This is a genomic window from Mycobacterium sp. 1245111.1, assembly GCF_001673405.1.
Lineage (GTDB): Bacteria > Actinomycetota > Actinomycetes > Mycobacteriales > Mycobacteriaceae > Mycobacterium.
This window is the reverse complement of sequence record NZ_LZLV01000012.1, coordinates 57,672-101,181: the sequence shown is the minus strand read 5'-3', so window position 1 is coordinate 101,181 and position 43,510 is coordinate 57,672. Positions and strand designations below refer to the sequence as shown.

Below are 43,510 nucleotides of genomic sequence, written 5' to 3'. Positions count from 1 at the left end.
GGTCGGCAAGCGTCTTTTCGACCTTTTCGACTACGAGGCCCACGAACCGGGGGACCGGCGGCATGCGGTCGTCGACCACCACCGTGGTGTCGCCGCGCACGGTCTGAATCCAGCCGCCGAACTCCTCGGCGTTGCTCACCGTCGCCGACAGGCTGACCAGTCGGACGTCGTCGGGCAGGTGCAGGATGACCTCCTCCCACACCGCGCCGCGCATCCGATCGGCCAGGAAGTGCACCTCGTCCATCACGACATACGAAAGTCCGCGCAGCGCAGGCGAATCCGCATAGAGCATGTTGCGAAGCACTTCGGTGGTCATCACCACCACGGGGGCGTCGGCGTTCACCGACAGGTCGCCGGTGAGCAGCCCGATCCGCTCTTTGCCGTAGCGAGCGACGAAATCGTTGTGCTTCTGGTTGCTCAGCGCCTTGATCGGAGTGGTGTAGAAGCATTTTCCGCCCGACGCGAGCGCCAGATGCACCGCGAATTCACCGACGATCGTTTTGCCGGCGCCGGTCGGGGCACACACCAGGACACCGTGGCCGCCTTCCAGTGCGGCGCAAGCCCGGCGCTGAAAGGGGTCGAGTTCGAACGCCAATTCCGCTGTGAATCGGGCTAATTCGCCGCCGGGCTCAGGTGATGTCGTCATGAGGTCCCGCCATGCTCGACGGCGCGGTGACCGCGGACGGCCGCTCGACCATAGACGGCGGCTCGATGACGGAGGCTTCGTCATCGGCTGGAGCTGCAGCGGCGAGGAGCGCTTCGCGTCGGGCTTTGCGCTTGTCGTGCACGCGGGCGATCTGGATGGCCAGTTCGAGCAGCAGCGTCAGCGCCAGGCCCAGCGCCGTCATGGAGAACGGGTCAGACCCCGGCGTAAAGACGGCCGCGAAGACGAACATCGCGAAGATCAGGCCACGTCGCCACGATTTGAGTCGTTCGTAGGTCAGCACCCCGACGAAGTTGAGCATCACCACCAGCAGCGGAAATTCGAAGCTCACCCCGAACACCAGCAGCAGATTGATCAGGAAACCGAAATACCGATCACCGGACAGCGCCGTCACCTGCACGTCGCTGCCGACCGTCAACAGGAAGTGCAGGGCTTTGGCCAGCACGAGATAGGCCAGCACCGCCCCGGTGACGAACAGCACCGCCGCAGGCACCACGAACGCGACCGCGAAACGCTTTTCCTTCTTGTACAACCCCGGCGTGATGAACGCCCAGAGCTGGTACAGCCACATCGGGCAGGCCAGCACCACACCGGCCGTCAACGCGACTTTGAGCCGCAGCATGAACTGGTCGAACGGCGCGGTTGCCAACAAACGGCACTGACCGTTGGCGATGTCGGCCCGTGCGGACGGCGGCAGCGCGCAGTAGGGATGGCGCAGCCACTCGCCCAGGCTCTCGAGTCCGAACAGCGACTGCGAATACCAGACGAAGCCCACGGCGGTGGTAAGCGCGACCGCCGCCAGCGAGATCAGCAGCCGCGCGCGCAGCTCGGTGAGGTGGGCGACGAGCGACATGGTCGCGTCGGGATTGACGCGGCTGCGACGGGTACGGGGATCTAGCCGCCTGAATAAACCGGTGGTGCGCATAGTGGATTGGCGCTCGGGCGCCGTGGCGGCGGAGCCAGGCTAGACCGAACGACCGTCAGCCGCCGGCGGTTCTACCCGCTCGGAGTGCACCGGCTGAGCCGGTGTGGCTTGGGTGGCGGACGCTTCGGGTTTGTTATCGCTTTGCAGCTCGCGGACCTCAGACTTGAAGATCCGCAACGACTTGCCCAGTGAGCGTGCGGCGTCGGGAAGCCTCTTGGCGCCGAACAAAACAATCACCAGGACCGCGATGATAGCCAGGTGACCCGGAGTCAGAGCATTCACTTTTGTTTACCTCCAGATGTCTCCACGATGCTACCGCAGCCGCGGTTCGATCAGCCGGACCGCGCCGCGGCCTGGTAGGCCTCGAGCGCCGCCGCGGCATCGGTGGCGACCCGCTTGGCCAGCGAATCCGGTCCCAGCACTCGCACCGCCGACCCCAGGCCCAGGACCTGACGTGCCATCCAGTCTTCTGAGGCGTAGGTCATCGCCGCCTCGCAGTAGCCGTCGGGCAGCTTTTGCAATAGCCGCATCGGGTAGTACTCGAACATCCAGGAGGCCTCCGGAGCCAGCCGGAGCCTCGCTGACGGCAGCGACGGGTCGGCGTCGAACAGAGAGGTGTCCGGCGGCGCCTGGACCGCGGGTTCCGGTGGCGCAGAAGGCTCGTCGAGCACGGCGGCTTCGACGATGCGGTCGAAGCGGAACAATCGGACGCCTTCGGCGTCGCGCGACCACGCCTCCAGATAGCTCTGATCGCCGACCAGCACGATCCGGATCGGGTCGACGATCCGGGTGGCCAGCGTGTCGTGCGAGGCGGCGTAGTAGTCGATGCTCAGCGCCTTGTTGTCCCGGACCGCGGCGCGTACCGCGGCGGCCGCCGCGCTCTCCACCGGCGCGGGCTCGTCGACCGCCGTGGCGACGTCGTTGCCGTGTCCGGCCGCTCCAGCCGCGGCTTCGATCTTGGCGATCGCGCTTCGTGCGGCTTCCGGATCGACCACACCCGGGATGTCGGCCAGCGCGCGAAGCGCCACCAGCAACCCGGTCGCCTCCGGCGAGGTCAGCTGCAGCGGGGTGTCCATCCCCGCGGAGAACGTCACCTCGATGGTGTCGCCGGTGAACTCGAAGTCAATCAGATCACCGGGGCCGTAACCGGGTAGGCCGCACAGCCACAGCTGGTCGAGGTCGTCCCCCAGCTGCTTGACCGAAACACCGAGGTCAGCCGCGGCCTGGGCGCGAGTGACGCGAGGGTTCGCCTGGAAGTACGGGACCATGTTCAACAGCCGCACCAGCCGGGTCGACACGGGAGTCATGCGCGGTTCTCCTCGATGTGGGCGCGCAACAAGTCCAATACCTCGTCGCGCAGCGTTGCCGGCTCCAGCACCACGGCGTCGGCGGCGTAGCCGGCGATATCGCGGGCCAGCCGGCCGGTGGCCCCGATGTCAACTTCGATGACCTCGCCGTCGCGGCCGTTGACCTGCCGCGCGCCCAACGAGGTCCCGGCCCGCCGCAGCGCGGTGGCCCGCCCGTCGGCAACCCACACCTGAGCTCTGACACCCGTCGGCGGGTCACCGACGACCTTGGCGACGATGTCGCGCAGGTCGGCATCGGCGGGCACGCTGACGGCGCCGGCCGGGCCGATCGGCGTCACCTCGGCGCCGATCCGGGACAGCCGGAACGTGCGGGTGGCATCACGGTCGCGGTCATGCCCGACGAGGTACCAGCGGCCTTTTTCGGTGACGACGCCCCACGGCTCGACCGTGCGGATGGTGTACGGATCGGTCCACGACGGCCGATGCGGAAACTGCACGGCGCGCCGTGCAGTGATGGCCGACAACAGCGCGTTGAGCACGTCTTCCGAGCCGCGCAGCCCGACGCCGCCCGCCGGCGACGCAATGGCGATCGGCGCGTCCGGATCGACGTCGACGCCCGCGGCGCGCAGCTTCAGCAGCGCGCCCTGCGTCGCGGTGATCAGCTCGGGCGACTCCCACAGCTGAGTGGCCACGGCGACCGCGGCGGCCTCGTCGCCGGTCAACTCGACGGCAGGCAGCGCGTAGGCGTCGCGGTTGATCCGGTAACCCTCCACCGGGTCATAGGACGACACCCGGCCGGTTTCCAGCGGGATGCCCAAGTCGCGCAGTTCGTTCTTGTCGCGCTCGAACATTCGCGAGAACGCTTCGTCGCTGGCGCTGTCCGCATAACCGGCCACGCTGGAGCGGATCTTCTCCGCAGTGATGTAGCTACGGGTGGACAGCAGTGCGATGACCAGATTCATCAACCGCTCGACTTTGGATACCGCCACCCGTAAGAGGTTAGGGCAAGGGGTGACGCTGGATCGTCAACGGACCACAGCACTTCGGCGGAAATTGCGCCCTAGGGGAGGTTCGCCCGGCCCTAGGGTTGACTTCGTGATCAGACCGACGTTCGGCACCCCAAGGGTCGTCGCTGCGTTCGTCGGTGTGCTGGCGTACTGCTTGCAGCCGGGTGCCGGCATCCGGCTCACCGACACCTCGTTTCCGGATCTTTCGGGCTACACCCAAGTCGACAGTCGTGACTACTTCACGATGAACATGCGCCAGTACTTCGGCGGCCCGACGTTCAGTACGCCCGACGGACAACGTTGCTCGTCGAATGCACGCGACTACCTGCACAGGTTGTGGTGCTCCGGTCCACGACCCGACAAAGGCGGATTCTGGCAGGTCAACTTCGCCGCCGGCCTCGCTGCGACGATCCAGGCAGAGCAGCCGCCGGACCCGGACTTCAAACCCGGTCCCGACGAGTTCAAACTCCTGCCGCCGCTGCACAAGATCGTTTTCGACGCCTTCACCTGCGGCGTGGATGATCAGAATATGTTTGCCTGCCGAGCCGGCGACCACGGATTCGTCTTCACGACAGGCTCGACAACGCTGTTCTGACTACATGCTGGCGATCAGCCGCTTTACCCGCTCGTCGACGGCCCGGAACGGGTCCTTGCACAGGACCGTGCGCTGCGCCTGGTCGTTCAGCTTGAGGTGCACCCAGTCGACGGTGAAGTCGCGGCCGGCCGCTTGGGCGGCGCTGATGAACTCACCGCGCAGTCGCGCCCTCGTGGTCTGCGGCGGCTCGTCGACGGCCGCGTCGATCTCCTCGTCGGTGGTGATCCGCGCCGCGAGACCCTTGCGCTGCAGCAGGTCGAAGACACCCCGGCCACGCTTGATGTCGTGGTACGCCAGGTCGAGCTGGGCGATCTTCGGGTCGGACAGCTCCATGTCGTAGCGATCCTGATAGCGCTGGAACAGCTTGCGCTTGATCACCCAGTCGATTTCGGTGTCGACCTTGGCGAAGTCCTGGCTTTCCACCGCGTCGAGCTGGCGCCCCCACAAGTCGACGACCTGCTCGATCTGGGCGTTGGGTTCGCGAGTCTGCAGGTGTTCGACGGCGCGCGCGTAGTACTCCCGCTGGATGTCCAGCGCACTGGCCTGACGCCCGCCGGCCAGCCGCACCGGCCGCCGGCCGGTGACGTCGTGGCTGACTTCGCGGATGGCGCGAATCGGGTTGTCGAGCGAGAAGTCGCGGAAAGCCACTCCGGCTTCGATCATTTCCAGCACCAGCGCCGCGGTGCCCACCTTGAGCATCGTGGTCGACTCGCACATGTTGGAGTCGCCGACGATGACGTGCAGACGCCGGTATTTCTCGGCATCGGCGTGCGGCTCGTCGCGAGTGTTGATGATCGGACGGCTACGGGTGGTGGCCGAGGAGACACCCTCCCAGATGTGTTCGGCGCGCTGCGACAGGCAGAAGGTCGCGGCCTTCGGGGTTTGCAGCACCTTGCCGGCGCCACAGATCAGCTGGCGGGTGACCAGGAACGGCAGCAACACGTCGGAGATCCGGGAGAATTCACCGGCCCGCACGATCAGGTAGTTCTCGTGGCAGCCATAGGAGTTGCCCGCCGAGTCGGTGTTGTTCTTGAACAGGTAGATGTCGCCGCCGATGCCCTCGTCGGCCAGTCGCTGTTCGGCGTCGATCAGCAGGTCTTCGAGCACCCGCTCGCCGGCGCGGTCGTGGGTGACCAGCTGGACGAGGCTGTCGCATTCGGCGGTGGCGTACTCGGGATGGCTACCGACATCGAGGTAGAGCCGGGCGCCGTTGCGCAGGAAAACGTTGGAGCTGCGGCCCCACGAAACCACCCGTCGAAACAGGTAGCGGGCCACTTCGTCGGGCGACAGTCGCCGATGCCCATGAAATGTGCAGGTGACGCCGAATTCGGTCTCGATGCCCATGATTCGCCGCTGCACAATTCGAGCCTACTTGCTGAATCTGCCACAGGTGAGCAACCCCCACCGCGAGTGGCGCATTGCGCGCCGACCTGTGATCGGTTCCCGGCGGGCACCCCTCCGGATTCGCCACCCCGATTCGAAATTCACGCCGTTACCTTATCGGGCATATGTCTATTTTCTAAGCCTGCTCTCGAGAAACAACGCCTCTATGCCTCCGCCGGAGTCGCCCTTCGTCGATTCCATCAACGCGTTGCTCACCAGCCTGCCCGCCTATGACGCGGCGATTATCGCGGATCAGCTCGCGGCCGGTAACTACCTTGACTCGATCCTCGACCCGATGGCCGCCAACACCGCATTGGCGCCTTGCGACCTTCTACTCGGTGTCGCGCCCGCCCTTGCCCCGACTCTGGGCACCGCGGTCAACCTGGCGAACGTGTTCTCCCGACAGCCACGCCGCTGACCCGCCGAAGCGGTTGCCGCACGGCCTAATTCAACGACTCGACGGGCTCGGGCGCCTCGCCGAACCGGCTCAACGCAAGCGCCGCGAGAACCGCGACCACGAAGCCGGTCTCGACCATCCAATCCAGGCCAGGCCGGGTGCGGTCACCCAGCCATGCCACCCCGACCAGGGCGGGGCCCACCGTCTCGCCGACCACCATTCCGGCGACGGCGGTGGTCACCGACCCGCGGCTCAACGCCGAGGTCAGCAGCAGAAAACCGGCCGCCCCGCCGGCGATCAGTGCGTACACGGCGGGATTGGCCCAGAACGTGGCCTCGGTGAAGTCGATCGAATCGGTCAACCGGACCGCGATCTCGACGACACCGAAACCCGCTCCGGCGCCGAACCCCAGCACGAGCGCGCGGGTTCGGTTACCGAGGCGGCCCGCGACCGCGCCGGCCGCGAACACGGCGGCGGCGACCACCAGCAGCCCCCAGCCCAGCCCGGCCGGCCCACGCGAATCGCCCTCGGGCCCGGCGGCAAGACCGAGCATCGCCAGGCTCCCGCACACCACCGCCACGGCGGCCCATTCAGTCGCGGACAAACGCGTGTGCAGCAACCACGCCGCCACGATCGCGGTGACGGCCAACGAGCCGGCGATCGCCGCCGCGACCACATAGATCGGAACCAGCTTCAGCGCCGCGATCTGCAGTAGAAACCCCGCGCCGTCCAACGCGATGCCCAACAGGTAACGCCACTGCCGCAAGGCCCGCAGCAGCAGGGCGGCGTCGACGCCGGAATCGCTGGTGCCGGTGTCCACCGAGCGGGCCGCCGCGGCCTGCAACACCGTCGCCGTGCCGTAGCAGACCGAACAGCCCAGCGCTAGCAGCAAGCCGATCACCACGGGACAGCGCCTATTTCGTCGATTTCTCCGCCGAGTCGTCCGACGACCCAGAGCCGTTTCGCACGGGCGCCAGACGCTCCAGCGCGGCGCCGGTGATGCGGCGGAATGCGCGCCGCGGCCGGTTGGCGTCAAGGATGGCGACTTCCAAGTTCTCCACACTCAAGGGAGGCTGGTCGTTGCTGGAACCCTCCGCGCGGCCCGCCTCGAGAGCCTCCACCGCCACGTGCATCGCATCGGCCAGATTGGCGTTCTCGGCGTAAGACTCCTTGAGCGCGTTGGTGATCGGCTCGGTCGCACCGCCCATCACCACGTAGTGCGGCTCGTCGGCGATCGATCCGTCGTAGGTAATCCGGTACAGCTCAGGCGCTTTGGTCTCGCCGTAATGCGCGACCTCGGCAACGCAGAGTTCGACCTCGTACGGCTTGGCCTGCTCGGTGAAGATCGTGCCCAGCGTCTGCGCATACACGTTGGCCAGCTGGCGGCCCGTCACGTCGCGGCGGTCGTAGGCGTAGCCGCGGGTGTCGGCGAATTGGATGCCGCCGCGGCGCAGGTTGTCGAATTCGTTGAACCGGCCGACCGCGGCAAAGCCCACGCGGTCGTAGAGTTCGCTGATCTTCTGCAGTGAGCGCGACGGGTTCTCGGCCACGAACAGGACTCCCCCGGAGTAGGCCAGCGCGACCACGCTGCGGCCACGCGCGATGCCTTTGCGGGCGAGCTCGCTGCGCTCCCGCATCGCCTGTTCGGGCGAGATGAAATACGGAAAGCTCATGAGTCAATCCCCGGTCGATCGGCGGCGTCAGGGCCGAAAGTGTCAGCGCGGGAACGTCGTTGGATGACTTCCCGGGCCAGCTCGGCGATGCGCTGCTCGGCGACGTTGACGGCGCCGTCGACACCGATCGTGACGGCGGTGGGGAAAATTCCGCGGACCAGGTCGGGCCCACCGGTGGCCGAGTCGTCGTCGGCCGCGTCGTAGAGCGCTTCCACCGCGACGCGCAGGGCCGAATCCGCGTCAGTCGCTTGGGAATACAGCTTCTTAATCGACGACTTGGCGAAGAGCGAACCCGAGCCCACCGACTGGTAGCCCTCTTCCTCGAGGTTCCACCCACCGGCGGCGTCGAAGGAGACGATGCGGCCGGCCTTCTCCGAATCGGGATCGTCGATGTCGAAGCCGACCAGCAGTGGCAGCGCCACCAGACCCTGCATCGCCGCAGCGAGGTTGCCGCGCACCATGATTGCGAGCCGGTTCACCTTGCCCGCGAAGGTCAGTGGTACGCCTTCCAGCTTCTCGTAGTGCTCGAGTTCGACGGCGTACAGGCGGGCGAACTCGACGGCGATCGCTGCGGTGCCGGCGATCCCGGTCGCGGTGTAGTCGTCGGTGATGTAGACCTTCTGCACGTCGCGCCCGGCGATCATGTTGCCCTGGGTCGAACGACGGTCACCGGCGATCAGCACCCCGCCGGGATACTTCAGCGCGACGATCGTTGTGCCGTGCGGCAGCGCGGAACTCGGCGTGATCGCGTCGGTACCGCCGCCCATGCTCGCGGGCAGCAGCTCCGGCGCCGCATGGCGCAGGTAATCGGTGAAAGAGGACAGGCCGCCAGAGGCGGTTCCGGGGAGGGCAGAATTCGTGGCCAGGCGATCGCGGTTAGGCCAGGTCACTGTCCGCCCTTTTGGACGTATGCGCGAACGAAGTCTTCGGCGTTCTCTTCCAGAACATCGTCGATCTCATCGAGCAGATCGTCGGTCTCCTCGGTCAGCTTCTCGCGACGCTCCTGGCCCGCGGCCGTGCTGGCAGTGAGGTCGTCGTCATCGCCACCGCCACCACCGCGCTTGGTCTGCTCCTGGGCCATCGCTGCCTCCTGCATCGTTATCGGGCGTGAAACACGCCCGTCGGTTTCTCCACCCTACCGGTCAATAGCGTTAATGCTCAGGGGAAAGCCCCGTGTCCGGCTCGTCAGGTGGTCAGCTGCTCCACCAATTCGACGGCGCTGTCCACCGAGTCCAATAGCGCCCCGACGTGGGCCTTGCTGCCACGTAGCGGCTCTAGCGTCGGGATGCGCACGAGCGAATCACCACCCAGATCGAAAATCACGGAGTCCCAGCTGGCCGCCGCGATGTCGGCTCCGAATCGGCGCAGACATTCCCCGCGGAAGTACGCCCGGGTGTCGGTCGGCGGGTTGTCGACCGCGTCGATCACCTGCTGTTCGGTGACCAGACGCTTCATCGATCCGCGCGCGACCAGCCGGTTGTACAGGCCCTTGTCCAGTCGGACATCGGAGTACTGCAGGTCGACCAGATGCAGCCGCGGCGCCGACCAGCTCAAGTTCTCGCGGTGCCGGAAACCTTCGAGAAGGCGTAGCTTCGCCGGCCAGTCCAGGAGCTCGGCGCATTCCATCGGGTCGCGCTCGAGCAGATCGAGGACGTGCGCCCAGGTCTCGACGACGTCGGTCGCGCGCGGGTCGGGGTCACGGCTGTCGATCAACTTCGCCACCCGATCCAGGTAAATACGTTGCAGCGCAAGTGCTGTCAGCTCTCGCCCGTCGGCCAGCGCGATGGTGGCGCGCAGCGACGGGTCGCGGCTGATCGCGTGCACGGCGTGCACCGGGCGGGCCAGCGCCAAGTCGCTGAGGTCGATCCCGTGCGCGTGGCCTTCTTCGATCAGATCGAGCGCCAGCGCGGTGGTGCCGAGTTTGAGATAGGTCGACGTCTCGGAGAGGTTGGCGTCGCCGATGATGACGTGCAGCCGCCGGTAGCGATCGGCGTCGGCGTGCGGCTCGTCGCGGGTGTTGATGATGCCGCGCTTGAGTGTGGTCTCAAGTCCGACCTCGACCTCGATGTAGTCGGATCGCTGGGAGAGCTGGAAGCCCGGCTCGTCGCCGGACGGCCCGATCCCGACCCGCCCCGAGCCTGTGACGACCTGGCGGGACACCAAAAATGGGGTCAGCCCGGCGATCACCGAGGAGAACGGCGTCTGGCGGCTCATCAGATAGTTCTCGTGGGATCCGTACGAAGCACCCTTGCCGTCGACGTTGTTCTTGTACAGCTGCAATTTGGCGGCACCGGGAACGCTGGCGACGTGCCGCGCGGCGGCCTCCATCACACGTTCGCCGGCTTTGTCCCAGATCACCGCGTCCAGCGGGTCAGTGCACTCCGGCGCGGAGTATTCCGGGTGGGCGTGGTCGACGTAGAGCCGGGCGCCGTTGGTCAGGATCATGTTGGCCGCGCCGACCTCGTCGGCGTCCACCACGGGGGGCGGACCGGCCGAGCGGCTCAGGTCGAAGCCGCGCGCATCGCGCAACGGTGATTCCACCTCGTAATCCCACCGGGTGCGCTTGGCGCGCTGAATACCGGCGGCGGCCGCGTAGGCCAGCACCGCCTGCGTGGAAGTCAGGATCGGGTTGGCGGTCGGGTCAGACGGCGACGAGATGCCGTATTCGACCTCCGTACCGATAATTCGTTGCATCACCCGAGCTTAGGCGCGACGACGATGCGGCCCGCGAAGCGGGGCGACGCCCGACCGTATAGCGGCGAGGTCGACCCGGCCCGGACAACCGCGGCCGTCCCATTGACGCAGGTGATCCAAGTCATTACCTTCACCCTGGTGTCTGCCGAACCCATCACCGGGCTGTCCGGAAAGCGCTACGGCGAAGTCCTTCTCGTGACGCCGGGCGAGGCTGGACCGCAAGCGGCCGTCTACAACAGCTTCGGACTCAACGATTTGCCCGCCGACCTGTGGGCTGCGCTCGACGCCAAGCAGATCGCAGCCGAAAACGGCGCTGCCGCAGCGTTACTCAACGGGCCGCGGTACTGGCTGATGAACGAGCTGGAGAAGGTGTCTCGGGGACCGCGGATCGTCAAGAATTTCGGCGGCATCGAGATGGCGCTGCAGGCACAGACGTTGCTGTCGGGGATGAACCCGGCGCCCTACACCGCCAACCAGGTCCACCGGCACACGGCCTTCACCTACGACGTGGGCGAAGAGGTCTATGAATTGCACGACCCCGCGTTACGGCGATGGGTGATGCAGACCTGGAGCCAGATCGTCGATCCCAACTTGGCCCGGGCCGACCTGGCCCGCCTCGGCGAGCGACTCAATCTCCCCGAGGGCTGGACTTACCAGACCCGCACCCTGACCAGTCCGTTGCGCATCGACACAACCACGCACGCCGCACAGGTTCTTCAGGACGACCTGACCAACAGTTATTCGCTGCTGGCCGGCTGAGTTCTACAGGTATTGGCCGAGGTTCGACTCGGTGTCGATCGCCCGCGAAGCGCTCGAGCTCTTGCCGGTGACCAGCGTGCGGATGTAGACGATCCGCTCGCCCTTCTTGCCCGAAATCCGTGCCCAGTCATCGGGGTTGGTGGTGTTGGGCAGGTCTTCGTTCTCGGCGAACTCGTCGACGATCGAGTCGAGCAGGTGCTGGATGCGCAGACCCTTTTGACCGCTCTCCAACACCGCCTTGATCGCGTTCTTCTTCGCGCGGTCGACGACGTTCTGAATCATCGCGCCGGAGTTGAAGTCCTTGAAGTACATGACCTCTTTGTCACCGTTGGCGTAGGTGACTTCCAGGAACCGGTTGTCGTCGATTTCGGCGTACATCCGGTCGACGACCTTTTCGATCATCGCCTTGATGCACAGCGAGCGGTCGCCCCCGAACTCGGCGAGATCGTCGGCGTTGACCGGCAATTCGTCGGTCAGGTACTTCGAGAAGATGTCCTGCGCCGATTCGGCGTCCGGGCGCTCGATTTTGATCTTCACGTCCAGACGGCCGGGCCGAAGGATCGCGGGGTCGATCATGTCCTCACGGTTGGAGGCGCCGATCACGATGACGTTCTCCAGACCCTCGACACCGTCGATCTCGCTGAGCAACTGCGGGACGACGGTGGTCTCCACATCGGAGGAAACCCCGGTGCCGCGGGTGCGGAAGATCGAGTCCATCTCGTCGAAGAACACGATCACCGGCGTGCCCTCCGACGCCTTCTCGCGGGCGCGCTGGAAGATCAGCCGGATGTGGCGCTCGGTCTCGCCGACGAACTTGTTCAGCAGCTCGGGGCCCTTGATGTTGAGGAAGTACGACTTGGCCTCGCGCGCGTCGTCGCCGCGGACCTCCGCCATCTTCTTGGCCAGCGAGTTGGCAACGGCCTTGGCAATCAACGTCTTTCCGCATCCGGGTGGACCGTAGAGCAGCACACCCTTGGGTGGACGCAACGCGTACTCGCGGTAGAGCTCCTTGTGCAGGAACGGCAGCTCGACCGCGTCGCGAATCTGCTCGATCTGGCGGCCCAGTCCGCCGATGTCGTTGTAGGTGACGTCGGGAACCTCTTCCAGCACCAGGTCCTCGACCTCGGCCTTGGGGATCCGCTCGAACGCGTAACCCGCCTTGGTGTCGACGAGAAGCGAGTCACCGGGACGCAGCCGGCGCGGCCGGGTGTCGTCGTTGAGCGCGTCGGGGTGGCCCTCCGGCAGGTCCTCGGCGACCAACGGCTCGGCCAGCCACACGATGCGCTCTTCGTCGGCGTGGCCGACCACCAGCGCGCGGTGACCGTCGGCCAACACCTCGCGCAAAGTTGAAATCTCGCCGACGGATTCGTACAGGCCGGCCTCGACGACAGTTAGCGCCTCGTTGAGGCGAACTGTCTGACCTTTGCGCAGCGAGCTCACATCGATGTTCGGTGAGCACGTCAGTCGCATCTTGCGCCCCGAGGTGAAGACGTCGATCGTGTCGTCTTCGTGCGTCGACAACAGCACGCCGTAGCCGCTGGGCGGCTGTCCAAGACGGTCGACCTCTTCGCGCAGCGCCAGCAGCTGCTGACGGGCTTCCTTGAGGGTTTCCATCAGCTTGGAATTGCGTGACGCCAACGAATCGATCCGCGCCTCTAGCTGGTGAATATCGCGTGGACTCCGTCCAGCGCCCTGCGATCCCGCGGCACTGTCGAGCTGCTCGCGCAGAATCGAGGCCTCGCGACGAAGCTCTTCCAACTCGGCGGCGTCCTCGTTGGTGAGATCCGGTTCGCGCGGGCTACCGAACGGTTCACGGTCAAATTCACCCATCGTGCGCTCCTTTCCCGCCCCGGCACGGTGGTGCGGTGGATACCTCAACGCTACCGGCGATTTCCGTTTCATGCGGGAACTCGAAATGGGGCACACTGGCAACAGCGTTAACATCTTGTTTAGTCGGCTTTACCGAGAGGACCTTCGTGACAGTGAAAACCCTAGCCACAGGCATGGCGGCGATGGCCGCCATCGGTGCCGCCGCCGCGGGTGTGACCTGTATTGCACCCGTCACCGCTGTGTCGCCGAGCGTTCAGCCGGTCGTTTTCGGCGCCCCGCTACCCCTGGACCCGATCGCACCGGCCGGGGTCGATGTCCCCAGCGCGGCCCAGCTCACGACCGTCCTCAACGCGCTCCAGGACCCGAGCGTGTCGTTCGCCCAGAAGGGCGATCTCGTCGAGGGCGGCATCCCGGTTCCGATCGGCATCGCCGACCACGAATTGCAGAAGGCCGCTCAAAAAGGCAGCCTGCCGCTGACGTTCAACATCACCAACATCGTGCCCTCCGGTCCGGGTGCCGCCACTGCGACCCTCACCGCGTCGGGCCCACGCCTGGCGCCGACGCCGGAGTACCTCCGGTTCGTCGATCAGGGCGGGTGGAAGCTGTCGCACGACTCCGCGATGACGCTCGTCTCGGCGCTGCGTTCGCGCTGACGGCAACCGGATGCGCCGGGGCCTCGCCGCAGTCTTGAGTACCGCCGCAGCAGCGGCAGCGCTTGGGCTTCCCGGGTGTTCCAGCGACGAGGACCAAGGGTCGCCGGCAAGCGCCCCACCGTCGGCGTCCGCGTCACCGAATCCGACGCTGGGCCCGCAGGCCGCGCCCCTGCCGCCGCCCGAGGCGCTGGCGGGCGTGCTGTCTCGGCTGGCCGATAAGTCGGTGCCAGGCGCGCAGAAGCTGAACCTGGTCGAAGGCGCCACGCCGGAAAGCGCCGGCGTGTTCGACCAATTCGCCGACGCGTTGATCAACGGCGGTTACACCCCGGCGAAATTCGATGTGCGCGATGTCAATTGGTCCGACCGCGATCCGGCCGACGTGGTGGCCAACGTCGACGTCAGCTCCTCCAATCCGAAGGGCCCGCATTTCGCGTTCCCGATGGAATTCAAGCCCTACCAAGGCGGTTGGCAGCTTTCCGCGCGGACCGCAGATGTGCTGTTGGCGTTCCGCGCCGACGCCACCGAGTCGCCGACGACGCCTGGGCACTGACCGACGTGTGGATCGGTTGGCTCGAGTTCGACGTGCTGCTCGGTGACGTGCGCTCGCTCAAGCAGAAGCGGTCGGTGGTGCGCCCCGTCGTCGCGGAGCTGCAACGCAAATTCAGCGTCTCGGCCGCCGAGACCGCGTCACAGGAGCTGCATCGACGGGCCGGAATCGGTGTCGCGATCGCGTCGGCGGATCGGCGACATGCCGTCGACGTTCTCGACGCCGCCGAGCGTCTGGTCGCCGCGCATCCGGAGTTCGAATTACTCTCCGTCCGAAGGGATTTGCTCCGCAGCGACGACTGACCCCGGCTCGGTGGGACGCTGCTTTCGACGCAACGGGGTCGGCGTGACAGCGCCGGGGGCCAGCTTGCGCGCGAACACCAAGAACGCGGTGTGCCCGCGCATGTTGTGTTGGGGCCGCACCGCCAGCCCGACGACGTTCCAGCCGCGCTGCATCGTCTCCCAAGCCCGCGGCTCCGTCCAACACTGTTGTGCGCGTAGCGCTTCCACCGCCTTGGACAGCTGTGTCACGGTCGCCACGTAGATCATCAGCACGCCGCCGGCCACCAGCGCGCGCGATACCCGCCCGAGCACGTCCCACGGCGCGAGCATGTCCAACACCGCCCGGTCGACCGAGCCATCGGGCAGGTCGGCGTCCGCGACGTCGCCGATCACCAGCTCCCAGTTCTGCGGGAGACAGCCGAAGAACGTCTCCACGTTGCGGCGTGCGTGTTCGGCGTGGTCGGCGCGTACGTCGTAGGAGATCACCTGCCCGTCCGGCCCGACCGCGCGCAGCAGCGAGCACGTCAGCGCCCCGGATCCGGCCCCCGCCTCCAACACCCGTGCGCCGGGAAAGATGTCGCCCTCGTGCACGATCTGCGCGGCATCCTTCGGATAGACCACCTGTGCACCGCGCGGCATCGACAGCACGTAGTCGACCAGTAGCGGCCGTAGCACCAGGAACTGGTCGCCGTTGGCGGACTTGACCACGCTGCCTTCCGGCTGCCCGATCACCGCGTCGTGCATGATCGCGCCGCGGTGAGTGTGAAACTCGCTACCGGGGCTGAGCACCATCGTGTAGTGCCTCCCCTTGGCGTCGGTGAGCTGCACGCGGTCACCGACGACGAACGGGCCAGTAGCGGACACAGCGGACAAGCCTGCCAGCAGACGCGCCGCCGGAGGTGCGCGGGGTTGTCCGACCTGGCTTCTAGGCTGCGGGTATGGGTGACCACACGGAGAAGCCGGCCAGGCGGCGGCCCGCCCTGTCACCGTCGCGGGCGGCCGATTTCAAGCAGTGCCCACTGCTCTACCGCTTCCGGGCAATCGACCGGCTGCCCGAGCCGCCGTCCACCGCGCAGGTGCGCGGATCGGTGGTCCACGCCGCGTTGGAGCAGCTCTACGGTCTGCCCGCCGCCGAGCGGGGCCCGCAGACCGTCGATGCGTTGGTCGGCCCGGCGTGGGAACAGGTGATCGCCGCCGAACCCGCGCTGGCCGAGCAACTCGGCGCCGAACAGCAGACGCAACTGCTCGACGAGGCCCGCAAGTTGCTGTCCGGCTACTACAGCCTGGAAGACCCGACCCGGTTCGACCCGCAGAGCTGCGAGCAGCGCATCGAGGTCGAGCTGGCTGACGGCACCCTGCTGCGCGGGATCATCGACCGCATCGACGTCGCGCCGACCGGCGAGTTACGGGTGGTGGACTACAAGACCGGCAAAGCCCCGCCGGAAGCGCGAGCGCTTGCCGAGTTCAAGGCCATGTTCCAAATGAAGTTCTACGCGGTTGCCTTGTTGCGGTCACGCGGTGTGCTGCCGACGCGGCTACGGCTGATCTATCTGTCGGACGGCCAGCTGTTGGACTACTCCCCCGACGAAGCAGAACTCGTGCGCTTCGAGAAGACCCTGATGGCGATTTGGCATGCCATCCAGTCTGCCGGTGCCACAGGAGATTTCCGGCCCCGCCCGTCGCGGCTGTGCGACTGGTGCGCCCACCACTCGCACTGTCCGGTGTTCGGCGGCACACCCCCGCCGTATCCCGGCTGGCCGGAACTTCCCGACGACGGCGACGCCGACACCGTCCTGCACGTGGCAGACCCGGCGGCGTGAGCGCCGACTACTGCAGCGGTGACATCTCCTGCAGCATGGTCGGTATCAGCTCACTGACGGTCGGGTGGATGTGCATCGTTCGGGCCAACGTCGTGTAGGGCGCTTTGGCCGACATCGTGTCGAGGATGCCGTGGATGGCCTCGTCGCCGCCCACACCCAAGATCGCCGCCCCGAGGATCTGCTGCGTCTCGGCATCGACGACGACCTTCATAAAGCCTTGTGTCTCACCCTTTTCCACCGCACGGCCGACCCGTGTCATCGGCCGCTGGCCGACCAGCGCGGGGCGGCCCGACGCGCGCACCTGCTCGACGGTCATCCCGGCCCGCCCGAGCGGCGGGTCGATGTAGAGCGCGTATGTGGCGATCCGATCGCTCACCCGCCGAGGGTCGTTGTCGAGCAGGTTGGCGGCGACGATTTCGAAATCGTTGTACGAGGTATGAGTGAAGGCGCCCTTGCCGTTGCAGTCCCCCAGCGCCCAAATGTGCTCGACGCTGGTTCGCAGTTGGTCGTCGACGACGATGTAGCCATGCTCGTCGGTGGCTACCCCCGCCCGGTCCAGGCCGAGATCATCGGTGTTGGGCCGTCGCCCCACCGCAAGTAAGAGGTGACTGCCCGCTATCGGTGCCGCGCCCGGCCGCGGAGTCAGTTCGAACCCGTTGACGCGCTTGGTTATCCGGATATCGTCGGCGGCGACGACGATGTCGATGCCTTCGTTCTCCAGGATCTCCCGGATGGTGTCGGAGACATCGTGGTCTTCGCGGGAGGCCAGCCGCGGGCCCTTTTCGACGACGGTCACGTGAGCGCCGAAGCGGCGGTACATCTGGGCGAATTCGAGTGCGATGTAGCTGCCGCCCACGACGACGAGATGTTCGGGCACCGTGTCGAGTTCGAGAATCGACACGTTGGTCAGGTAATCGACATCGGCCAGCCCGGGAATGTCCGGTACCACCGCGCGTCCGCCGACATTGAGGAAAATCCGGTCGGCGTGCAACGTGTCATCCCCGACCCGCACTGTGTGCGGGTCTTCGAATCGGGCATGGCCGCGAAAGACCGTACAACCGTCCATGCCGTCCAGCCAACCTTCGACGCCGTTGCGGTCGTCGAGCACGATGCCGTCCTTGCGCGCCTTGACTTTGGCCATGTCGACGTCGACCGGGCCGGTGCTGACGCCGAAGTCGGCGCCGCGACGGGCCAGATGCGCGGCGTAGGCGCTGGCCACCAGCGTCTTGGTCGGGATGCATCCGGTGTTGACGCAGGTGCCGCCAAACAGCTTGCGCTCGACCATCGCAACGGTCTGGCCGGCGGCGGTCAGCCGTCCGGCCAGTGGGGGGCCGGCCTGGCCGGCGCCGACGACGATCGCGTCGAAACGCCGTGTCACAGAGCGGTGATGACGGCCGCGAGCGCGAATCCACCGCCGACGGCGACGACGTCCTCGAGCAGCGCCGCCGGCAGGTCACGGCCAAACGACCCGGACAGCCGGGCGCGCGCCTGGTATCCGAGCATCGTCCCGAGCACGGCGCCGACCACGCCGGCGCCGAGTGCGCTGTAGGTGACCGCCCATACCGTGCCGACGAGCGCTCCCACGAACCCACCCGAGATGAGCCGGGCGACGAATGACGGTGGCGCCGTGCGGGGCGGGGTCTTGGGTTGCTTGTCGAGGAACAGCTCCCCGACCGCCAGCAGGCTGAAGATGATCGCGGTGATCAGGTTGCCGACCCAGGACGCCCAGGTGTTGTTGAGGTTGATCCAATGCAGCACGGCCGCCCAACTAAGGACGGCCGGCGCGGTGAAGGTTCGTAAACCGGCGATCACGCCGACTCCGAGAGCAAGCAGCAGAACATAGAAATGGGTCATTGCGACTCTCCTAGCGCTGGAAAACGCGGCTCTAGGCGGACGCTAACACAGCAACGCCGGCGGCACGATGCAAGCGTGATCAGAACCGGCAGAACCGGATGTCCGACGCCAAGATCGCTTTCGCCCCGATGGCCGCCAACTCGTCCATGATCGCGTTGACATCTCGACGCGGCACCAGCGCCCGCACGGCCACCCATCCGGGATCGGCCAAGGGGGCGATCGTGGGTGATTCCAAGCCGGGTGTGATCGACGTGGCTTCGTCGAGAACTGAACGCGGACAGTCGTAATCGAGCATCAGGTACTGCTGGCCGAACACCACGCCCTGGACTCGGGCCACGAGTTGGTCGCGGGCCGCCGCGTCCGGGCCGCCGTCGGCGACGTCGGGGCTCACCTGCTCGATGAGTACTGCCTCTGAGTCGCATAGCGTTTCACCGAAGGCCACCAGGTTGTGCAGGTTCAGGGTGCGGCCGGAGCCCACCACGTCGGCGATCGCATCGGCCACCCCGAGCTGTACCGAGATCTCTACTGCGCCGTCCAGCCGGATGACGGTGGCCTCAATACCGCGGGCCGCCAAGTCTTCTCGCACGATGTTCGGGTATGCCGTGGCGATGCGGCGGCCCGCGAGGTCGTCGATAGTCCAATTGCGTCCGGCCGGTGCGGCATAGCGGAAAGTGGACGAGCCGAAGCCCAGCGCGAGACGTTCGTGCACGGGTGCGCGAGACTCACGGGCCAAGTCCCTTCCGGTGATGCCGAAGTCGAGCTCACCGGAGCCCACGTAAATGGCGATGTCCTTGGGGCGCAGAAAGAAGAACTCGACGTGGTTGTGCGGGTCGATCACGGTCAGGTCTTTGGGATCGGTGCGACGCCGGTAGCCGGCCTCGGACAGGATCTCGACGGCCGACTCGCTCAGCGCCCCCTTGTTGGGAACCGCGACACGGAGATTGGCGGACCCGTTGCGGCTGTGCGGTGTCATCTACAGCTTCCGGTACACGTCGTCGAGCGTGAGCCCGCGGGCGATCATCAGCACCTGGGCCCAATACAGCAACTGGCTGATCTCCTCGGCCAGCGCGTCGTCGGACTCGTGCTCGGCGGCCAGCCACACTTCGCCGGCCTCTTCGAGGATCTTCTTGCCGAGGGTATGCACGCCGCTGTCCAGCGCGGCGACGGTGCCGCTGCCGGGCGGGCGGGTGCGGGCGCGTTCACCGAGTTCGGCGAACAAATCCTCGAAGGTCTTCACGGCCAGCGATTGTTTCATGGGCGACTAAGCAAAGTCACGGCGGTTTCGGGTCACTAATGCGTCGCGACCGCGTCGTCGGGCATGTCCTCCAACGACACCCCGTTGGTTTCGCGCACCCATCGCCAGACGAAAACCAGCGACAGCACCGCGCACAGCGCATAGAAGCAGTAGGCGGCGACGAGCGTGTGACGCAGCGCCGGGAACGTCACCGCGATGGTCCAGTTGGCCATCCACTGCACACCCGATGCCAGACCCAGCGCCGCCGAACGGATCCGGTTGGGGAACATCTCGCCCAGCAGCACCCACAACACCGGCCCCCAGGACACGGCGAACGCGACCACGAACAGGTCGGCCGCCACCAGCGCGACGATCCCGGACGCCCCGTCGAGTTGCGGCTGACCGTTGCGGACGGAGGCGCCGGCGAAAACGACCGTCATCGTGATCAGCATCAGCGACATGCCTGCCGATCCCGCCAGCAGCAGCGGTCTGCGACCGAGCCGGTCGATCAGCGCGATCGCCACCAACGTAATCAGCACATTGACCCCGGTGGTCACCAGTCCGATGGTGAACGACGACTTTTCGCCGAACCCCACTGTCTCCCAGAGCAAATCGGAGTAGTTGAAGATCACGTTGATGCCGACGAACTGCTGAAAGACGGCCAGCCCCAGGCCGACCCAGACGATGCCGTACAGCCCGCCGGTCGGTTTACGCAGATCGCGCCACGACTGCGGCTTCTCTTGATCGAGGGTCTCGGCGATCCGGGCGATGGTGTGCTGGGCGTCGCGTTCACTCAGCAGCGTGGACAGCACCCGACGGGCCTGCGGAACACGTTGCCGGGCAACCAGATAGCGCGGCGACTCGGGAATGGTGAGCAGCAGTGCGAAGTACACCAACGCCAAGAGCAACTCGCTGAGGTAGGTAAACCGCCATGCCGCCAGGCCCAGCCAGAGTGGCTTGCTCGCACCGCCCGCGAGGTGAAATGGCACCCACGTCAACGCCATCGCTCCGAACAGGCCGCACACGATAGCGAGCTGTTGCAGCGAGCCGAGTCGACCGCGGAAGCGCGGAGGTGAGACTTCGGCGATGTAGGCCGGGGCCGCGACCGACGAGAAGCCGATGCCGATACCGCCGACGAGGTGGAAGGCGATGAACATCCAGATGTTGGTCGCCAGCCCGGCACCGAGGCCGCATACGAAAAACGAAGCCGCCGAGAGCTTCATCATCGACAGGCGACCCAACCGGTCGCCGATCCGGCCGGCGAACACCGCACCGAGCGCGGCACCCAGCACGGCCGAGGCCGCGGCGAAGCCCAGGATCCCATTGCCGATTCCAAAGGTGACCTGCAGCGCCTTGACCGCACGGTTGGTCGTCGAGATGTCGAAGCCGAACAGCAGTCCGCCGATCGCGGCCACCGATGCGTACCGGACGGCCGATCGGAACGCGGCCCGCGCGGCGCGAGGATCGACGGGCAGGTCCTCGTGCGGCTCAACCAATTTGGTGCTCAGTCTTCCGGGTTGTAGCCGAGGTTGGGCGCAAGCCAGCGCTCGGCTTCCTGCAAGGTCCAGCCTTTGCGCTTCGCGTAATCGGCGACTTGGTCCTGGGCCATCCGACCCACCACGAAGTATTGCGACTGCGGGTGCGAGAAATACCAGCCGCTGACGGCGGCACCGGGCCACATCGCCATCGACTCGGTCAACTCGATGCCGGTGCGCCGCTGGACGTCCATCAGCTTCCAGAGCGTCACCTTTTCGGTGTGCTCCGGGCAGGCCGGGTAGCCGGGTGCCGGACGGATTCCGCGGTACTTTTCGCCGATGAGTTCCTCGTTGTCCAAATGCTCGTCCGGCTGAAATCCCCAGAACTCCTTGCGGACCCGCTGGTGCATCCGTTCGGCGAAGGCCTCGGCCAGCCTGTCGGCGACGGACTCCAGCAGGATCGCGCTGTAGTCGTCGAGGTCCGCCTTGAACTCGGCGATCTTCTCCTGGCTGCCTAACCCCGCGGTGACAGCGAAGGCGCCGACGTAATCCCGGAGGCCCGTTTCTTTGGGGGCGATGTAGTCGCCCAACGACCGATTCGGGATGCCTTCTCGGTGCTCACCCTGCTGGCGCAGGTTGTGCAATGTGGTGAGCACCTCGGCGCGGGTGTCGTCGGTGTAGACCTCGATGTCGTCGCCGACCGCGTTCGCGGGGAAGAAACCGATCACGCCGTTGGCCGTCAGCCACTTCTCCTTGATCAGGGTGTCGAGCATCTGCTGGGCGTCGTCGTACAGCTTGCGGGCCGCCTCACCCGAGGCCGGGTTGTTGAGGATGTCGGGGAACCTGCCCTTCATCTCCCAGGCGTTGAAGAACGGCTGCCAGTCGATGTACTCCCGCAACTCGGCGAGATCGTAATCCAGGAATTCGCGCACGCCGAGGCCTTGCGCGGGCACCGGCGGCGTGTAGCCGTCCCACTCGATCGGCGTCCGGTTGGCGCGCGCCTTCTCCAGCGTCAGCATCGGCCGCTCGTTCTTCTGCGCGTGCCGTTCCCGAAGGGACGCGTAGTCCTTCGCGGTGGCCTCCAGCAGAGCCGGGCGCTGCTTGTCGTCGAGCAACGCGGCCGCGACCGGCACCGAACGGGAGGCGTCCTTGACCCAGACCACCGGCCCGCTGCGACGCGGCGCCACCTTCACGGCGGTGTGGGCGCGCGAGGTGGTCGCCCCGCCGATCAGCAGCGGGATCTCCAGCCCCTCGCGTTCCATCTCGGCGGCGAAGTTGACCATCTCGTCCAGCGACGGGGTGATCAAGCCGGACAGCCCGATGATGTCGGCGTCGTGCTCCTTCGCCGCGTCCAGGATCTTGCTCGCGGGCACCATCACCCCGAGGTCGATCACCTCGTAGTTGTTGCACTGCAACACGACCCCGACGATGTTCTTGCCGATGTCGTGGACGTCGCCCTTCACCGTCGCCATCACGATCGTGCCGTTGGTGTCCTTGGATGCGTTGCCGGACTCTTCCTTCTCGGCCTCGATGAACGGCAGCAGGTACGCGACGGCCTTCTTCATCACCCGGGCCGACTTCACCACCTGGGGCAGAAACATCTTGCCCGAGCCGAAGAGGTCACCGACGACGTTCATGCCGTCCATCAGCGGGCCCTCGATCACCTCGATCGGGCGACCGCCCGCGTCGGCGATCTCGGCCCGCAACTCCTCGGTGTCGGCATCGACGTGGGCGTCGATGCCCTTGACCAGGGCGTGGGTGATCCGTTCGCGCACCGGGAGGCCGCGCCACTCGGCCGCCGCGGGGTCGTCGGCCTTCTCCGAGCTGTTGAACCGCTCGGCGATCTCCAGCAGCCGTTCGGCCGCATCCTCACGACGGTTCAGCACCACGTCTTCGATGCGCTCCCGCAGCTCGGGATCGATCGAGTCGTAGGGCACCAGCGCGCCGGCGTTGACGATGCCCATGTCCAGGCCGGCCTTGATGGCGTGGAACAGGAACACCGAGTGGATCGCCTCGCGGACGGGGTTGTTGCCCCTAAACGAGAACGACACGTTGGAGATGCCGCCGGAGATGTGCACGCCGGGCAGGTTTTCCTTGATCCAGGCGCAGGCCTCGATGAAGTCGATCCCGTAGGTCGCGTGCTCCTCGATGCCGGTGGCCAGCGCGAAGCAGTTCGGGTCGAAGATGATGTCCTCGGCGGGGAAGCCGACCTCTTCGGTCAGGATCCGGTAGGCGCGCCCGCAGATCTCCTTGCGGCGTTCCAGGTTGTCGGCCTGGCCCTGTTCATCGAACGCCATCACCACGACGGCGGCGCCGTACTTGCGGCACAGCCTGGCCTCGCGGATGAACTTCTCCTCGCCCTCCTTCATGGAGATCGAGTTGACGATCGGCTTGCCCTGCACGTTCTTCAGGCCCGCCTCGATGACGTCCCACTTGGACGAGTCGATCATCACCGGGACGCGGCTGATGTCCGGCTCGGCCGCGATCAGCTTGGTAAACCGGTCCATCGCGGCGACGCCGTCGATCATGCCCTCGTCCATGTTGATGTCGATGACCTGCGCACCGACCTCCACCTGCTGCAGCGCGACCGACAGCGCGGTGTCGTAGTCCTCGGCCTTGATCAAGTTGCGGAACCGGGCGGAGCCGGTGATGTTGGTGCGCTCACCGATGTTGACGAACAGGGAGTCGTCGGTGATGTTGAGCGGCTCCAGGCCCGAGAGCCGGGTGGCCACCTCGATCTCGGGCACCTGGCGTTGCGGCTTGCCCTCGACCACCTTGGCGATCTCGGCGATGTGCGCCGGCGTCGTTCCGCAGCACCCACCGACGAGGTTGACCAGGCCGGCCTCGGCGAAGTCGGCGATGTAGCCGGCCTGACGCTCCGGGGACTCGTCGTATTCGCCAAAGGCGTTGGGCAGACCCGCATTCGGGTAGCAGGAGACGAAGGTGTCCGCGATCCGCGACACTTCCGCGATGTAGGGCCGCATCTCCGGCGCGCCCAGCGCGCAGTTGAGGCCGACCGCGAGTGGCTTCGCGTGCCTGATCGCATTCCAGAATGCTTCGGTGACCTGACCGGACAGTGTGCGGCCGGAGGCGTCGGTGATGGTGCCCGAGATGATCAACGGCCAGCGGCGGCCGCGGTTCTCGAACAGCGTCTCGACGGCGAACACCGCCGCCTTGGCGTTCAGCGAGTCGAAGATCGTCTCGATGATGAGCAGGTCGGCGCCGCCGTCGACCAGGCCGTTGGCGGATTCGAGGTAGGCGGCGACCAGCTGGTCGTAGGAGACGTTGCGAGCCCCGGGATCGTTGACGTCCGGCGAGATCGACGCGGTTCGCGTCGTCGGCCCGAGGGCACCGGCCACGTAGCGCGGCTTCTCCGGGGTGCTGAATTCGTCGGCGGCCTTGCGGGCCAGCGCGGCGCCGGCGTAGTTCAGCTCGTAGCTCAGCTCGGCCATGTCGTAGTCGGAGAGCGAGATCGCGTTCGCATTGAACGTGTTGGTCTCCAGGATGTCGGCGCCCGCCTCGAGGTACTCGCGGTGGATCCCCTCGATGATCTGCGGCTGCGTCAGTGTGAGCAGGTCGTTGTTGCCCACCAGATCGCTCGGCCAGTCCTTGAACCGCTCACCGCGGTAACCGGTCTCGTCCGGCCGGTCCCGCTGGATCGCGGTACCCATCGCCCCGTCGATCACCATGATCCGCTGGCGCAGCGCTGCCGTCAGTTCGTCGGTGCAGTCCGGGCGGATGTTCGGCGCAAAATTCTGCTTTGCGGAGCTCACATGCAGTCCTTCCATAACGGAAGGCGTCCTTGACTCTGCCGAGCGTGGCGGCTACCGGCTTTGACCCGGAACCGTTGCAACGCCTCTCGACCAGAAAAGTCTACGTTGTCACCCGACGTCTGGACGCCCAGCTCGACCCGACCCGCGGATCTTGTCGGCAATGTCGTAATTACCCAGGGTAACGAGATTGCCGCCGAACGTATTTCGTCTTCTGCAAAATGGCCGCTGCTCTGCGCGCCGCGAGCTGCGTCACGCCGTACGCTAATTGCGTGACCTCGCCGGATGTCAGCTCCTCGTTCCCCGACCTGCACAACACGATCGTCGTGGCTGCGTTCGAGGGCTGGAATGACGCCGGCGACGCGGCCAGCGACGCGCTCGAGCACCTGGATGCCATCTGGGAGGCCGATCCAATCCTCGAAATCGACGACGAGGCGTACTACGACTACCAGGTGAACCGCCCGGTCATCCGGCAGGTCGACGGCGTGACGCGGGAGCTGGTGTGGCCGTCGATGCGGATCTCGCACTGCCGCCCGCCGGGCGCCGATCGCGACATCGTGCTGATGCACGGCGTCGAGCCGAACATGCGGTGGCGGACCTTCTGCGCCGAGCTGCTGGCCGTCGCCGACAAGCTCAACGTCGACACCGTGGTGATCCTGGGTGCCCTGCTGGCCGACACGCCGCACACCCGACCGGTGCCGGTGTCCGGGGCCGCCTACTCCCCCGAGTCGGCGCGGCGCTTCGGCCTGCAGGAGACCCGGTACGAGGGACCGACCGGCATCGCCGGGGTGTTCCAGGACGCCTGCGTCGCTGCCGGGATCCCTGCCGTCACGTTCTGGGCGGCGGTCCCGCACTACGTGTCGCAGCCGCCCAACCCGAAGGCGACGGTCGCGCTGCTGCGCCGCGTCGAGGAGGTGCTCGACATCGAGGTTCCGCTGGCCGACCTGCCCGCCCAGGCCGAGGAGTGGGAGCAGGCGGTCACCGAGATGACGACTGACGACGACGAAATCGCTGAATACGTGCAGAGTTTGGAGCAGCGCGGGGACGCCGAGGTCGACATGACCGAGGCGCTGGGCAAGATCGACGGCGACGCGCTGGCCGCGGAGTTCGAGCGCTACCTGCGACGCCGTCGACCGGGCTTCGGGCGCTAGGGCTTATCGAGCTGCTGGGTGTGCGCGCTGACCGACCGGCCGAGCGCGGCAACCTCGGCGTCCATCCGGGCCACCTGCCCACCGGCGGTCTTGAGGATCGGGCCCTCCCCGAACGGTGTCGACAGGAACGGCTTCATCCACCGGAACACCCCCACCCAGCCCGGGCAGTACACGCGTTTCTTGCGGTGCTCGATGCCGTCGACGAACGCCGCGGCGCACTTGTCCACCGACGTCGTCTTGTTCAGCGGCCACGGGAACTTCGCCAGCTGCTCACGGAACACCGGCAGATCCTTCTGGGTGTCGCGGACCAGCGCCGTGTCGATCCAGGACATGTGCGCCGATCCGACCGCAACCCCGAGGTGGGCGACTTCGAGCCGAAGCGCATGCGCGAGATGCTCGTTGCCCGCTTTGGACATGTCGTAGGGCGCCATGCCGGGCGCCGCGGTGAACGCGGCCAGCGACGAGACCACCAACACGTAACCCTTGCGTTCGATGATCGACGGCAAGGCGGCGCGCACGGTGTGAAAAACGCCGAGCAGGTTGACGTCGAGCACCCGCTTGACCGCGTCGGGGTCGACGTGCAGCACCGAGCCGTAGCTGGCGATACCGGCGTTGGCGACGACGGTGTCGATACCGCCGAACCTCTCGACGGCCTGCGCCGCCGCGGCCTGCATGGCCTCGAGATCGCGGACGTCGGCCACGACGGTCAGCACATGCTCGTCGCCGCCGAACTCGGCGGCCCGCTCGGCCAGGGCGCCCGCGTCCAGGTCGGTCAGCACCAGCTTGGCGCCCTTGGCGTGCAGGCGGCGGGCCACCTCGGCCCCGATGCCCTGGCCTCCACCGGTAATGAATACGACTTGCGAGTTCAATGGCGTCATGGCGGGCAACCTACCCGCACCAGCCGCACTCAGGACAATTCCACTCCAAGTAGCGCATCGGCCATGGCCGCCACGACGCGCGGCGCGTCGGCGTCGTGACCGCCGTACTCCACCGCATCAGTTGTCCAACCATCAAGTGCGGCAAGCGCTTTGGGTGTATTAAGATCGTCGGCCAGATACTGGCGAACCCGGGCGACCACGTCGGTGGCGTCCGGGCCGGCCGCCAGGGCGGTCGCTGCTCGCCAGCGCTGCAGCCGGGCCTGAGCGTCGTCGAGCACCTGCGGCGTCCATTCGCGGTCGGCCCGGTAGTGCCCGGCCAGCAGGCCCAGCCGAATCGCGGCGGGCTCGACACCCTCCGCACGCAAACCCGACACCAGGACCAGGTTGCCTCGGCTCTTCGACATCTTGTGGCCGTCCCAGCCGATCATGCCGGCGTGGACGTAGTGTCCGGCGAATCGTCTTTCGCCGCTGACCGATTCGGCGTGCGCGGCGGTGAACTCGTGGTGCGGGAAGATCAGGTCGCTGCCGCCGCCCTGGATGTCGAGACCGCTGCCGATGCGGCTGAGCGCGATCGCGGCGCATTCGACGTGCCAGCCCGGGCGGCCGGCGCCGAACGGCGACTGCCAACTCGGTTCGCCGGGCCGCGCGGCGCGCCACAGCAGCGCGTCGAGCTGATCGGTCTTGCCCGACCGGTCCGGGTCGCCGCCGCGTTCGGCGAACAGGGCAAGCATGGTGTCGCGGTCGTAGCCGGACTCGTAGCCGAACTGCAGGGTGGCGTCGGCGCGGAAGTAGACGTCGGGGAATTCGGCGTCCTCGACTGTGTAGGCGGCCCCCGAGGCCAGCATTTTCTCGACGAGCTCGATGACCTCGGCGACCGAGTCGGTGGCTGCGACGTATTCGCGTGGCGGCAGCACCCGCAGCGCGGTCATGTCCGCGCGATACAGCTCGACCTCGCGGGCGGCCAGGTCGCGCCAGTCGATGCCGTCGCGGTTGGCCCGCTCGAACAGGGGGTCGTCGACATCGGTGACGTTCTGCACGTAGTGCACGTCGTGGCCGAGATCGCGCCAGATCCGGTGGATCAGGTCGAACGCGAGGTAGGTGGCTGCGTGGCCGAGGTGGGTGGCGTCATAGGGCGTGATGCCGCAGACGTACATGCTGGCTGTCGGCCCGGCCGAGACCGGGCGAACCTGGCGGTCGGCGCTGTCGTAGAGCCGCAACTCCGGGCCGCGTCCGGGCAGCTCCGGTAGCGGGGCGGCCTGCCAGGATTGCATAGCGCCAACTTTAGGTGGGCCGACCGTGCAGCCCGTGGAGCGGGCCGCAGAAACCCCAGGCTGCGCGGACGTCAACATGCCATCGGCAACTGCTGGCAGGGGGCTGAAAATTCCTGCGCCGGTTCAACTGGCCAGCCGGATCGCGCCCAGCAACAGATCCGCGAGTTCGGCGCGACACATCAAGAAGTCGGGCAGATACGGGTCGGGCCGGTTGTAGATCATCTCGGAGCCGTCCAGCCGCGACGCGTGCATTCCGGCGGCCAGGATCACGCCCGCCGGGGCCGCCGAATCCCACTCCCACTGCCCGCCGGCGTGGATGTAGGCATCGGCGTCGCCGCGGATCACCGACATCGCTTTGGCGCCGGCCGAGCCGATCCGGACGAACTCCACGTCGAGCTGACGGGCCAGGTAGTACAGCACCGCCGGCGGACGATTGGAGCTGGCGGTGATCCGGATCGGGCCGGAAAGCGTTGTGGTGGGCGCGGTTACGGTGTCGCTGCGATGCAACTCCCCCATCGCCGGCAGGGCGACCGCGGCGTCGGTGATCGCGCCGTTGGGTCCGCCGTTGCGCTGCCACAACGCGACGTGCACGGCCCAGTCGTCGCGGCCCTCCCAGGAGAATTCGCGCGTTCCGTCCAGCGGGTCGACGATCCAGACCCGGTCGGACTGCAGCCGGTTCAGGTCGTCGTACGCCTCTTCGCTGAGCACCGCGTCGCCGGGTCGCTCGGCATGGATTCGCTTGAGCAGTAACGCGTTGGCCTGGCTGTCGCCCTCGTCGCCGAGCAGCCACGGGTGGTGGAAACCGACCCGATCGCGAACCTGCAGTAGCAGCTTTCCCGCCTCTTCGGCAAGGTCGGCGGCCAGCGCCGCGTCGCTGAGAGGCTCGGAGGTCACCGGTCCAGTATCGCTGACGACCTCAGCGGTTCGTCACGATCCAGTCGTTGGTGAAGCGTTGGACCGCCCTGATCTCGTCGCCGAGCCGGCTGACGATGAAGTTCTCCACCTGACCGCCGACAAGCGGGATGCTCACCCGCACCTTGGTGCTGAACTCCATCCGCGATCCCGTTTTTACCGGCACCAAAAACACCTCGCCGGCCGCGGCTACCGGCGCCCCCGGCACCTTTACCGTGATCACACCGCGCGCGGTGCCGTCGCCCGCCGGGCGCCAGGTTTCGGTGCGAGCCATTGTGAAGTCGCCGGGGACCAACGCGGTCACCACTTTCGGCAGTCGACTGGCGAAAAGGTTGACGGTCAACGCCGCCGACACTTTTCCGTCCGGATCGACGGTCAACCCATCCAGGGCGGCGGTGCCGCCGTCGAAGGCGGCCAGCCGCGCCCGCCAGTAGGCCTCATCGGTGAACGTTGCCAGGACTTCGTCGACCGAGACGGGAGCCTCCAGCGACAGCGACAGTGAGCGGGACATCGGCGACTAGAACGCGGGCCATGGAATCGGGCGGTGCCGGTCGGGGGTGGGCATCACCGGGTGCGCCAGCAGCACGCGCGCCCGCAGCCGTAGCGCGGCGATCTCCGCGCTGGTGATGTGCTCGGCGAGGGCGTCCCCGAGCGAGTCGGCCAGCCCGTCGACCAGACAGGACACCGCCTCCAACGTCTTGTCGTCGATTTTCTTGCCGGCCCATCCCCAGAGCACGGTGCGAAGCTTGTCCTCGACGTGCAGGCTCACCCCGTGGTCGACGCCGTAAACCTCGCCGTTGAGGCCGCGCAGCACGTGGCCACCCTTGCGGTCGGCGTTGTTGACCAGCACGTCGAACACCGCCATCCGCCACAGCCGAACGTCGTCGGCGTGCACCAGCTCGACCGGATCGCCGGCGTAGTCGTAGGCCCGCAGCACCGGAAGGTAGCCGGCCGGGCAGTTGTCGGCCGGAACCAGGTCGACCAGATCGAGCTCGGGCCCGGGTTCGGAGTCGGGCGTATCGCCCGGTTGGTCGATCCACAGCTGCAGCATCCCCGGGCCACCCGGACCGTGTCGAATGATGGTGTAGGGCACGATGTTCCAGCCGAGATGCGCTGAGACCAGGTAGGCGCCGAGCTCGCGGCCGGCCAGGGTGCCGTCGGGAAAGTCCCACAGCGGCTGCTCGCCGGCGATCGGCTTGTACACGCAATGCACGGTGTGGCCGCCCAGAGTCGCCTCGCACAGAAAGGTGGCGTTGCTCGCGGAGCGGATGCGTCCCAAGACCGTCAACTCACCGGTGCGCAGGACCTCGCGATCGTCAGGCCTCTGCGTCATCGTCCGGCCCGAGCAGCGCACTGCGCCGGTAGCCGTTCGTTCGCGCACAGATGTGTCCCTCGGCGTCCAGCGGCTCGTCGCACAGCGGGCAGGGCGGGCGGCCGGCGGAGATGACGGCGTTGGAACGGGTGGCGAACTCGCGGGCCGACTGCGGGGTAAGGAACACCCGCACGGCGTCGGGCCCTTCGTCGGTGTCGTCGAGCACCACCGACGCGTCGAACTCGGTGTCGCTGACGGCGAGCAGTTCGACGACCACGGTCTGGGCTTCGGAATCCCAGCCCAATCCCATCGTCCCGACCCGGAATTCCGCGTCGACGGGAGTCACCAGCGGGCTGAGGTCTTCCACCTTGTCGGTCTCGGGCGGAACCGGTGTGCCGAAGCGACGGTTGACCTCGACCAGCAGTGCGTCGATCCGCTCGGCGAGCACCGCGACTTGCTGTTTTTCCAGCACCACCGACACCACCCGGGCGTCGTGCACGGCCTGCAGATAGAACGTGCGGTTTCCGGGCTGCCCGACGGTCCCGGCGACGAATCGGTCGGGTGAGCGGAAGACGTGGATCGCACGAGACATGACACTTCCAAAATACCGGCTGATGCAGCGGAGTCGTAATTCCAGGGCAGGTCTTCGACGGCGACGGCTCAGTCCGTCGAACCGCCGACCACCGCATCGTGGGCTGGCGTGTCGCCCTCGGCAGCCGGTGGCGGCGTCAACGCGGACGTCAGGCTCGCCCCGGTGTGGTTGGAGTGCAGCACAAACGGGCGAAGACGGGTGTAGCGGATCACGCTCACCGACGCCGGGTCGGCCGAGATCCGCTGGAAACCATCCAGATGCACGCCCAGCGCATCGGCGACGACGGCCTTGATGACATCGCCGTGAGTACAAGCCAGCCACAGCACGTCGCCGTCGTTGTGCTCGGCCAGCTTCGCGTCGTGCTCACGGACAGCGGCGACGGCGCGCCTCTGCACCTCGGCCAGCCCCTCGCCGCCGGGGAACACCGCCGCGCTCGGGTGAGCCTGGACCACCGCCCACAGCGGCTCCTTGACCAGCTCGCCGAGTTTGCGCCCGGTCCACTCGCCGTAGTCGACCTCGGCAAGCCGGTCGTCGACGCTCACTTCGACACCCAGCGCAGCGGCCAGCGGCTCGACGGTCTGGCGGCACCGCACCAGCGGCGAGCTCACCACCGCGCGAATCGGCAACCCGTCGAGGCGGTCGACCAGCTCGGCGGCTTGCTGGCGACCCTTGTCGTCGAGCTCGACGCCCTCGGAGCGGCCTGCCAGGGTGTGCGCCGTGTTGGAGGTGGACCGGCCGTGCCTCAGCAGGATCACCGTCATACCGCACTCACCGCCCCGGTGGCCAGCAGGATCATCACGGCGACTCCAGCCACCACCCGATAGCCGACGAACCAATACATGCTGTGGCGCAACAGGAATCGCAAGAACCAGGCGACCGCGGCCAAGCCGACCACGAATGCGATCGCCATCGCCGCCACCAGTTGCGGGCCGGTCGCGCTCATGCCCTCCAGCACCGGGTGAAACGCGTCCGGTACCGAGAACAACCCCGATGCGAACACCGCCGGAATCGCCAGCAGGAAGCCGAACCTGGCGGACAATTCGCGCTCCAGGCCGAGGAACAGGCCTGCGCTGATCGTCGACCCCGACCGAGATACCCCGGGCACCAGCGCCAGCGTTTGGGCGACGCCCACGACGACGGCGTCGCGCCAGGTCAGTCGGTCGACATTGCGGCTCTGCCGCCCGAGACGTTCGGCCAGCGCGATCACCGCCGAGAACAGCACCAACGCCGTCGCGATCACCCACATGTTGCGCACGCCCGAGCGGATCTGGTCCTTGAACAGCAGGCCGAGCACGCAGATCGGGATCGTGCCGATGATGACGTACCAGCCCAGGCGGTAATCGACCCCGCGATGGGCCGGGTTCAGCAAGCCTTTGAACCACGCCGTGACGATTCGCACTATGTCACGGGCGAAGTACACCAAAACCGCTGCCTCAGTGCCCAATTGAGTCACGGCGGTGAACGAAGCACCGGCATCGTCGGCGAAGAAAAGCCGAGAAACAATCGCCAGGTGGCCGGAGGATGACACGGGCAGAAATTCGGTCAGGCCCTGCACCACGGCCAACACGACAACCTGCCACCACGACATCGCCTGCACCGCTTGCACGACGACGACCGTACCGGGTGACCGAAGTCGGGACGCGTAACAGCCCTGCGGTGTCTAGATGGACGCTTCGGCGAGGGCAACCGCGTCGCGGACCGCGGCACCCAGGCTGCGTTCGTCGGCGATGTCGACGTCGACCACATTTCGTCGCGCCGTGGCGACAACGTCCTCAGGTTGTGGAACCGGGCCCTTGAGCCGCGGCCGGTACACCTCGACCAGCAACGTCTGACCCTCGATGCAGAACGCGAAACTTCGGCCGTCGCCTACCTGGCCGAACCCGCTGGCCAGGATTTTGGTGGAAAAGACTCCGAGCCACATGTCCTCGATAGCAAACTCTCCGTCTGAGAATTGGCCATGTTCGGCAACGCTCATACGGTGACCATACCTCGCTGCATTCATTGGGCAACTCCCACAGACCCGAGCCGCGTCGACCAATGATCTCTAGGATCGAACTCCAATTGGACCACCCCTTTTACGCCGGCGAGCCCCCGATAACCTGAGAGTTACCCCGTGCCAGCAAACCGCAAACGCACCGCACATGTGCGTCGGATAGTTGCCATTGGCCTGCTGTTTTCACTCGTTGGCCCGACCGCGTGCTCCAAGAAGACGTTCGACGACCTGCCAGCCGGGGTCGCACCGGCGCAGGCGGCACAGTCTCCGCCGGTGACGCAGGCTCCCGCGGGGGTCGTCCGTGTACTCGAGGCTCGCGCGCAGACCGCGCTGTTCGACGGCCAGACCGGGCAACTGGCGATACTGGCTTTTGGACCTACCCCCGACGGGACGGCGAGCCTCGCCGTGATGGGGCCCCAGCAAACATCTGAGCGGGTGATACAGCTGCCGGGATCGGCAACCGGGATGGCCGGCGACAACGCCGGTTCGGTCTATCTGTCCACCCGAGGCGGCTATTTCGTGGTCGACCTGGCGGGGGGGCAGGCCACTCGGGTGAGCGTTCGTGATGCCGACCACGTCGACTTCAGCGCGATCACCCGTCGCGCGGACGGCACGGTGGTGCTGGGCACGGCCGACGGGACGCTGTATGCGCTGGGACCCGGTGCGACCGAGGCCAGCCGGACGGCCGTGCATGCGCACGTCGATTCGCTTGCCACTCAAGGAAATACCGTCGCAGTGCTGGATCGCGGGCAGACGTCGATTGTCACTGTCGGCGCCGACGGCCGCATCGGGCAGTCGCTGCGGGCCGGCCAGGGCGCGACGACCATGGTGGCCGACCCGGTGGGCCGGTTGCTGGTGGCGGACACCCGGGGCGGTCAACTGCTGGTATTCGGGGTCGATCCGCTGATCCTCCGGCAGGCCTACCCGGTCGCGGAGTCCCCATACGGCGTCGTCGGATCGCACGGCTTGGTCTGGGTGTCGCAGACTTCGGCGAATACTGTTATTGGTTACGATCTGTCAACCGGAATACCACTGGAAAAGGTACGGTACCCATCCGTGCGGCAACCCAACGCGCTGGCCTTCGACGATGCCGCGGGCACGTTATACGTGGTCTCGGGTGCCGGCGCGGGTGTCCAGACCATCGAGCACGCGGCGACGGGCGCGCGTTGACCGCGGCGCGGAACGGCAGAATGCCGGTGGAGTGGAACACCGACCTGTCCGACGAATACGAGTGGGCCCCTTTGCGTCTGCCGCCGGAAGTCACCCGGCTCAGCGCCTCGACCAGGCTGTCCATCGAAGCGGAGTATCGCGGTTGGGAGCTCACTCGGGTGCGGCTCTACACCGACGGAAGCAGACGGGTGTTGTTGCGCCGCAAGAAGTCTCGCGCTGACAACGTAGCCGATCAGCCGGACCTGTGACGGTGGCTTCGGAGACGGCAGCGACGTACGCAACGCTGCGCCAGTTGCTATTCCTGGTGCCCGCCGAACGCATCCACCGCATCGTCTTCGCCGGGCTTCGCGCCGCCACCGACGCCGAGCTGGCGCGGCGCCAACTGAGCCGTCGCCTCGCCCCAACCGACCCGGTGCTGGCGAGCACAGTCTTCGGCGTCCACTTCCCCGGCCCACTCGGTCTGGCCGCCGGCTTCGACAAGGACGGCACCGGCCTCAACGCCTGGGGCACACTGGGTTTCGGCTATGCCGAGGTGGGCACCGTCACCGCCCACGCGCAGCCCGGCAATCCCGCGCCGCGACTGTTCCGGCTACCCGAGGACCGCGCCCTGCTCAACCGAATGGGCTTCAACAACCACGGCGCCGCCGCGCTGGCCGCGAGGCTGGCCGCCCACCGGTCCGACGTCCCGATAGGCGTCAACATCGGCAAGACCAAGATCACCGCTGCCGAGGATGCCGCCGAGGACTATCGGGCCAGCGCGCGACTGGTCGGGCCCCATGCTGCGTACGTGGTGGTCAACGTCAGCTCGCCGAACACTCCGGGACTGCGAGACTTGCAGACAGTAGAGTCGCTGCGGTCGATCCTGTCGGCGGTGCTGGCGGAGACTTCGACACCTGTTCTGGTGAAGATCGCGCCCGACCTGGCCGATACCGACATCGACGACATCGCCGACCTGGCCGTGGAACTCGGCCTCGCAGGCATTGTCGCCACCAACACCACGGTGTCGCGCGACGGCCTGCGCACGCCCGGCGTCGAGCGGCTCGGTAGCGGCGGCATCTCCGGGCCGCCGGTTGCTCAGCGGGCCCGCGAAGTGCTGCGGCGCCTGTACGACCGCGTCGGCGACCGGCTGACCCTGATCAGTGTCGGCGGCATCGAGACCGTCGACGACGCCTGGGACCGGATCACCGCTGGAGCCTCACTGCTGCAGGGCTACACGGGCTTCATCTACGGCGGCGGCCTGTGGGCCAAGCACATTCACGACGGCCTGGCCTTAAGACTGCGCGACGGCGGATTCAGCTCGTTGAGCGATGCGGTGGGGTCGGCGACTCGCTAGGCGTTACTTCTGCTCGTAGGTCGCGTGGATCACCGCTCGCGCGATCGCGTGCTGAAAAAGGTTGAAGCCCAGGAACGCTGGACTGGCATCCTCCGGGAGGTCGAGCTTGTCGACGCCGACCGCGTGCACGGCGACGTAGTAGCGGTGCGGACCATGGCCCGCGGGCGGTGCCGCGCCGATGTAGCGACGTTGCCCCGCGTCGTTGACCAGCGTCAGGGCGTCGCCCGGCAGGTTGCTGCCGTCGCCCGCACCGGCCGGCAATTCGTGGACCGAGGCGGGCAGATTGGCCACCGCCCAGTGCCAGAAGCCAGACGCCGTCGGAGCATCCGGGTCATAGACGGTCACGGCGAAACTCTTTGTGCCGTCGGGGAATCCCGACCACGACAACTGCGGGCTGACGTCCTCGCCACCGGCTCCCATGATCCCGCTGACTTGCGGCTTGGCCAGCGCCTGCCCATCGGCGAAGGATTCCGACTCCAGCGTGAACGTCGGCAATTTCGGTAGCGCGGCGTATGGGTCGGGCGGTGTGGTCATGGTCGATCCCCTCTCGTGTTGACGGCTAGCAGTGCATCAGGAAATGTGCGAGCACCTCGGTGCCGAACCTCAATGCATCGACGGGTACCCGTTCGTCGATGCCGTGGAACAACGCCGCGAAGTCGAGGTCCGGCGGCAGCCGCAGCGGCGAGAAGCCGAAGCATCGAATACCCAAGCGCTCGAAGGCTTTTGCGTCGGTTCCACCGGACAGCATGTACGGCACGGTTCGGGCGTCGGGGTCGACGGTCAGCAGGGCCGCGTTCATCGCGTCGACGAGGTCGCCGTCGAACGTCGTCTCATACGACGGCAGGCTGGTCACCCACTCACGCGTTACATCGGGCCCGATCAGCTCGTCGACCTCGGCCTCGAAGGCGGCCAAGCGGCCAGGAAGAATCCGGCAATCCACGATCGCCTCTGCGGTGGCCGGCACCACGTTGGTTTTGTATCCGGCCTTGAGCATTGTCGGATTGGCGGTGTCGCGCAGTGTCGCTTTCACAATTCGCGCGATGGGCCCGAGTTTCTCGACAACCCCGTCCAGGTCGGGTGAGTCGACGTCGAAGGTCAATCCGGTTTCTTCGCCGACGGCGGTCAAGAATTGCACGACGCTGTCGGTCGGCACTAACGGAAAAACGTGCCGGCCCAGCCTTGCCACTGCCTCGGCGAGGGTGGTGACCGCGTTATGGTCGTGGACCATCGACCCGTGGCCTGGTCGGCCGTGCGCGGTCAGCCGCATCCAATGCATGCTCTTCTCGGCGGTCTCGATCAGGTAGAGCCGTCGTTCGCCGCCGTCGCGCCGCGGAATGGTCAGCGAGAAGCCCCCGACCTCGCCGACCGCCTCGGTGATGCCCTCGAACAGGTCGGGCCGATTGTCCACCAGCCACTGCGACCCCCACTTGCCGCCGTTCTCCTCGTCGGCCACGAACGCGAACACCAGGTCGCGCGGCGGGACGATGCCGTTGCGCCGGAAATGCCTGGCCAGCACCAGCATCATGCCGACCATGTCCTTCATGTCGACCGCGCCGCGGCCCCACACGTAGCCGTCCTCGACGGCGCCGGAGAACGGGTGCACGCTCCACTCGGCAGGCTCGGCGGGCACCACGTCGAGGTGCCCGTGGATCAGCAGCGCGCCGCGTGAGCTGTCCGCGCCCTCCAGGCGGGCGAACACGTTGCCCCGGCCCGGTGCGCCCGATTCCAGGTATTCGGTCTGGTAGCCGACCTCCTCGAGCTGCGCGGCCACCCAGTGGGCGCATTCGGCTTCGCCCTTGGTGGTGTCGAGGTCGCCGGTGTTGGTGGTGTCGAACCGGATCAGCTTGCTGACCACGTCCACGACGTCGTCGATCGGAGTCTCGGCGGGCACCGTCACAGTCACTTTCCTACCATCGCCGTCGACGCCGCCGCGCGCCACACGGCTCGCCGGGCTGGTTTGGGCGCGGGGAGGAGATCCGATAGCCTTAGCTGCCAATTCATTGGCGTCGGTCCGAGTGGCGGAATGGCAGACGCGCTAGCTTGAGGTGCTAGTGCCCTACTAATGGGCGTGGGGGTTCAAGTCCCCCCTCGGACACATCCGGCGACACGACTCAGGTCGGCTGTCGCCGTGACTCGCCGCAGGTGCGGATCGTAATCTAGACGCAGACCCAAGCTTGCGTACACCTGAGCGCGTTCCGCCCCGGTTGCCGCACCGAGGATGGCCGACAGCCCGCCCAATTCTTCGACCAGCTGGCTGATCTGTGCGGCAGACATGACATGGGGCCGCTCCGTGCGCTCAAGACGTGCCCTCAGCTCGTCGCGCTCGGCCGTGCGACGACGCAACGCAGCAGTCAAGTCCTCAACGGCCACACCAGACTCCACGGCCGCGACCAAGGCGGCAACCTTGCTATTGACCTCGCTCAGCTCGCGCTGCAAGGCGGCGTGGCCAGTTCTCGCCGAGGGGTCCATCTCCTGCCCGCGGGCGAGGTCTTCTGGATCGGCCAGGGTGGCGATCCATTCGTCCAGTCGTGCGGTCACCTCGTCTTCCCGAAGATAGACGGTGCGCGGATGGTCACTCAGGTCCACAGGTACGGAACGCGACTTGCCCAGCTCACATCGGTAGAGGATGCGCGTTGTTTGCTTCCCTGGTCGGGCGGCACCCTGCATGCGGCGTCCACATGCGGCACAGAACAGCAGCCCGCGCAGCGCATATGGCACCGTCGATTCTCTGCTACACACAAGACCCGGACCCCGCCGCGCCTGCATCCGAAGTCGGACAGCCCGCGCCAGCTCGTCAGTGATCAGCGCTTCGTGCGTTCGCCGGTCAGGTGCGATCCAGTCGACCTCGTCACGCCACCGCATGCGAGTCTCGTACCCGGCAGCGACATCGTCGGGGTTGACCAAGACCTCGTATTTCTCCTGCTTGCCCCACACACGAATACCGCGGTACGCCGGGTTGTCGAGGATTGCGCGGATCGCCGAATGGGACCATCCGCGCGGATCACGGTGCCGGTTCCGCGCCGGGTCATATTGGCTTGGTGATGGCACTCCATCGTCGGTGAGCTGCTGTGCGATGAAGCGCAAGCCAGCACCATCGGCGTACATGCGGTAGATCCGCTCGACGACCGAACATGTCGCGGGGTCGGGTTCGAGACGATGGAGCCGCTGCCCAAGACTTGCCTTGGCAGGGTTGGGATGCGGGCCGGCATCGACGAGTCGATACCCGTACGGTGGGCGACCGCCGAGGTATCTGGTTGTGTCCTGCGCGAGTGCCGACATCGCGGTACGGACGCGCATCTGGATTCGTGCGCGTTCTCCCTTGCTCATACCGCCGAAGAGCGTCATCACGAGGTCGTGTGCCTCGGATCCGGGATCAACCGCTCCGCCGACTTCAGGCACCCATAGGCCAACCCCGTAGTGCGTGAGCACCGGGAAAGTGAGCGCAAATTGCGGTCCGTAGAACGCGCGAGCAGGTTCCCCGATCACCACGGCATCGAAGCCACGGTCACGAGAAGTGACATCTGCAAGCAGACGTGAAGCCTCCGGTCTGCGTTTCCAGGGAAGCGAACGGCTTTGACCTATATCGAAGTAGTCGACAGCGAGGACTCCGCCATGCGGAGTGATCAGATCGATGGCACGACGTTTCTGCCAGCTGCGGCTCGCCTCGGGATCTTGAGCGTCCTCGGTACTCACTCGGCCATAGAAAGCGAACCTGAGGCTCATGCCACTTCCCTTCGTGATCCGCGGGTCCGGTCCCGCACAGCCAGTATGACGTTTACCAGCGCGCGGTTGGCCTCGCGCGGAAGCCGATTCCGGTTCGGCAGGTCAATTTGAACACCTCCCTCTGACATGCTCGGTGCATTAATTCGAGCGTCACATTCGGAGCGAGCATGTGGGGTTGGGCATCGTTCAGCCATCGCTTGCCCCTGGTGGATCCCAATGCTGGCTGCGTGTGTGGCGACGGGCTTCCACTAGTCCGATGCGGCGGATGTGAATACGTTGGAGGGCCGCGGAATAGACGAGACTGCGATCGCCGAGGCTGCCGGGGCCGGCACGGTCAAACTCCCACGCCACCAGATCATCGCCACCGGCGAAGTCACAGTCGGGATCGTATTGGTATGCAGTGCTTTTCGAGCTTTCCTCACGCGTCCAAATGGCGCGCTGTTCGCGCAGCACGGTCATGGTAGTCGAATAACGGCGGGATTTGCTGGTGATGTGGCCGCGGAATCCGAGGGTGTGCAACCACCGCCCGATGCCGGACAGTCCTTTGTCCGCGAGATCGCTGATGGTGGTCAGGATGGTCCGCACATGCTCGGACACGTCCAGGTCGGGTATGGCTTCCGTAGATAGGCGGCGTGCGCTGATTCCGAGGGCCGCCAAGGATTTGGTGACATACTTGGCGAGATAGCGCGCCACCAGCCGGCTAGACATGGACCGGCCTGAGCCTGAATTGTGCTCATTTGGCGGCGGATCCACCGATGCGGTTAGCGGTTGGGTGTCGATCTGTGTGCCGAACCGTATCGTCTGCCCACCGCCATCGGCTGTCGGGTCGTTGACGGTGAGTGTGACGGTGCGGATGGCGTACTGGATGACCCTAGCGAGTTCGACTGCACCGATAGGTGATTCCCACCCGGGGCGGTCAAGGTCGTCGTGGGGATCCAGGCGGATCAGTGCGTGGATGTGTGGGATAGCGCGGGCTTGCAGTTCGACGATCTTGATGAAGCTCACTCGCACCGTATCCGGGTCAACTCCGGCGGCTTTCAGGCTTTTGCGTAGGGCGCGCCGCAGGGTGATGGTGAAGCGTCGCCACAGTTCGGGCAGGTGCCACGTGAACAGCACATGCCCGGCATAGTCGTAGCACTCCGGACACAGCGGCTGGCCGACCCGCTCGTCGCCATGATCATGGGACATGCTGCACCACAATTGTTTTCCATGCGGGCAGCGTCGGTAGCCGCCGACCCGGTGCTGGTCGCGGCACACCTGCGCTGCCTTCTCCCGTGACTTCGTGGCGGTGTGGACGGCCCCGAAGCTCGGTGCGGTGAGAGTGACAAACACTTGCGGATGATCGGCCACCGTGGTGGGCATGCCGTGGTGACCGCCAGCGGCACCGGAGTGCACGAGTTGCCAGGTGTCGCGGGCGTAGAGATCCGAGCAGGAGGGGCAGATGTGGGCGCGACGGTTGTTGCAGCGCGTCCATACCACCCGCTGACGCCCGTACTCATCGGCACCGATCAGCTGGATGGGGTGGGCGCAGAATCCGACGGATTCTGCTCGTCGCCACCAGGATTCGTATCCCATCGAGGCGGCGCGCCGCACCATCTGCTCGACCACCCGGGCGGTGTCAGCTGTATCCGGAACACCCGGTAGGACAAGCTGCGCCGATGTCGTGGAGCTATTCACCGCTGCCCTCACTCGCGGTGTGGCCGGTATCGGTGTTGTGTGGCTGGTGGGGCTTGTTCGGTCGCCTCGCGGTTCGGCGGAACCGGCTGGCCAGGGCGGTAATGTCGTGGTCGGTGACGTGAAAGGCCCGCACCCGCTGGGCGTGGGCGGTGCCGTCAACCATCATGTAGCCCACCCCGGGGGTGGTGTCGGGGATGCGGTCGCATTCTGCCCCGGCATCGCGCGCCCCTTGGCCGAGGACCATGGTGGTTTGGGTGGCTTCGGTCAGCCGCAACCCGATCCGCACCGTGAACAGCTGCCGTACCGGCAGGGTGTCTTTGGCCGGGTCTTGGACCGCGGCGACCACGCTGATGCCGACTGCGCGGCCTTGGGAGAGCAGCAGGCCCAGGAGTTGTTCGATTTCGGTGCGGACCTTGCGGTCGGTCACGTATGCGGTCAGTGCGGCGATCTCATCGATCACCGCAACGAACAACGGCTCCGACGTCGTGGGGGTGTGTAGGCGGGTGTGGCCGCGCAGACGATTCGCCCGGGCGTGCATCACCGTGACGAGCTGGCGTAGCAAGTCCAGGGTGGTGTCGGTGGCGTCGTGGGTGAACACGGTGAACAGGGGTGCTCCGGCACCGAGTTCCATGCCGCCTTTGGGGTCGATGACACACAACCGGACCAGCCCGGTCTTCACCGCGGGGGCAATGCCGGCGATCAACGACCACAGCACTGAGCCTTTGCCTGCGCCGGTTGCCCCGGCGATCAGCACGTGGTGACCGAGCAGCGGCACCTGCCACCAATGTCGCGTTTCGGTGATCCCGACCCGCACCGACACCAGATCGACCGGGGTGGCCGGGGTTGGCATGGGCAGGGCGATCGGTTCAGCCAGCACGTCTGCGCGCATTAACGTGATGCGCAGTTCGCCGGGCGAGATGGCGGTGATGCTGATGCGGCCGGCGCGCCACGCGGCGGCCAGCGCGTCGGACTGTTTATGCCAATCTGCCACGGACTGGCCGGTGACGATCCGCACCACGAGCACATCGGTGGTTTTACCGATCGTCACCGTGCGCAGGGTGGGAGTGAGAGTGCGTCCGCCGAGGGTGGCGGTCAGGCCGTGCAAGGTGCAGGTCGATTCCCAGGTGCGGGTGTAGCGCGACCACGTGAGCCAGCGCCGCCGTACCGGTTCGGTCACCCAGGCGCGAAATGACCCCGGTTGGAGCCAGGCCCAGCCCGCATACCCGGCACTGCACACGATCGCGCAGATCAGGCCCACGCGTGGGCCGTGGCTGATAGCAAGGACGAGGCTGGCGATGATGGGCACGCTGATCGCCGGGAACAGCACCGCCCACCACAGCACATACCCGGATGCGGTGAACAGCGACATGACCAGTTCTCCGAACCAGTCGTCATCGCCTGATCCACTGTTGGTGGTGTTCTTCTTGTTCGATGTCATGAGAGATGCCCTCCGTGAGCGTGTGGTCAACAGCAATGCCCGGGGTGTCGGGGTGGCGGGGTGCGATGATCTGCTCACCGCACCCCACACCCGCTTGGGGGTTGTTACTTCTGCGGGCGTGTCTGCTCACTCGGCGCAGCACCACTGGCGGTGGCGGCGGTGAGGGCATCAGCACGGAACGCCACCCCGCTGCGATCACCTTGGGCCCACGGGATGGCCACCAGACCAACTACCGAAACAGGCTGCGTGACTGTCACTTTGGGGTCTCCTGCCACAGTGACAATGAGCACTTCGCCGCCGGAGTCATCCAGCGCGAGGACCTGGGTGGCGTACATCGGCATCCCGGTGGCGGTGTCGACTTTCGGGGCGCCGGTTTCGAAGTTCAGCCGTGGCTCAGGAGCACGGGTGACGATAAAACGAGTCCCAGACGTATCGATTCTCAAACGCATTGTCCTACTGGTCCTTTCGTGAGCTGTTGACGCCGGTCCGGCGCTGGACTCAGTTCACGTGGACATCACGGACGTTGCGAGAGACATATGCCGACATTTCCGACACATCCACGGGCATTTCGGACACGGCCCGGACATACCCACGGACATCACACCGGCACTATCGCCGCCGGGTGGCGGCAGTCGCATGGCAAACTAGACACCACGCGCTGAGGGATGGATACGGACGACACGGGAAGATGTGCGCTGGCACGATGGACGAGCAGGACGGCACCGAGGCCGCCATCACTCCCAACGATCGCCTCGTGCACCGGCTACACGCCAAAGGTCTGTCCTCGCAGCGGTTCGCCACCGCGGTGGGTGTCGATATCAAGTCGGTGCGACGCTGGCTGGCCGATAGCGACTACAGAATTCGCGAACACAACGCCCACAGAGCCAGCGAGGTGCTCGACTGCACCCCGCATGACCTGTGGCCCAACCAGTACCCACCCTCCACCGCGAGCGCAGTGGCAACAGCGTCTGCGGGTGGGCCGTTCACCGCGACCCTGTATGCCAGCCGCACCCAGCTACCCATCACCATGTGGCAGCAGCATTTCGCCGACGCCACCACCGGCATCGACATCCTCGTCCTGGCGGCCACGTTCCTGTTCGACACCCTCGACGGATTCCTCGACACCCTGCTCGCCGCCGCCGCCCGCGGTGTGACGGTGCGGTTTCTCGTCGGGGACCCCGACACCCCCACC

The 43,510-nt window shown here is 66.6% G+C and carries 46 protein-coding genes and 1 tRNA gene (1 of these 47 running past the window's edge); 13 read left to right on the top strand and 34 right to left on the bottom strand.

The window, feature by feature from the left end:
• The 5 genes from A5658_RS02805 to A5658_RS02785 all read right to left on the bottom strand — a co-directional run.
• Positions 1–646: DEAD/DEAH box helicase (locus A5658_RS02805; RefSeq protein WP_231997184.1), on the bottom strand; the 646-nt coding region annotated here is incomplete at its 3' end.
• Complete coding sequence (tatC, locus tag A5658_RS02800) at positions 630–1,589, bottom strand: twin-arginine translocase subunit TatC (RefSeq protein ID WP_082992898.1); 960 nt, start codon at positions 1,587–1,589, stop codon at positions 630–632. The genes A5658_RS02805 and tatC, both read right to left, overlap by 17 nt.
• A gap of 39 nt (positions 1,590–1,628) precedes the next feature.
• Complete coding sequence (gene tatA, locus A5658_RS02795; RefSeq protein WP_067330875.1) at positions 1,629–1,871, bottom strand: Sec-independent protein translocase subunit TatA; 243 nt, start codon at positions 1,869–1,871, stop codon at positions 1,629–1,631.
• 50 nt (positions 1,872–1,921) lie between these two features.
• Positions 1,922–2,896 (bottom strand): YafY family protein, encoded by a 975-nt coding sequence (locus A5658_RS02790; RefSeq protein ID WP_067330873.1) that lies wholly within the window; start codon positions 2,894–2,896, stop codon positions 1,922–1,924.
• Positions 2,893–3,885, bottom strand: coding sequence for a YafY family protein (locus A5658_RS02785; RefSeq protein WP_067330871.1), 993 nt, complete (start codon positions 3,883–3,885; stop codon positions 2,893–2,895). The genes A5658_RS02790 and A5658_RS02785 overlap by 4 nt, the downstream gene beginning before the upstream one ends.
• 106 nt (positions 3,886–3,991) lie before the next feature.
• On the opposite strand from A5658_RS02785, the gene A5658_RS02780 reads away from it, so the two are divergent.
• On the top strand, positions 3,992–4,498 hold the full coding sequence (locus A5658_RS02780) for a hypothetical protein (protein ID WP_067330869.1): 507 nt from the start codon (positions 3,992–3,994) through the stop codon (positions 4,496–4,498).
• Here the strand turns inward: A5658_RS02780 and pafA are convergent, their stop codons facing one another.
• A complete protein-coding gene (gene pafA, locus A5658_RS02775) occupies positions 4,499–5,857 on the bottom strand; it encodes a Pup--protein ligase (protein ID WP_156751222.1) in 1,359 nt (452 codons plus the stop codon).
• Positions 5,858–6,047: 190 nt separating this feature from the next.
• On the opposite strand from pafA, the gene A5658_RS02770 reads away from it, so the two are divergent.
• Positions 6,048–6,299, top strand: a complete 252-nt coding sequence (locus A5658_RS02770) for a hypothetical protein (RefSeq protein WP_067330866.1) — start codon at positions 6,048–6,050, stop codon at positions 6,297–6,299.
• Between the two features lie 25 nt (positions 6,300–6,324).
• On the opposite strand, the gene A5658_RS02765 is transcribed toward A5658_RS02770, so the two are convergent.
• The 5 genes from A5658_RS02765 to dop form a co-directional block, all read right to left on the bottom strand.
• On the bottom strand, positions 6,325–7,182 hold the full coding sequence (locus tag A5658_RS02765; protein WP_197503019.1) for a DMT family transporter: 858 nt from the start codon (positions 7,180–7,182) through the stop codon (positions 6,325–6,327).
• Between the two features lie 10 nt (positions 7,183–7,192).
• Positions 7,193–7,951: a proteasome subunit alpha gene (gene prcA / locus A5658_RS02760; protein WP_067330864.1), complete on the bottom strand. Its 759-nt coding sequence runs from the start codon at positions 7,949–7,951 to the stop codon at positions 7,193–7,195.
• Entirely contained in the window at positions 7,948–8,841 is an 894-nt protein-coding gene (gene prcB / locus A5658_RS02755) for a proteasome subunit beta (protein WP_067330861.1), read from the bottom strand. The genes prcA and prcB overlap by 4 nt, the downstream gene beginning before the upstream one ends.
• Entirely contained in the window at positions 8,838–9,032 is a 195-nt protein-coding gene (locus A5658_RS02750) for a ubiquitin-like protein Pup (protein WP_062540654.1), read from the bottom strand. The genes prcB and A5658_RS02750 overlap by 4 nt, the downstream gene beginning before the upstream one ends.
• Before the next feature lie 104 nt (positions 9,033–9,136).
• Complete coding sequence (gene dop / locus A5658_RS02745; RefSeq protein ID WP_067330859.1) at positions 9,137–10,645, bottom strand: pup deamidase/depupylase; 1,509 nt, start codon at positions 10,643–10,645, stop codon at positions 9,137–9,139.
• Positions 10,646–10,780: 135 nt separating this feature from the next.
• Here dop and A5658_RS02740 point away from each other — a divergent pair, with 135 nt between their 5' ends.
• On the top strand, positions 10,781–11,404 hold the full coding sequence (locus A5658_RS02740; RefSeq protein ID WP_156751223.1) for a hypothetical protein: 624 nt from the start codon (positions 10,781–10,783) through the stop codon (positions 11,402–11,404).
• Between the two features lie 3 nt (positions 11,405–11,407).
• Here A5658_RS02740 and arc read toward each other — a convergent pair whose 3' ends face one another.
• Entirely contained in the window at positions 11,408–13,234 is a 1,827-nt protein-coding gene (gene arc / locus A5658_RS02735) for a proteasome ATPase (protein WP_067330857.1), read from the bottom strand.
• 173 nt (positions 13,235–13,407) lie between these two features.
• Between arc and A5658_RS02730 the strand changes: the two genes are divergently transcribed.
• From A5658_RS02730 to A5658_RS02720, 3 genes are read left to right on the top strand one after another with little or no spacing between them, the layout of a single operon-like run.
• Positions 13,408–13,887 carry a hypothetical protein gene (locus A5658_RS02730; RefSeq protein ID WP_082992897.1) on the top strand — a complete coding sequence of 160 codons (480 nt, stop codon included), beginning with the start codon at positions 13,408–13,410 and terminating at the stop codon, positions 13,885–13,887.
• Positions 13,888–13,897: 10 nt separating this feature from the next.
• Positions 13,898–14,437, top strand: a complete 540-nt coding sequence (locus tag A5658_RS02725; RefSeq protein WP_067330852.1) for a hypothetical protein — start codon at positions 13,898–13,900, stop codon at positions 14,435–14,437.
• Positions 14,438–14,442: 5 nt separating this feature from the next.
• Positions 14,443–14,736 carry a DUF503 domain-containing protein gene (locus A5658_RS02720; RefSeq protein WP_067330850.1) on the top strand — a complete coding sequence of 98 codons (294 nt, stop codon included), beginning with the start codon at positions 14,443–14,445 and terminating at the stop codon, positions 14,734–14,736.
• On the opposite strand, the gene trmI is transcribed toward A5658_RS02720, so the two are convergent.
• Positions 14,695–15,579, bottom strand: coding sequence for a tRNA (adenine(58)-N(1))-methyltransferase TrmI (trmI, locus tag A5658_RS02715; protein ID WP_067330848.1), 885 nt, complete (start codon positions 15,577–15,579; stop codon positions 14,695–14,697). The genes A5658_RS02720 and trmI overlap by 42 nt on opposite strands.
• Positions 15,580–15,653: 74 nt before the next feature.
• Between trmI and A5658_RS02710 the strand changes: the two genes are divergently transcribed.
• Positions 15,654–16,535 (top strand): RecB family exonuclease, encoded by an 882-nt coding sequence (locus A5658_RS02710; RefSeq protein WP_067330845.1) that lies wholly within the window; start codon positions 15,654–15,656, stop codon positions 16,533–16,535.
• A 7-nt stretch (positions 16,536–16,542) separates the two neighbouring features.
• Here A5658_RS02710 and A5658_RS02705 read toward each other — a convergent pair whose 3' ends face one another.
• From A5658_RS02705 to metH, 6 genes are all read right to left on the bottom strand, one after another.
• Entirely contained in the window at positions 16,543–17,913 is a 1,371-nt protein-coding gene (locus A5658_RS02705; RefSeq protein ID WP_067330843.1) for an FAD-containing oxidoreductase, read from the bottom strand.
• On the bottom strand, positions 17,910–18,389 hold the full coding sequence (locus tag A5658_RS02700) for a DUF4126 family protein (protein ID WP_067330840.1): 480 nt from the start codon (positions 18,387–18,389) through the stop codon (positions 17,910–17,912). The genes A5658_RS02705 and A5658_RS02700 overlap by 4 nt, the downstream gene beginning before the upstream one ends.
• Before the next feature lie 79 nt (positions 18,390–18,468).
• Positions 18,469–19,362, bottom strand: coding sequence for an ATP phosphoribosyltransferase (gene hisG, locus A5658_RS02695; protein WP_067330837.1), 894 nt, complete (start codon positions 19,360–19,362; stop codon positions 18,469–18,471).
• A complete protein-coding gene (locus tag A5658_RS02690) occupies positions 19,363–19,644 on the bottom strand; it encodes a phosphoribosyl-ATP diphosphatase (protein ID WP_067330834.1) in 282 nt (93 codons plus the stop codon).
• Positions 19,645–19,679: 35 nt separating this feature from the next.
• The gene (locus A5658_RS02685) at positions 19,680–21,119 is read right to left on the bottom strand and encodes a sugar porter family MFS transporter (RefSeq protein ID WP_197503018.1); all 1,440 of its coding nucleotides are present in this window, start codon (positions 21,117–21,119) and stop codon (positions 19,680–19,682) included.
• A gap of 8 nt (positions 21,120–21,127) precedes the next feature.
• A complete protein-coding gene (metH, locus tag A5658_RS02680; RefSeq protein WP_067330831.1) occupies positions 21,128–24,886 on the bottom strand; it encodes a methionine synthase in 3,759 nt (1,252 codons plus the stop codon).
• A 254-nt stretch (positions 24,887–25,140) separates the two neighbouring features.
• Here metH and A5658_RS02675 point away from each other — a divergent pair, with 254 nt between their 5' ends.
• Positions 25,141–26,019, top strand: coding sequence for a PAC2 family protein (locus A5658_RS02675; RefSeq protein ID WP_067330898.1), 879 nt, complete (start codon positions 25,141–25,143; stop codon positions 26,017–26,019).
• Here the strand turns inward: A5658_RS02675 and A5658_RS02670 are convergent.
• The 9 genes from A5658_RS02670 to A5658_RS02630 all read right to left on the bottom strand — a co-directional run bounded on the left by A5658_RS02670 (position 26,016) and on the right by A5658_RS02630 (position 32,959).
• Positions 26,016–26,897: an SDR family oxidoreductase gene (locus tag A5658_RS02670; protein ID WP_067330829.1), complete on the bottom strand. Its 882-nt coding sequence runs from the start codon at positions 26,895–26,897 to the stop codon at positions 26,016–26,018. The two genes, A5658_RS02675 and A5658_RS02670, sit on opposite strands and share 4 nt — an antisense overlap.
• Positions 26,898–26,926: 29 nt before the next feature.
• Complete coding sequence (mshC, locus tag A5658_RS02665) at positions 26,927–28,168, bottom strand: cysteine--1-D-myo-inosityl 2-amino-2-deoxy-alpha-D-glucopyranoside ligase (RefSeq protein WP_067330825.1); 1,242 nt, start codon at positions 28,166–28,168, stop codon at positions 26,927–26,929.
• Between the two features lie 123 nt (positions 28,169–28,291).
• Positions 28,292–29,062 (bottom strand): 3'(2'),5'-bisphosphate nucleotidase CysQ, encoded by a 771-nt coding sequence (locus A5658_RS02660; RefSeq protein WP_067330823.1) that lies wholly within the window; start codon positions 29,060–29,062, stop codon positions 28,292–28,294.
• Positions 29,063–29,084: 22 nt separating this feature from the next.
• Positions 29,085–29,591: a DUF2505 domain-containing protein gene (locus A5658_RS02655; RefSeq protein WP_067330821.1), complete on the bottom strand. Its 507-nt coding sequence runs from the start codon at positions 29,589–29,591 to the stop codon at positions 29,085–29,087.
• Between the two features lie 6 nt (positions 29,592–29,597).
• The gene (locus A5658_RS02650; protein ID WP_067330819.1) at positions 29,598–30,413 is read right to left on the bottom strand and encodes an SCO1664 family protein; all 816 of its coding nucleotides are present in this window, start codon (positions 30,411–30,413) and stop codon (positions 29,598–29,600) included.
• Positions 30,397–30,984 carry a DUF3090 domain-containing protein gene (locus A5658_RS02645; RefSeq protein WP_067330816.1) on the bottom strand — a complete coding sequence of 196 codons (588 nt, stop codon included), beginning with the start codon at positions 30,982–30,984 and terminating at the stop codon, positions 30,397–30,399. The genes A5658_RS02650 and A5658_RS02645 overlap by 17 nt, the downstream gene beginning before the upstream one ends.
• A 68-nt stretch (positions 30,985–31,052) precedes the next feature.
• A complete protein-coding gene (locus A5658_RS02640; RefSeq protein WP_067330814.1) occupies positions 31,053–31,745 on the bottom strand; it encodes a histidine phosphatase family protein in 693 nt (230 codons plus the stop codon).
• Entirely contained in the window at positions 31,742–32,572 is an 831-nt protein-coding gene (locus A5658_RS02635; RefSeq protein ID WP_067330896.1) for an undecaprenyl-diphosphate phosphatase, read from the bottom strand. Before A5658_RS02635 ends, A5658_RS02640 begins: the two co-directional genes overlap by 4 nt.
• Positions 32,573–32,644: 72 nt before the next feature.
• Positions 32,645–32,959 carry a hypothetical protein gene (locus tag A5658_RS02630; protein ID WP_067330812.1) on the bottom strand — a complete coding sequence of 105 codons (315 nt, stop codon included), beginning with the start codon at positions 32,957–32,959 and terminating at the stop codon, positions 32,645–32,647.
• 192 nt (positions 32,960–33,151) lie between these two features.
• Here A5658_RS02630 and A5658_RS02625 point away from each other — a divergent pair, with 192 nt between their 5' ends.
• The 3 genes from A5658_RS02625 to A5658_RS02615 are packed head-to-tail and all read left to right on the top strand — an operon-like array spanning position 33,152 to position 35,480.
• Complete coding sequence (locus tag A5658_RS02625) at positions 33,152–34,147, top strand: YncE family protein (RefSeq protein ID WP_369830475.1); 996 nt, start codon at positions 33,152–33,154, stop codon at positions 34,145–34,147.
• Positions 34,144–34,395, top strand: a complete 252-nt coding sequence (locus A5658_RS02620) for a DUF5703 family protein (RefSeq protein WP_067330807.1) — start codon at positions 34,144–34,146, stop codon at positions 34,393–34,395. Before A5658_RS02625 ends, A5658_RS02620 begins: the two co-directional genes overlap by 4 nt.
• Before the next feature lie 2 nt (positions 34,396–34,397).
• On the top strand, positions 34,398–35,480 hold the full coding sequence (locus A5658_RS02615) for a quinone-dependent dihydroorotate dehydrogenase (protein WP_369830474.1): 1,083 nt from the start codon (positions 34,398–34,400) through the stop codon (positions 35,478–35,480).
• A 3-nt stretch (positions 35,481–35,483) separates the two neighbouring features.
• On the opposite strand, the gene A5658_RS02610 is transcribed toward A5658_RS02615, so the two are convergent.
• Both A5658_RS02610 and A5658_RS02605 read right to left on the bottom strand, forming a co-directional pair.
• Positions 35,484–36,014 carry a YbhB/YbcL family Raf kinase inhibitor-like protein gene (locus tag A5658_RS02610; protein ID WP_067330805.1) on the bottom strand — a complete coding sequence of 177 codons (531 nt, stop codon included), beginning with the start codon at positions 36,012–36,014 and terminating at the stop codon, positions 35,484–35,486.
• Positions 36,015–36,039: 25 nt separating this feature from the next.
• The gene (locus A5658_RS02605) at positions 36,040–37,383 is read right to left on the bottom strand and encodes a M20/M25/M40 family metallo-hydrolase (RefSeq protein ID WP_067330803.1); all 1,344 of its coding nucleotides are present in this window, start codon (positions 37,381–37,383) and stop codon (positions 36,040–36,042) included.
• Positions 37,384–37,489: 106 nt separating this feature from the next.
• Between A5658_RS02605 and A5658_RS02600 the strand changes: the two genes are divergently transcribed.
• Positions 37,490–37,575: transfer RNA gene (locus tag A5658_RS02600), tRNA-Leu, on the top strand.
• Here the strand turns inward: A5658_RS02600 and A5658_RS27285 are convergent.
• From A5658_RS27285 to A5658_RS02580, 4 genes are all read right to left on the bottom strand, one after another.
• Positions 37,557–39,203, bottom strand: coding sequence for a recombinase family protein (locus A5658_RS27285; protein WP_082992896.1), 1,647 nt, complete (start codon positions 39,201–39,203; stop codon positions 37,557–37,559). The two genes, A5658_RS02600 and A5658_RS27285, sit on opposite strands and share 19 nt — an antisense overlap.
• A 186-nt stretch (positions 39,204–39,389) precedes the next feature.
• Entirely contained in the window at positions 39,390–40,880 is a 1,491-nt protein-coding gene (locus A5658_RS02590) for a replication initiator (protein WP_156751221.1), read from the bottom strand.
• The gene (locus tag A5658_RS02585; RefSeq protein ID WP_067330797.1) at positions 40,873–42,318 is read right to left on the bottom strand and encodes an FtsK/SpoIIIE domain-containing protein; all 1,446 of its coding nucleotides are present in this window, start codon (positions 42,316–42,318) and stop codon (positions 40,873–40,875) included. The genes A5658_RS02590 and A5658_RS02585 overlap by 8 nt, the downstream gene beginning before the upstream one ends.
• Before the next feature lie 104 nt (positions 42,319–42,422).
• On the bottom strand, positions 42,423–42,767 hold the full coding sequence (locus tag A5658_RS02580; protein WP_005086573.1) for a hypothetical protein: 345 nt from the start codon (positions 42,765–42,767) through the stop codon (positions 42,423–42,425).
• A 254-nt stretch (positions 42,768–43,021) separates the two neighbouring features.
• Between A5658_RS02580 and A5658_RS02575 the strand changes: the two genes are divergently transcribed.
• Positions 43,022–43,510 carry the 5' portion of an XRE family transcriptional regulator gene (locus A5658_RS02575; RefSeq protein WP_067330794.1) on the top strand. 312 nt of this gene lie beyond the right edge of the window, so only the first 489 of its 801 coding nucleotides appear in the window; the start codon lies at positions 43,022–43,024; its stop codon lies beyond the right edge, outside the window.

What these genes read in the sequence shown, in the direction of transcription:
- A5658_RS02690 (WP_067330834.1), bottom strand. Translation starts at nt 19,644, where the DNA reads ATGAAACAATCGCTGGCCGTGAAGACCTTCGAGGATTTGTTCGCCGAA.
- A5658_RS02710 (WP_067330845.1), top strand. Translation starts at nt 15,654, where the DNA reads ATGGGTGACCACACGGAGAAGCCGGCCAGGCGGCGGCCCGCCCTGTCA.
- tatC (WP_082992898.1), bottom strand. Translation starts at nt 1,589, where the DNA reads ATGCGCACCACCGGTTTATTCAGGCGGCTAGATCCCCGTACCCGTCGC.
- A5658_RS02750 (WP_062540654.1), bottom strand. Translation starts at nt 9,032, where the DNA reads ATGGCCCAGGAGCAGACCAAGCGCGGTGGTGGCGGTGGCGATGACGAC.
- A5658_RS02640 (WP_067330814.1), bottom strand. Translation starts at nt 31,745, where the DNA reads ATGACGGTGATCCTGCTGAGGCACGGCCGGTCCACCTCCAACACGGCG.
- A5658_RS02700 (WP_067330840.1), bottom strand. Translation starts at nt 18,389, where the DNA reads ATGACCCATTTCTATGTTCTGCTGCTTGCTCTCGGAGTCGGCGTGATC.
- A5658_RS02630 (WP_067330812.1), bottom strand. Translation starts at nt 32,959, where the DNA reads ATGAGCGTTGCCGAACATGGCCAATTCTCAGACGGAGAGTTTGCTATC.
- A5658_RS02670 (WP_067330829.1), bottom strand. Translation starts at nt 26,897, where the DNA reads ATGACGCCATTGAACTCGCAAGTCGTATTCATTACCGGTGGAGGCCAG.
- A5658_RS02655 (WP_067330821.1), bottom strand. Translation starts at nt 29,591, where the DNA reads ATGTCCCGCTCACTGTCGCTGTCGCTGGAGGCTCCCGTCTCGGTCGAC.
- A5658_RS02645 (WP_067330816.1), bottom strand. Translation starts at nt 30,984, where the DNA reads ATGTCTCGTGCGATCCACGTCTTCCGCTCACCCGACCGATTCGTCGCC.
- mshC (WP_067330825.1), bottom strand. Translation starts at nt 28,168, where the DNA reads ATGCAATCCTGGCAGGCCGCCCCGCTACCGGAGCTGCCCGGACGCGGC.
- A5658_RS02730 (WP_082992897.1), top strand. Translation starts at nt 13,408, where the DNA reads ATGGCGGCGATGGCCGCCATCGGTGCCGCCGCCGCGGGTGTGACCTGT.
- hisG (WP_067330837.1), bottom strand. Translation starts at nt 19,362, where the DNA reads ATGACACCGCACAGCCGCAACGGGTCCGCCAATCTCCGTGTCGCGGTT.
- A5658_RS02650 (WP_067330819.1), bottom strand. Translation starts at nt 30,413, where the DNA reads ATGACGCAGAGGCCTGACGATCGCGAGGTCCTGCGCACCGGTGAGTTG.
- A5658_RS02635 (WP_067330896.1), bottom strand. Translation starts at nt 32,572, where the DNA reads ATGTCGTGGTGGCAGGTTGTCGTGTTGGCCGTGGTGCAGGGCCTGACC.
- A5658_RS02770 (WP_067330866.1), top strand. Translation starts at nt 6,048, where the DNA reads ATGCCTCCGCCGGAGTCGCCCTTCGTCGATTCCATCAACGCGTTGCTC.
- A5658_RS02790 (WP_067330873.1), bottom strand. Translation starts at nt 2,896, where the DNA reads ATGACTCCCGTGTCGACCCGGCTGGTGCGGCTGTTGAACATGGTCCCG.
- A5658_RS27285 (WP_082992896.1), bottom strand. Translation starts at nt 39,203, where the DNA reads ATGAGCCTCAGGTTCGCTTTCTATGGCCGAGTGAGTACCGAGGACGCT.
- arc (WP_067330857.1), bottom strand. Translation starts at nt 13,234, where the DNA reads ATGGGTGAATTTGACCGTGAACCGTTCGGTAGCCCGCGCGAACCGGAT.
- A5658_RS02585 (WP_067330797.1), bottom strand. Translation starts at nt 42,318, where the DNA reads ATGACATCGAACAAGAAGAACACCACCAACAGTGGATCAGGCGATGAC.
- dop (WP_067330859.1), bottom strand. Translation starts at nt 10,645, where the DNA reads ATGCAACGAATTATCGGTACGGAGGTCGAATACGGCATCTCGTCGCCG.
- metH (WP_067330831.1), bottom strand. Translation starts at nt 24,886, where the DNA reads ATGGAAGGACTGCATGTGAGCTCCGCAAAGCAGAATTTTGCGCCGAAC.
- prcA (WP_067330864.1), bottom strand. Translation starts at nt 7,951, where the DNA reads ATGAGCTTTCCGTATTTCATCTCGCCCGAACAGGCGATGCGGGAGCGC.
- A5658_RS02580 (WP_005086573.1), bottom strand. Translation starts at nt 42,767, where the DNA reads ATGCGTTTGAGAATCGATACGTCTGGGACTCGTTTTATCGTCACCCGT.
- A5658_RS02725 (WP_067330852.1), top strand. Translation starts at nt 13,898, where the DNA reads ATGCGCCGGGGCCTCGCCGCAGTCTTGAGTACCGCCGCAGCAGCGGCA.
- A5658_RS02610 (WP_067330805.1), bottom strand. Translation starts at nt 36,014, where the DNA reads ATGACCACACCGCCCGACCCATACGCCGCGCTACCGAAATTGCCGACG.